This is a genomic window from Stenotrophomonas sp. GD04145 (assembly GCF_029835135.1).
Lineage (GTDB): Bacteria > Pseudomonadota > Gammaproteobacteria > Xanthomonadales > Xanthomonadaceae > Stenotrophomonas > Stenotrophomonas maltophilia_P.
Genome location: NZ_JAODZG010000002.1, coordinates 1 through 57,671, shown reverse-complemented (window position 1 = coordinate 57,671; position 57,671 = coordinate 1). Strand labels below are relative to the sequence as shown.

Here is a 57,671-nt window from a genome sequence, read left to right as displayed (position 1 = left end):
GCGCGTCGCGTGGCTGCCGCATGCAAGGAGAAGCCAAGGAATGCGCAACGAGACCATCGGTGTGCTCGACCTGCGACGCAACCTGTCCGCATTGCTGGAGACCACGCAGCGGCGTCCATTGACGGTGCATCGCTATGGATCGCCCTGGGTCTGCGTGGTGTCCGATCCGCAGTGGCAGGAACAGTCCGTGCTGCTGGATTTCGACCCGCAGGGCCATCCGCTGGCTGCCCTGCTGAGGTTGCAGCAGGCGCTGTCGCTGCCGGAGAAGGGCAGCGTATCACCGGCAATGGCGGCCCGCGGTCTGCTGCTGATGGCGATGCATGGCATACAGGGCCTGCCACAGTTGCACGACCAGGTGATCCATCACCGCTTGTGGCACTGGTTCGTGGCCGGTGCGGTGACTGCGATGGACGGATGGCAGTTGCCGGCACTGCGCCAGGCCACGGCCGCGTTGCTGGCCGACGCGGACGCGGCCGGGTTGCTGTCCGCATTTGCCCGACGTCCCGACGTGATGGTGCTGGCACGACAATGCGGCGGCATCGCTCCGTTGCTGGATGCCGATGCCTGCAGGCGCATGACGTCGCTGTGACAGAGCGGCTGAAGCGCAACACACGGCACATCACGCGCAACGCGCTGTCGCTTCATCGACCCTGCTGACGTCTTCTCCAGAGTACGGCGCATCCGCGTCGTGGAGCGCAGGCAGCGTCGATGGCGGAACGTCGCAGGATCAGCATGCTCGAGCTGGATCGCCACCTGAGCCGGTCGCTGGAACAGGCCCGGCACGCGCCGCTGTGCGTACAGCGCTACGGGCATCCGTGGGTCTGGGTGCTTTCCAGCGACGCCTGGGCAGACGCCGCGCGATGGGCGGCGCTGGACGTCGAGGCGCATCCGCTGCTGGCGCTGCGCCGCGCAACCGATGCGCAACTGCCGGCGTGGCCGGAGGCAGCCATCGCGACGCTGCCCCTGGACATGGACGATGTCCGCATGCTGCAGCGTGCCGCTCTGCTGCTGTGGGTGCAGGCACTGGACAGCGCGCAACGGGTACACGATGACCTGCGCCATCACCAGGTGTACCGCCGCTTCGTCGGCTTCGGCCGTGGCAGCGCCTGGTCGCCGACGCAATGCGTGCGGATCCTGCAGGCCAGTCGCCATCCGCTGCTGCGTCGCTGCGTGGAAGGCGCGTTGGCGGCGGTACCTGCAACGCTGCTGCAGTCGGCTGGCGTGCCGCCGGCGGGCGCCAGCGCAGACAGGGTGGAGCAGCAGCGAATTGCAGGTGGATGTTTATCGTACTGACACATGCGCCGCTGACCATGGTGCAGCGGTCCCTTCCAGGATGACGAGGGCGGAACAATGGCAAGACAGCTTCGTGGTGGCAGGGCCCGGCAGCACGGTTTCAGCCTGATCGAGATCATGGTGGTGGTGGTGATCATCGGCATTCTTGCCGCACTGATCGTGCCGCGCCTGATGGATCGTCCCGATCAGGCGCGGGTGGTGGCGGCACGCCAGGACATCGCCGCACTGATGCAGGCGCTGAAGCTCTATCGCCTGGACAATGGCCGCTACCCCAGCACCGAGCAGGGATTGCAGGCGTTGGTGGCGCCGCCCCAGAGCAGCGGCGCGATGCCGACAACCCCCTATCTGGACCGCCTGCCGAACGACCCGTGGGGGCATCCGTACCAGTACCAGAACCCGGGCGCGCACGGCGACATCGACGTGTTCTCCCTTGGCGCGGACAGCAAGGCCGGAGGTGATGCCGGCAATGCGGACATCGGCTCCTGGCAGCTGTGAGGTCCACCGATGTCGCCTCCGATGGCAGCCTTTCCGTGTCGTCGCCAGCAGGGCATGGCGGTGATCGTCGCGATGCTGGTGGTCGCACTGGTGGCGGTGATCGCGACCGCGCTGCTGACCCGCCAGGCCGCGCAGCTGCGTGCGCTGCGTGGCGACCAGCTGCGGGCGCAGGTACGCATGGCCGTGGATGCCGCGCTGGAGCGCGCGGGGCAGCAGCTTCGTGACGACGCGCGCGAGCAGCTGACCACCGTGCGCGACGGTCGCTGGGCACGGCCGGTGCAACTGGATGCGCCGCTGCCGGTGCGCCTGCAGATGGTGGACGCGCAGTCGCTGTTCAACCTGCGCAACCTGTTGTCGCAGGGCCAACCGGATGCGCAGGCGCGGCAGGCCTTCGTGGCGCTGTGCGTGGAGCAGGGGGTGTCTGCGGCCGCATGCAGCGGTGCCGCAGACCACATCCAGGCGCGGCTGCGCGACGGTGATCGCGCCGCGCAGGCGCCGCTGCCGCGCGAAGCCCTGATCGGGCAGGCGCTGGCCGGTGCCGAGCCACGCGCCGTCCGGGCGTTGTCCCGGCGCACGGTGGTGTTGCCGGCGCACACGCTGGTCAACGCCAATACGACCGACCTGGCCGTGCTGCAGGCGGTTGCACCCGGCGCTGATCCGGGCCGGCTGCGGGCGCTGGTGGACGAGCGCGACGGCGGCCGCTGGCTGCTCAACCGCGGTGATATCGCCAACCGCCTGCAGGTGAGCAGCGAGCAGATGTCGGTGATGCCGCTGGGCATCCACAGCGAATGGTTCCTGGCGGTCGGACAGGTCCAGGCAGACGACTGCGACGTCGATTTCCGCGCGTTGATCTGGCGTGAGTACCGCGATGACAGCGTGCGCGTGCAGCGTGTATGGACGAGGATCGGCGCATGAGCGTGCAGCTGCGGGTGCGCCTGCCGGCGCTGGATCGACTGCAGGCCGACAGCCGGGTGGAGTGGGCGCAACTGCAACGCGGTGACGTGGCGGCGCATGGCTGCGAGGCGCTATCGGCGCTGGGACAGCGCCATCCGCAGGCACAGGTGCACGCCTGCCTCGATCCGCATGACCTGATCCTGCTGGAACTGCAGCTGCCGCCGCTGTCAGTTCGCCGGCTGCAGGCCGCGCTGCAGGGCGAGGTGGAGGCGATGCTGCTGGACGACCTGCAGGATGTTGCGCTGGCCAATGGGCCGCAGGCGGCTGACGGGACCGTGCCGGTGGCATGGCTGGGCCAGCAGGCCGTGGCCCAGGCGCAGCAGCTGCTGGCGTCGTGCGGCCTGAGCCTGCAGGGGCTGTACCCGACGCCGCTGCTGCTGCCGTGGACGGAGGGGCGGGCCACGCTGGAGGCGAAGGGCGAGCACCTGCTGGTACGCAGCGGGCGCGACCGCGGCTTCGTGCAGTGGAGTGGCGGGCGCGACGTGGCAGGCGTGCTGCAGGCAACCTCCCTGCGCCTGCAGCAGGCCGGCGTGCAGGCCGTGCAATGGGTGCATGCGGTGCCCTCGGGTTGGCCCGGACACCTGCAGACCAGCACAGTGGCCGCGGGCAGCGAGGCCAGCGGCCCGCTGCCGGCATGGGCACTACCGCTGCAGCGCGGCGGACGACGCCTGCCACGAGTGGCGATCGGGCTGGCACTGGCGGCCGGGGTGCTCGCCGCGACGGGCCTGCAGTTGCAGGTCTCGCGCTGGCGCGGCGAAGGTGAGGCGTTGCAGCGGAAAATGACGCGGCAGTTCAGCGCGCAGTATCCGGAAATCACCGAGGTACTGGATCCGGTCCTGCAGGCACGGCGTGCGTTGGCCGCACCGGTGCAGACGGCTCCACTGCTGCGGATACAGCAACAGGTCGCGCTGGCATTGCAGGCGGTTCCGGAGCTGGCCGGCCGCGTTCGCGGCATGGACTACACGCCCGGCGCGCTTGAACTGGAACTGGACGCCGATGCGCAGGCGCTGGCCGATGATGCGCAGCATCTGGAACGATGGCAGCAGGCGGCGCAGGCGCAGGGCCTGCAGCTGGTCCGCCAGGGCGGTGGCCGCCTGCGGCTGAGCACCGGGGGCAGCCGATGAGGGTACGGACTGCGTGGATGGAAGGCGGCATCGCGGCGCTGTCGCAGTGCTGGCGGCGCCTGCAGCTACGCGAACGCGTCATGCTGACGACGATGGTGGGTGCACTGCTGGCCGCTGCGCTGTGGGCATTCTGGCTGGAGCCCCTGCTGAAGCAGCGCAGCTACTGGCAGGTTGAGCTGCCGCGCCTGCAGGCACAGATGCGGGCACTGGCGCCCTTGCTGGACGCGCGCGAGCGCCAGCGCCTGGCCCGGGAGCAGCGGCCGACACTGACCAGCCTGCGTTCGCGGATCGCCGCCGCCGGCCTTGCCGATGGGGTGCGGGTCGACGCGCGCGATGGACGCTGGCACCTGCAGGTGCAGTCGGTGCCCGCCGATGTGCTCTGGAACTGGCTCCTGCCGCTGCTGGCCGACCCGACCATCGAACTGCAACGACTGCAACTGCAACGCACAGGGGACGCGGATATGCCGGCGGCACGTATTTCAGGAAGCATCGTGATGAAGGCCGTTGCGGGTGAGCTTCGATGAGGTCGATGCACGGTCTTGCCTGTGGCGCGGTGCTGGCTCTGGTCGTGGGGATGGTCCACCTGCCCGCGCCGGCATGGGCGCAGGATGCCAGCGACGAGCCGGTGCAGTTGAATCTGGTGGATACCGATATCGGTGGCGTGCTGCGGATGGCGGCGCGTTTCACCGGCCGCCAGTTCCTGATCGATCCACGCGTGACCGGCAAGATGACGGTGGTATCGGATGGTCCTGTCAGTCGCGCGCAGGCCTATCAGCTTCTGCTCGGCGCACTGCGCATGCGTGGCTTCGCCGTGGTCGAGAACGGTGGCATCAGCCGGGTCGTGCCACAGGCCGATGCCAAGCTGCTGGGCGGCCGGGTAGGCGGCGGAGCGGCAGGTGGAGAGGTTGCCACACGGACCTTCGCGCTGCGTTACGAGAATGCGGCCGCACTGGTCGCGGTGCTGCGGCCGATGATCAGCCCGGACAACCCGATCACCGCCAACGCGGGCAACAATACTCTGGTCATCACCGACTATGCCGACAATCTGGAACGCATCGCGCGGGTGATCGCCAGCGTGGACACCCCGGCTGGCATGGACACCGACGTGGTCAAGCTGCAGCAGGGGATCGCCGTGGATGTGGCCGCGATGGTCGCACCGTTGCTGGATGCGCAGGGCGCCGAGCCGGGCCAGAAGGTGGTGGTGATGGCCGATCCGCGCAGCAACAGCGTGCTGCTGCGCTCCAGCAGCCCGGGGCGCACGCGGTTGGCACGCCAGCTGGTGGAGAAGCTGGACCGGGCACAGGACGAGTCCGGCAACCTGCATGTGGTCTATCTGCGCAATGCACAGGCCACGCAGCTGGCGGGCGTGCTGCGCGGCGTGGTGGCCGGGCAGAGCGACGCGCAGGCGATGGGCAGCAGCGAGGGCATCACGCCGCTGCCTGGCGGGTCCGCTCGCAGCGCGCCGACGCAGCCGCAGCCGCAGCAGGCCGGGGCCACGGGCAATGCGCTGCCGTCGCAGCGGCTCGATCCGGACCGGCGCGACCCCGCTGATGCCGGCAGCAGTGGCTTCAGCCAGAACGGCATCTCCGTACAGGCCGATGTCGCCACCAATACGCTGCTGATCTCGGCGCCGGAGCCGGTGTACCGCAACCTGCGCCGGGTGATCGACCAGCTCGACCAGCGGCGCGCGCAGGTGCTGGTGGAAAGCCTGATCGTGGAAGTCAACCAGACCGATGCCGCTGAACTGGGCGTGCAGTGGATGCTGGGCAATGGCCGCACGTTCGCAGGCACCCACTTCGGTGGTGCGACCGGCGGCAGCGGCCTCAATGGCACGGCGCGCACCACGCTGGACGTGCTGCCGCGCGATGGCCTCAACGTGGGCGTGATCGATGGCACCATCACGCTGCCGGGCGTGGGCCAGATCCTCAACATGAAGGCACTGGCCAACGCGCTGCAGAGCAAGGGCGGTGCCAACATCCTGTCCACGCCGAACCTGATGACGCTCGATAACGAGGCCGCCAGCATCATGGTCGGCCAGACCGTCCCATTCGTCAGCGGCCGCTATGTCACCGACGGCGGAGGTGGCAGCAACAATCCGTTCCAGACCATCGAGCGTGAGGACATCGGCCTGAAGCTGCGGGTGCGCCCGCAGATCTCCGAAGGCGGGACGGTGAAGCTGGACATCTATCAGGAAGTGAGCAGCATCGACGGGCAGAGCTCCGGTAGCGAGGGCATCATCACCAACAAGCGGGCACTGGACACCAGCGTGCTGCTCGACGACGGCCAGATCATGGTGCTGGGCGGCCTGCTCGAGGACAGCGTCAGCCACGGTCGCGACGCGGTGCCGGGCCTGGGCCGGATTCCGGTACTGGGCGCGTTGTTCCGCAGCGACACGCGCAGGCGCGCCAAGACCAACCTGATGGTGTTCCTGCGACCGCACGTGGTGCGTGACCCGGCGGCCGGCCAGCGCCTGACCCGCGATCGCTACGACTACATGCGCAACGCCCAGGCCGGTGCACAGCCGGGGCAGAGCTGGGCATTGCCGGCGCTGTCGGCGCCGCAGCTGCCGCCACAGGACCTGGGTACGCTCGGCCAGGGCAACGCGCGCGACGGCCAGGGGCGACCATTGCAGAACACCAGTCTGGCCGCCCTGTACCCGACCGGCGAGGGCACCGCGCAACATGTGCAGTTCGCGCAGGGCCTGGACCCCGCACGCGCCGCGCAGGCGGTGGCGCAGGTGCGGGCATTGGGGCTGCAGGCGTACGCAGAAGCCACACCCGGCGCAGCGGGTCAGCGCCTGCGGGTGCGACTGCCACGCGATCCGGCACAGCTGGACCCGGCCCTGCAGCAGCTACGGGGGTTGGGATACACCCCGGAACTGGTGATCGGGCCGTGACCGTGGCCAACGATCTGCGATCACTGCCGTATGCCTGGGTGCGCAGCCACGGGGTGATGCTGGCCGACACGGGTGATGGGCCGGTCCTGCTGGGCACCGCCGAGACCCCGGCCTGGGCTGTCGCCGAGCTTCGCCGCCTGCATGGACCCCTGCCGTTCCAGCAACTGGACAGTGCGGCCTGGCAGCAGCGGCTGGGCGAACAGTATCGTGACGGCGGCGACGCCGCGGCGGTCGTCGGCGCGGCGGAGAGCGAAGTCGACCTTGACCGGCTGATGCAGGACATGCCGGAGATCACTGATCTGCTGGATGCACAGGATGACGCGCCGGTGATCCGCATGATCAATGCGCTGCTGGCACAGGCCGCGCGCGATGGCGCCAGCGACCTGCACATCGAGCCGTTCGAGACCCATTCGGTGGTCCGCTACCGTGTCGATGGCACGCTGCGCGACATGGTGCAGCCGCGGCGCGCCCTGCATGCCGCCCTGGTGTCGCGCATCAAGATCATGGCGCATCTGGATATTGCCGAGAAGCGCCTGCCACAGGACGGGCGCATCGCCCTCCGCGTAGGCGGCCGGCCGCTGGACATCCGCGTGTCCACCGTGCCGACCGGGCACGGCGAGCGCGCGGTGCTGCGGCTGCTGGAGAAGGATGCCGGCCGGCTGCAGCTGCAGCGCCTTGGCATGGCCGACGACACCCTGGCCACGTTCACCGGCCTGATCCGCCAGCCACACGGCATCGTGCTGGTCACCGGCCCGACCGGCAGTGGCAAGACCACCTCGCTGTATGCCGCGCTCGGCCAGCTCGACAGCAGCACCAGCAACATCCTCACCGTGGAGGATCCCGTGGAGTACGACTTCGCGGGCATCGGCCAGATCCAGGTCAATGCGCGTATCGGGATGACCTTCGGCACCGCGCTGCGCGCGATCCTGCGCCAGGACCCGGACACCATCATGATCGGTGAGATCCGCGACCTGGAAACCGCGCAGATCGCCGTGCAGTCGTCGCTGACGGGTCATGGCGTGCTGGCCTCGCTGCATACCAACGATGCAATCTCGGCAGTGACCCGGCTGGCAGACATGGGGGTGGAACCGTTCCTGCTGGCGTCTTCGCTGCGCGGTGTGCTGGCACAGCGGCTGGTGAGGCGCCTGTGCATGCAGTGCCGGCGCGCAGAAGTCGATGCCGACGGTCGCACGGTGTGGCGGGCAGTGGGCTGCGCGGCCTGTGCACACAGCGGCTACCGCGGACGAACCGGCATCCATGAGCTGTTCGTGGTCGATGATCGGGTACGGGCGCTGATCCACGAGGGGCAGGGCGAGCCCGCGCTGCGCCAGGCGGCACGGGCCGCCGGCATGCGCAGCCTGCGCGAGGACGGCCAGCGTTGGGTCGACAGCGGGCTGACCACGCTGGAGGAGATCCTGCGCGTCAGCGGCGACGGGTGACGCGACGATGGCGCTGTTCGACTACCAGGCCGCCAACGCGCAGGGACGCATTGAGAAGGGCCAGGTGGATGCCGACAGCCCGCGTGGTGCGCGCCAGCTGCTGCGTGGGCGTGGGCTGACGCCCGTGCACGTCAGCCCCGCGCGCGGCGCAGGCGGGGGCTGGGGAACACGCCGGCTTTCAGCGAGCGAACTGGCCTGGGCCACCCGCCAGCTGGCCAGCCTGCTCGCCGCCAGCCTGCCGCTGGAGGGCGCATTGAGTGCCGTCATCGAGCAGGCAGAGCGACCGCATGTGGCTCAGGCGCTGACCTCGGTGCGCGCCGATGTGCGTGCGGGTCAGCGCTTGACCGTGGCCCTGGCGGCCCGGCCGCGCGACTTCCCGCCGATCTATCGCGCCCTGGTCGGCGCCGGCGAGGACTCGGGCGACCTGGCGCGGGTCATGGAGCGCCTGGCCGATTACATCGAGGAGCGCAATGCGCTGCAGGCCAAGGTGCTCACGGCGTTCATCTATCCAGCGGCGATCAGTGTTGTATCGGTGGCGATCGTGATCTTCCTGCTCAGCTATGTGGTGCCGCAGGTTGTAACAGCGTTCGTGCAGGCACGACAGACGCTGCCGGTGCTGACCCAGGTGATGCTGGCCGCCAGCGCGTTCGTGCGCAACTGGGGCGCATGGACTGCGCTGGGCATCGGCCTGCTGGTGGTGGCATGGCGACTGGCGTTGCGCCGCACCGATCTGCGCCTGCGCTGGGATGCGATGCTGCTGCGCGTGCCGGTGATGGGCCGCTTCGTGCTTGGCGTGAACAGTGCGCGCTTCGCCTCGACGTTGGCCATCCTGCTCGATGCCGGCGTGCCATTGCTGCGCGCGCTGGAGGCAGCGCGGCAGACGCTGGGAAACGCGCTGCTGGCGCGCTGCGCCGAGGATGTCGCCGCGCGCGTGCGTGAAGGCGCGGCACTGGGCGCTGCGTTGAAAGTGCAGAAGGTCTATCCGCCGATCCTGGTGCATCTGGTCACCAGTGGTGAAAAGACCGGCACACTTGCGCCCCTGCTGGATCGCGCCGCGCAGACCCTCTCGCGCGAGATTGAGCGGCGCGCGATGGCACTGACCGCACTGCTCGAGCCGACCATGATCCTGGTGATGGGCGGGGTGGTGCTGACCATCGTGCTGGCGGTGCTGATGCCGATCATGGAAATGAACCAGCTCGTGCAGTGACGGGCGTGTGGCGCACAGGCCACGCTTCTCCACACAATCCTCCATACCTTCTTTCGATCTTCCACAGGTTTCTTAAGCGGCCTGTCATCGGCACGGACGAGCATGAGCCTGTCGTCGCGGAGCGGGCTGGGAGGCCCTCAGCGACAGCAGGCGTGTAGTGACCGTTCCTCCCTTGGCGTTTCCCTTCACAGCAAACCCTTCAGGAGAAGATCATGTACAAGTACAAGACTCTGGCCGCGCTGGTTGCCACCGCGCTGCTCGCCACTGCCGGCGCCGCGTCGGCGCAGACCGTTACCGGCGGTGGTGCATCGCTGCCGGCCGACCTCTACAAGGGCCAGGCTGACAGCATCCTGCCGGCCAACTTCAGCTACGCCGTGACCGGTTCGGGCACCGGCAAGAAGGCGTTCCTGGAGAACAATTCGGCGCTGTTCTCGACCACCGGCACCGTGCATTTCGCTGGCAGCGACTCGGTGCTGAGCGCGACTGAACTGAGCACCTACACCACCAACTACAACCAGTCGACCAATGCCAACCGCTACGGCGCCCTGATCCAGGTGCCGTCGGTGGCCACCTCGGTGACCATCCCGTTCAACAAGCCGGGTTCGGCCGTCAACCTGAGCGTGGCGCAGATCTGCGGCGTGTTCTCCGGCGCGATCAGCGACTGGTCGACCATCGACGCCAACCGCAGCGGTCCGATCCGTGTGGTCTACCGCACCGAAAGCAGCGGCACCAGCGAAATGTTCACCCGCTTCCTGGCTGCCGCCTGCGCCGCTGAGCCGGCTGCGACCTCGAACCTGGTCGGCGGCACGTTCGCCGTGAAGTCGACCTTCGCCGACCTGTACAAGCGCGATGCCAACAACAACCTGCCGGCGTTCCTGGTCGCCGCGCCGGCCACGGGCGGCACCTCGCTGTACAACGCTGTCTATGCGGCGGATGGCCGCATCGGCTACGTCGGCCCGGACGTGATCCCGAGCCTGACCGATGCGACCAAGGTTGCCAAGGTCAAGGGCTTCTCGCCGGACCAGGTGAGCGTGCAGGCCACCCTGGATACCGTCGCTCCGCCGACCGGCACCGCTGCCGAGAACCCCGCCAACTGGGTGCCGGTGTTCGGCAACCCGTCGGCCGGCTATCCGATTGCCGGCTACACCAACCTGGTGATCGGCCAGTGCTACAAGGATTCGGCGGTTGCCACCAGTCTGCGCGGCTTCCTGGCGCGCCACTATCCGGCGACCTACCCGGCGGCCTACGAGGCGTCGATCACCGGCCATGGTTTCATCCCGCTGACCAAGGCCTGGCGCGATGCGATCCGCAACCGCTTCGTGCTGGCCAGCAGCGCAGCCGGCCTGAACAATCCCAGCACCTGTGCGGGCATCGGCCGTCCGCTGTAATCCGCAGCGCCGCGTGAACCCTGTTTGACCCGGCGCCGGCCCCTGTGGCCGGCGTCGCCATTTCCGCCGTGCGGCGTGCAGCGCCATCGCCCCCTGCACGCTGTCGGCTTCATGTCACGCGAACCGTCTATCAGTGGCAGGGCATGCGTTGCGCGTGTCTCCGATCACCGCCGCCAGTGCGGTCCACCAGGTTGATGAGGTTACGATGTCGCACCCGCTCCCGTCCGCTGTTCATCCGGCCGCGCCGATGCGCCGCAATCATCCGATGGCGTGGGCCATCGCGGTCGCACTGGGAAGCGTGGTCGCTCCGGCCAGCCAGGCCCAGCAGGCGTTCAGCCCGGCCTGGTTCGCCGAGCGCGGCGCAGCGCAGGGCGCGGCCAGCCAGAGCGGGCGCATGCCCAACGGCGTGCCCATCCAGTTCCAGTTGCCGGCCCAGCAGCAGGATGCTGCGCGGCAGAAGCTGCAGCAGTCGATCGACAATCTCGGCACCGCCGCGCAGGCCATCGCCCTGCAGCAGCGCCTGCAGGATCAGGCGCGGCAATCGCGGCGGGAGGCCGGGTTCATCGTTGCCGACGGATTGGGCCGGGACGGGTTGAAGGTCGATGAGAATCCGTTGACCCGGGGCTGGATCAACGCCCGCGAGGCGATCCAGTCACAGGGCAGTGACGGACGTGTCCAGGTCAGCATCGAGCAGACCGCGGACAAGGCGATCCTGAACTGGGAGACCTTCAATATCGGCGGCAACACCACGCTGAACTTCCTGCAGAACCCGGACTGGGCCGTGCTCAACCGGGTGAACGATCCGAATGCGCGGCCTAGCCAGATTCTCGGCCAGCTCACCGCGGGCGGCACCGTGTTCGTGGCCAACCGCAACGGCGTGGTGTTCGGCAACAACAGCCAGGTCAACGTCCGCAACCTGGTCGCGGCGGCGGCGCGCATCAGCGACGGCCAGTTCCGCGACACCGGGTTGTACAGCGCGGATACGAATACGGCCGCCCTCAGCGATGCCGCTGGCAAGGTGATGGTGGAGCGGGGCGCACGTATCGCGACCCACGAGCCGACCAGCGCCACGCGTGGCGGCGGTTACGTGCTGCTGGCGGGACACAGCGTGGAGAACGCCGGCCAGATCGAGGCGCGAAAGGGCCAGGTGCAGCTGGCTGCCGGCGACAGTTTCGTGATCCGGCGCGGCGTCGGCACCGCAGCCAATACCAGCTCCACCACGCGTGGCAATGAAATCGCGCCGCGCTTCATCGCCGACAGTACCGCGGGCAGCGTGCGCAATACCGGCCTGCTGCGTGCCCGCGAGGGTGACGTGACCCTGGCCGGACGCAACGTCGAGCAGGCCGGCGTGGCCGTGGCCAGCACGACGCTCGCACAGCGCGGCACCGTGCATCTTCTGACCTCGGCCAGTGATACCGGCAGCACCGTCACGCTCGCCGATGGATCGACCACGGCGGTGCTGATCGAGGACGATGGCAAGGCCACGGCACTGGACACCCAGCGCGACAGCCTCATCAGGGAATCGGCAGAGCAGGATGCGATCCGCGCGGGTGCGCGCTCGGCAACCTTCGACAATCTCTCCCAGCACAACGACCGACGCGACCAGTCGCGGGTGGAGATCGTTTCCGGTGGCAACATCCATTTCCGCCCCGATTCGCTCACGGTTGCCACGGGCGGCCAGGTCATCGCCGACGCGGCGGCCCGCAGCTACGTCGACGATGCAGCACGCGTGGACGTGTCGGGTGCCGTGGGCGTGCAGGTCTCGATGGAAAGCAACAATGTCCAGATCAAGGTGCAGGGCAACGAACTGCGCGATGCGCTGGACAACCGCGACAGCGGCAAGCTGACCAGCAGCGAGGTCTGGGTCGACCGCCGCAGGCTCATCCACGTGCCAGCCGGAACCGGGGGCTACGACGGTGAGCGCTGGTATGCCGCAGGCGGCCTGCTGGAAGTGGGCGGCTACCTCGACAACCAGGGGCATTCGATCGGCGAATGGGCCGCGCAGGGAGGCACCGTCCTGCTGGGTGGCCGTGAAGTGATCACGCATGGTGGGTCACGCATCAACCTTGCGGGTGGCAGCCTGGATGTGCAGAGCGGCGTGATCCGGCAGAGCTGGGTGCGCGGCGTGGATGGCCAGGTGTACCGCCTTGATGATGCACCGGCGGAGATGCTGTTCGACGGGGTGTACAACGGCCATGAGGTGAAACAGGAGCGCTGGGGCGTCACCGAGACGTTCCGCGATCCGGTCGTGTTCGCGGCGCAGCGTGTCGACAACGGGTATACGGTCGGCCGCGATGCAGGACGCCTGATCGTCTCCGCCCCGACGGCGGTGCTGGAGGGCCGTGTGGAGACCGCCACCTTCCAGGGCGCGCAGCAGAACCGCCGGCCCGATGCTGCACTGGACGGCTATGCACAAGCGCAGACGGCGGCAGCGCGCAATGCGCAGCTCTATCTCGGGCGTTATGACGGCCAGGGCCGCAGCGGCGTGTTCGGTTCGGACGTGCGCGTGGATGACAAGGCGCCGAAGACGGCGGCGTGGTCACTGCTGGCACCGGTCGGGGAGGAGCGGCGCGACACGGTGTGGCTGGACATCGCAGAATTGAGTGCCCAGCAGTGGGGACGGATCGATCTGGCGAGCGCCGATCGCATCAGCATTGACGGCCGTCTTCGGTTGCAGGCGGGCGGACAGCTGAACCTGATTGGCAGCGAGGTTGAACTGGCGGGCGACATCGGCATTGCCGGTGGCCAGCTGTCGGCGGGCAACCTGCTGGAGGTGCAGGGCAGGCCGACGGCACTGCTGCACGATGGCCGCGCACGCACCGTTATTGCCGACGGTACCCACATCGATCTTGCCGGTGAATGGAGCAACGCAGCGTTGGGAGAGCCACTCGATGCGGCTGGTGCCTGGACGGATGGCGGCCGCCTGAGCCTGGGCAACAGCCATGACGTGAGGGTGGGCGCGGGGGCGACGGTCGACGTCGAGGCCGGCGCCGCGCTGGACCTGCGCGGCAAGGGTCGTGTCGGCAAAGGGGGCAGCATCAGTCTGCAGGCGAACAGCAGCACGGTGGCAACGGACGCCAGCGGCCGGGTGCAGCTGGGCGAGGGCAGCCGGTTCAGTGGCCGTGGCCAGGGCAGCGGCACGTTCTCGCTGGGCACCGGTGGCCGGGTGCGGGTAGGCGATGCGGATCCGGCCGATGCAGCCGCGCTGCAGATCGATGCCGGCCTGTTCGGCAGCGGCTTTGCACAGTACGACATCAATGGCCATCAAGGGCTGGAGGTTGCCGATGGCACGCAGCTGACAGCGCGCATGCCGGGCCTTCGGATCACCGCCGACGCGCGCGCCGCGACGGACCGGAAGGACGCACTGGAGCGCTGGCTGGCACCGCTCTACAGTGCCGATCCGATGAGCGGGCTGGTCCGCCAGCGCAGCGGTGCCAGCGTGAGCCTGCGCTCGGATCGCAACAGCGTCGGCGGCGACCTGCGGGTGGGCAAGGCCGCACTGATCGAGGTCGACCCGGGGCAGGCGATCTCCCTGCTCGGCGCCGGCAACATCGACGTGGAAGGTACGCTGCGTGCACAGGGGGGACGCATCAGCATCGACGATGTGCGCCTGCCGACCACGCTGTATGTCGGGCAGCGGAGCGAGCGGACCTGGCGGTTCGCCGACGGTGCGCTGCTGGATGCCAGTGCGGATGCGGTGTCACTGGCCGATGCCAGTGGCCGCCTGCAGGGACTGGTGCGGGCCGGGGGGCGCATCGAGATCGGCGGCGCGCTCGACTGGGAGACCTCTGCGTCGGTGGACAACCGTCCGCCTGAAGCCTTCGTCGTGCTCGAGCGTGGCGCGCAGCTGCGGGCAGCAGGCGCCTCGGCGCCGCTGGATGTCGACGGGAAGGGGCGGACCCGGGTGGACAGCGATGGCGGGCAGATCGTGCTGCGTTCGGCCAACGCTCTGTACCTGGACGGCGCAATGGATGCCTCTGCCGGCGGCAGTAGCGCGCGTGGCGGCACCTTGGGCGTAGCCTTTGGTGGCAGCGTTCATGCGCGCGGTGCGAGCGAGGAGGTGCTGCGCGCGCGTGGCATCACGCTCAGCCAGCGCAGCCCGGTCGACGCGGTGCTGCCGGACCGGCTGGAGTACGGGCACGCGGCGCTGTCGGTGGAGCAGATCCAGGCCGGTGGCTTCGACACCCTGTCCGTGTTCGGTGACGTCCGCGCGGAGGGCGATGTCGACCTGCGCATGGGCCAGAGCCTGCGCATCTACGGACAGGGGCAGTCAAGCCTCGGCATGGACGTGGCAGCACCGCAGTCCAGCGGCATTTCGCTGAGTGCTCCGCACCTGCTGCTGGCACAGTCGCACTGGCAGTCGCTGCCGGGTGAGAACCTGGTGGTCACCGATACCGTGGCGTCGGCTGCGGAAGGCGATCACGTGCTGTCGGCGAGGGCTGATCTGATCGACATCCGTGATGTCACCTGGCTGCCCGGCTTCAACCAGGTCGTACTGGACAGCCGCAGCGACGTGCGGCTGCTCAACGCAGTGTCCAACGGCGGATCGATCAGTGCGTTGATGGCGAGCGGGTCGATGGACGTGAGTGCCGCCCGCCTGTACCCCACCTCCGGTGCGACGGGCTATCTGGTCGCGGGTGCGTCTGCGGCGACCGTGGCGACGCCCGGATACTGGTCGGATCCGGATGCGGTGCTGCGCATCCGGGGTACGGGTACGGCGGCGGCCACTCCGCCGGAGTCAGCGCTGGGCGCGTTGCAGCTGGTGGCAGCGACCGTGCAGCAGGGCGGAAACGTGCAGGCGCCGATGGGAGCGCTGCAACTGGGCGGCCTGATCCTGGGCGGCACACGTGCCAGCCGGGTGGAGCTGTTGCCGGGCAGCATCACCTCCACCAGTGGCGCAGGTCTGGCGCTGCCCTATGGCGGTACCGTGGACGGCGTGTCGTGGAGAAGGGGCAGCAGCAGCCTGGAATCACTGACGCCGGGTGGAGTTGCATCCAAAGGCGTGACCCTTACCGCCAACGATGTGGATGTGCATGCCGGTGCGCTGCTGGACGTGTCAGGTGGCGGCGAACTGACGGGCGCGGCGTTTGTCTCAGGCCGCGGTGGCTCCGTCGACGTGCTGCGCACCGCGCTGGCCGATGCCAACCCGCGCTATGCGTTCAGTGCGTCCGGCAACCCGGTGTACGCGATCATGCCGGGACGTGCCGGCAGCTTCGCACCCAGCAGTGATGATGGCTTCGCTGCGCCGGCGGTGGGCCAGCAGATCACCGTACCGGCCGGCGTTCCCGGCCTGCCTGCGGGGACCTACACATTGCTGCCGGCCAGCTTCGCGCTGCAGCCGGGTGCATTCCGCGTAGAGCTGGGCGCGACGGGGACCTCCGGCGTACCGCAGCCGATCCAGACCGGCACCGGGACGTGGCGCGTGTCCGGTCAGCAGGGATCGGCACTGGGTGGGGTGGCGTCGCCGCTGCTCACCGACATCCTGCTGACGCCAGCGGCGGTGGTGCGCCGGCATTCCGGCTACAACGAAACCAGCTACAACAGCTTCGTGCAGGCCACGGCCGACCGCCGTGGCGAGGCGCGCGGCTGGCAGACCATCGATGCGCTGGGGCTGACCCTGGCACTGGGTGAAGGCGCTGGTCGCGAGGGAACCGCGGCCATCGACTTCGCCGGCACGGCGCGCTTCTCCGCGGCCAATGAAAAGGGACGCGGTGGCACCCTGGTGGCCACGCTCGCCAGCCCGGCCGTGGGTTCGCTGGAGATCGCTGCTGCCGGCAGTCCGTCGCAGGCACACGATCGTGGCGCGACCTTCACCGACGACGCACTGAATGCGCTGCGGCCGGAACGCATGGTGATCGGCGGACAGTTCAATGAGACGGCATCGCTGGTGGCGGTGTCCGGCGCGGTGCGCGATGTGGCGATCCGCTCCGGTGCGACCCTGCAGGCGCCGGAGATACTGGTGGCTGCGGCGTCCGGTGGCAGCGGCATCCTGGTCGAAGCCGGGGCGACACTCGATACCTTGTCTTTCGCACGCGACACCGCGTCCGCGCCGACCGTGCCCTATCAGGTCAATGGCGGCCTGCTGGCCGTCTCGAACCAGCGCCTGAACCTGATCACCGGTACGACCGGCGTGGCGGCAGGGCCGGTCGCGATCGACATCGGCGGCTGCCAGACGGACTGCGAAGGCGAGGCACGGCTGGTATCCGATGGCAGCATCGGGGTGGCCACCGATGGCGTGCTGCAGATGCGCGATTCCGCCCGTTATGGCACGCGCCAGCTGGGCGTGAGCATGGCGGCGCTCAACCTCGGCAGCGCCGAGGCGATCGCGCAGGCGGCGGCCGCAGGGGCGTTGCCAAATGGCATGACCATGAACCAGTCCGTGCTGCAGCAGCTGCTGCGCGGCAATGATGCCACCGGCGCACCGGCGCTGGATACGCTGAGCCTGGTCGCACGCGATTCGGTCAACGTGTTCGGCAGCGTCGACCTGGATGCGCGCGACAGTGCCACCGGCCGCGGTGGCCTGCAGACGCTGGTACTGGGCGCGCAGGCCATCCATGGCTATGGTGCGGCGAGCGACCGTGCGCGCATCCTGGTGGACACACTGGTCTGGGACGGTTCGCTGGCGGCGACGCAGGCGGCGGGCAGCGATGCATCGGTGCCGCCGGCCGATCCCATGGTGGACCGGCTTGGCGCGGGGCAGCTGGACATCGTCACCCGCAACCTGCAGCTGGCGCGCGCCCCGTTCAGCCGTCCCAGCTCCGAGGTGCCCGCGAACCGCCAGGTGCTCGGCTTCAGCGCGCTCAACCTCAGCGCGTCCGGGCAGCTGCTGTTTTCCGCGCAGGGTACGCTGGACGTGCACCAGCAGCGCGGCGACTATCTCGCGGACAAGGGCTGGCAGTACAGCGGTGGCAGTATCGGCATCGACACGCCGCTGCTGACGGCCGATCCGGGTGCGCAGCTGCAGGTACGGACCGGCGGCGACTTCCGCCTGCAGGGCGGCAGCGGCAGGGCCGGCGGCGACGCACTGGGCAGTGAACTGAGCATCGATGCCGAGCGGATCGCGCTGGACAGCACGATCGCACTGGCCTCCGGCCGCCTGTCAGCGAGCGCACGCGAAGGCATCGCGCTCGGCAGCCAGGCGGCGCTGGACCTGGCAGGGCGCAGGGTTACGCTGTACGACGTGGACCGGTACAGCTGGGGCGGCGACGTGCTGCTGTCCAGCGATGCGGGTGACGTCAGCACTGACGCCGCCTCACGCATCGATCTCTCGGCGCGCAACAACCGCGGCGGACGGCTGACGGTGAACGCCCTGGCCGGGAGTGCCGATCTGGCCGGCGGCATCGAGGGGGCTGCCAGTGGCCGTTACGACGCAGGTGGCACCGTGGCGCCTTACGACGGCGCAGACCTCGTGGTTCGCGCCGGCACGTTGCAGGACTTCGCAGGCCTGAACCAGCGCTTGAACGCAGGCGGTGTCACCGGCGGGCGCACGTTCCGGATCGGTGAGGGTGATCTTCTGATCGGTGATGAGGTGAAGGCGCGCAGGGTCGACATCAGCCTCGACGCAGGCAGCCTGCGCGTGGCGGGGCGCATCGACGCCAGTGGCGAGCAGGTCGGCGCGATCCGCCTGTACGCACGTGACGGTCTGCAGGTGGAGGGAACGCTGGATACGCATGGCACCGGCCTGCGCGTGGACAGCCAGGGCAAGATCATCGACAGCCCGAACCGGGCCACGATCGAACTGGGCAGCGCCGCCGGCGGGATCGACATCGGCGCCGGCGCCCATCTCGACCTGCGCGCGGGCACGGCGGTGGCGGTGGGCGGCGGCCTCGGGCAGAACGACGGCGTGGCCCGCGGCACCCTGAAGATCGATGCGCCCCGCATCGGCGGCAACGATGCGGCGATAACGGTCGCCAACGGTCTGCGCGTCGAAGGTGCGGCCGATATCCAGGTCAATGCGGTGCGACGCTATGAGGACGCGCCCTTGGCGGACACTGTCGACGTCAACGGCAACCGCGCGCAGCGCGTCACCCAGCAGTGGCTGGACCAGATCGTCGATCCGGACAACCGCGCGTGGATGGACGGCGCGCTGGCCAATGCGGATCTCCGACAACGCACGGCTGCGCTGGGCACGCATCGCCTGCGCCCCGGCGTGCAGATCCTCGCCCGCCGCAGCGAGGCCAATCCCGGGGGGGACCTGACCGTATCCGGCGACATCGACCTGTCCGGCTACCGCTATGGGCCTGAGGCCGATCGGAATGATCCGGCGCGGCGCGGCTTCGGCGAGTCGGCGTCGCTGGTGCTGCGCGCGGAGGGCAACATCAACATCCACGGCAGCATCAACGATGGTTTCGCGCCGCCACCGGCCAATCCGGACGAGGCAGGATGGCAGTTGCATGAGAGCCGCAACGGCACCGCCGGTCACACGCCGTTCGGCGGCGACCTGGTGGTGCCGGTGGACGGAGTGAAGCTGCAGCCCGGTACGGAGTTCCAGGCCGGTACCCGCCTGAACTATGACGTGCCGGTCGAGTCCACCACGCTTCCGCTCGGGACCGTGTTGCCCGTTGCGATGGTGATCGCACAGGACCTTCGCCTGCCCGCAGGGACCGTGCTGGGTGCGGCGGTGACCACCGAGTCGGGGCAGCTGCTTGCTGCCGGCACGGTATTGCAGGCGCCGCTGGTGCTGGCGGCGGGCGCGCGCCTGGGGGCCGGCTTCCGCCTGCGCAGCGATGTGCAGATGGCCGCCCAGGACTGGCCGGCCGGTGCGATGCTGCCGGTGACCCTGCGCCTGGCACAGGACGTCGAGCTCAAGGTAGGCGCGTACATTCCATCGCTGACCAAGGTGGAGCTGCCCGGCGACGCATCGGTGAACCTGCGTCCTGCCGACGCCAACGGCAACCAGGGACGCAACTGGGCGCTTGCCCCGATGCTGGCCGAAGGTACGACATCGTGGGACATGACACTGGTGGCGGGGGCTGACAGCGACGCCGCGGATCCGCGTTCGCGACGCTGGGGAAGCGACGGCAGCGTGGTGCTTGCCGATACCCATCAGGGCTCGGTCGGCACCGTGACGACCGAGATCATCTGGGTGGGCGACCGGGTCCTGACCGAACAGGCGTCACTGGACTGGATGGGCGACACCTCCTATGCCGGCCGTCCGATTTCCGAGCTGGCAGACATGTTCGGCTTCAGCGAGGATGAGTTCTGCGCGCTTTCCGATGGCTACTGCGGCCCCGCGCCGCGACAGGTCGCCGCGCAGGGTTCGCTGGATTTCTGGGGCGATGAATCCTATGTCGGCACGCCGGCAAAGGACTTCGCCGAGCTGTTGGGCATGACCGAGGACGAATTCTGCGGAATGGCACCGGGCTACTGTGCCGGCGGTGGCACCCAGACCGAGGTCACCACCTACGGCAAGCGCGCCGGTACACCGGCCTGGAGTGTCCTGCGCACCGGCAAGGGCGACCTGGAACTGCTCGCGGCGGGCGACGTTGCGATGAAGTCCGGGTTCGGCGTCTATACCGCCGGTACGCCCAGCTCACTCGGCGAGGGCCGTGACGCCGCGTTTGATTCACCGCGCGCGGCGGCGCCCTGGAACACCGCGCTGCTGGGTGAGAACCTGGTGCCGGGCAGCTATGACGCCGCAATCGCGGGATACCAGGCCTGGTATCCCGATCATGGCGGCAACCTCCGCGTCGAAGCCGGGCGCGATATCGTCGGTGATGTCTGGACCGCACGCGCGGAGTCGGGTAGCAGTGAACGCGATCAGGCGCTGTACTCCAGTGCCGCGGTCGGCAATTGGCTGTGGCGGCAGGGAACCGGCAGCACCACCGGCGTGGCGCCGGTGCCGACCAGTTGGTGGGTGAATTTCGGTACGTACACCAACGTGTCGGCCATCGCCGGCAGTACCCCGCGGATGGTGGGCTTCACCGGCTTTGGCACATTGGGCGGTGGCAACCTGATGTTGGAGGCCGGGCGCCACGCCGGCGTACGCGATGCGATGGGTGACGCGCTGGGCTCGCTGACGGCGCCGCATTCGAGTGCAATCATCGCTGCCGTGGGATCGACCGGCCGTGTCAGTGATGGCCAGCTGCACCTGACCGGTGGCGGTGACCTGCAACTGCGCATCGGTGGCGCGCTGAACCCGAATCTGCAGGCGACGATCTCCAGCCTCAATCCATCGAGAGCCGCACAGAATCTCGACCTCAACGGTACCTTCAGCAACCTGCGTGGCAGCCTGCTGCTCGACGCGGGCCGCATCGGTGCAATGGGTGTCACCCTGGACAGCTACGCGACGCTGGGCCAGCTGCGTGCAGCCGATCTGTTCGCCGCCGACGCCGCTCGCCCGATGGGCGGCCCGGTGCTGGTGCTGGGCGATGCGGTCGCGCAGCTGCAGGCGCGGGGTGATGTGGTGCTCGGCGGCGTCGCCGATGCCGGCCGGGTTCCACTGGCCAACTACAGCACGGTGGTGCAGGACAACGGCAGCCGCGCTGCGGGCAGCACCTGGTTCTCCCTGTGGACCGCCAACACAGCCGTGGATCTGTTCAGTGCCGGTGGTGACCTCGCGCCGGGCCTCGCCGGGCCGGAGAACGTGACCGGCAGCAATCTGTGGCCCGAGCAGGTTGCGCTGGCACCGGGCAGCCGGGAGGAGCTGCTGAACTACTGGCTCTATCCTTCGCGCTTCAGCGCCGTTGCCGCCCAGGGTGACATCAAGCTGGACCGGATCAGTGCCGTGACGGGGACGCAGGATGTGATCCTGCTGGCGCCCTCGGCTACCGGGCGGCTGGACGTCCTGGCGGGCGGCAGCATCTTCGCCCGCAGCGGCGCGACCCAGATCACGCGCTCCGGCGCGGATGCGCGCATGCCGGGGCCGTTCGACCCCGCATTCGTTGCCGAGCAACGCGATGCCAGCGGTAATGTGACGCGCCCGCGGCACAACCTATCGGTCGATGGCAACATCGCCTCGCCGGAGGCATCGCTACCGCTGTTCGCGTTCGGCCCGGGTACGCCGTTGTCCACGGTCTCCTCGGCACTGGCACCAAGCCGCTTCTACGCCGTGCAGGGCGACATCATCGGCCTGGCGACAGGCGCCCAACGCACGCTCGACGGCACCGCCTGGCAGCGCACGCAGCTGAACTGGTTCGAGGCAGCAGGCGCGGTGCAGCTGCGGGCAGGGCGGGACATCCTCGGCGTGTCGATGACCGCGTTGAACAGCGCGCCCACCGATATCACGGTGGCGGCGGCGGGACGTGACATCGTGCATCTGGACGCGACGATCGCCGGCCCCGGCAACGTCGAGATCAGTGCCGGCCGTCAGCTGCGCCAGGAGGAGGCGGGCAGCATCGTCAGCCTCGGTGGCATCGTGCAGGGTGACACCCGTCCGGGTGCCAGCATCGCGCTGACGGCCGGCAACCAGCAGATCGATTTCGCCGCCCTGCGTGCCCGCTATCTGGATCCCGCAAACCTGGCCGATCCCGCGCAATCGCTTGCGTCGCAGCCGGGCAGGGCAGTCAAGGTCTACGACCAGGAACTGAAGCAGTGGCTGCAGCAACGCTTCGGCATGGCCGCCGATGGCGAGGCAGCGCTGGCAGCGTTCGATGCGTTGCCGCAGGAACAGCAGCGCATCTTCCTGCGGCAGATCTACTACGCCGAGCTGCGCGAAGGCGGACGCGAGTACACCGATGCGGAAGGGCCGCGCTTCGGCTCCTATCTGCGCGGGCGCGAGGCCATCGCCACGCTGATGCCGGACAGGAATGCGGCCGGTGCGACGATCGACCGAACCGGCGATATCGTGATGTACGGTGGCTCCGGTGTGCGCACCGAGGCGGGCGGCAACATCGAACTGATGGCACCGGGAGGCCAGATCGTGGTGGGTGTACAGGGGGTGGTGCCGCCTGCCAGTGCCGGCCTCGTCACCCAGGGGCAGGGCGATATCCGCCTGTTCAGCCAGGACAGCGTGCTGCTGGGCCTGTCGCGGGCGATGACCACCTTCGGTGGCGACATCCTGGCGTGGTCGGAACAGGGCGACATCAATGCCGGTCGCGGCTCGCGCACCACGCTGTTGTACACACCGCCACGGCGCGTCTATGACACCTGGGGCAATGTGATCCTGTCGCCCCAAGCGCCGGCCAGTGGTGCGGGCATTGCCACCCTCAATCCGATCGCGGAAGTCGCGCCGGGCGATGTGGATCTGATCGCGCCGCTGGGCACCATCGATGCGGGCGAGGCGGGCATCCGTGTCTCGGGGAACATCAATCTGGCCGCGCTGCAGGTACTCAACGCGGCCAACATCCAGGTGCAGGGAGACAGCAAGGGCCTGCCGGTGCTGGCGTCGGTGAACGTCAACGCGCTGGCTTCGGCCAGCGCCGCCGCCAGCAGTGCCAGCCAGGCGGCACAGGATGTGATCCGCAAGAGCCAGGAGGATGCCCGGCGCAACCAGCCTTCGGTGATCAGCGTGCAGATCCTGGGCTTCGGCAACGCCAGCAGCAGCATCAACCCGCCGGCACGCGGCACGACCGCGGCCAGCGGCTACGACGTAGACAGTGCTTTCCAGTTCCCGCAGGCCCGCGAACCGCAGGCGCGTGGAGAGGGTGGCACACAGCGGCGATAGTTGCCGGGGGTGATCCACGCGGTGCGTGGAGATCCGCAATCGGGCCCGCTGCCACGGAGCGGTGGCGGCCCCCGCCAGGACGGCACGGAGGGCAGGGAGCAGCCATCGGCGGTGAGGAGCACCCACAGGCGCCACCGGGCGCGGGACAGCGCCCGGTGGCCGGGATGGCGGACGCTGCGCCCCGGATGACGTGGATCGACGGCGTGCGGGTGCGTCTGCGGCTAGAGTTCAAGGACGCGACGGTAGCTCAACGGACCGCGGCCATCACGCAGCCGCAGCCTCAGTTCCAACCCGGTGGCCGGCAGCAGCACGCCCTGACTGGGCAGCGTCGTCCAGCCGGCGCCCGGCTGCCAGGCGCGCACATCGAAGAACTGGACATCGTGCGCTACGGCCAGCCCGCGTGACTGCTCAGGTGGCGGCAACGGATAGCGATCCGATGGCGGCCCGCTGGCCCGCCACAGGGTATTGCCCTGGCGCCACCAGCGCACCCGCTGCCAGCGCAGCCCGTCGCTGCCGACGCTGCGGGTGATCTCCAGCGCGAAACTGCCGTCGGCCTGCCGTTCGCTGACCAGCGCCGGCGGCAGCAGCCGCTGTGGCTCGTCAGCGGGGCGTACCGCACCATTCATCAGGGCATCGTCCGCACGCATCTCAATGTCGCGCTGGAACTGCTGCAGCACCCGTAATGCGGCATTGGTGCCTGCATCAGCCTGGCGCAGTCGCTGGTCACTGGTGGACACGCTGTCCAGCGCACGCCAGCAGATCACGGCCAGCACGCCCATGAGGGTGATCGCGATCATCACTTCGATCAGGGTGAAGCCCTGCACGCGCCGTTTCACGGTGCAGCGGTCCATGGCAGCAGCATGCGTGCCAGCGACTGCGTTGATGCATCCTCCGCCACCACGATGAGCTCCAGCTGAGGCTGCCCGTCGCTGCCGCTGCCCAGATGCTGCCGCACCAGGAAGCGGCTGCGACCCTGCACGCAGCGCTGCTGCACATCCGCGGGCGGTTGCGCGGCCAGCCGCAGTTCCTGCCAGCGGTCCTGTGCGCACAGCAGTGCCAGACGTCGGTCGCGCAGCCGCGACTGGTCATCGGTTGCCACTGCCACCGAGCGCATCACCGCCGCCAGCGCGACTGCCACGATGGCCAGTGCGATCAGTACCTCGATCAAGGTGAAACCCCGCCGCGGCCGCATCACTGCACGACCTGCAGCTGTCCACTGCCGTCGTCGCGAAGGCGCAGCTGTCGCCCCTGCAGCGACAGCGCCAGCTCCCACGGCACGCCGATCCATTCCGGACTCAGTTCGATGGCTGCCGCCGGCTGTACGGCGATGCCCGGGCTCTGCCACCGCTGGGGGCGCAGCAGGTCGTCGCGCTGCACGTCGGTCCAGCGGTCGCCCTCGCGTCGGCTGAAGCGGTAGCCCTCGGCATCCGCCTGCCAGCGGAGGCTGCGGCCATCGATGCGGGCCTCATCGCGTGCCACCTGCAGGCGTTGCGCCAATCGCTCGCCTTCCTGACGGAGCTGGCGCGCAGGATCGAGCAGTGTGCCCAGGCCCAGGCCGATGGCCGTTGTACAGATGCCGATGATGACCAGCACCACCATCAGTTCCAGCAGGGTGAAGCCGCGCGGGATGCGCCGCATCGACATCGCCTCCTGTGCTTGCCGATCGCGGACAGGGTAGCGGCGGATGATGAAACAAAAGCGTCAGCGGCGACTGCTAGCGTGGTGGCCGTCAATGTCGACGAAGGTGCGGAACATGGACGGCAGGCGCTGGGATCGCAATCACCTGCTGACACTGCTGGCGGCGACGCTGCTGTTGGCCGTGATGGCCTACTGGGGCATTGCCCTGTTCGCTGCAGGACCACCCGCGGCGGCCAGCGCGGTAAGGCCGTCGACACCGGCCCGGCCACCGTTCGACGCTGCGGCCAGCGCTCCGCTGGTGCGGCTGCTGTCACCGGGTGCGATCCACACCGAGGTAGTGGTACTGGGTGTGATGGCCAGCGCGCACGCACCGCTGGCACTGCTGTCGGTCGATGGTGGCGCTGTCGATGCCTATGTGCCGGGGCAGCGCCTGGGACCGTCCACGGTACTGGCCAGCATCGGCGCAGAGACCATCGAACTGCAGCAGGCGGGGCGGTCGCGCAGCCTGCCGGTGCCCGCGCTGCCGCCCGTTCCTGCCGACGGCATCGTGCCTGCCGCTGCGGGGCGGCACTGAGGCGCGATCAGCGAGAGGGGCGCTGCGGTGTCACCGAGCGGCCAAAGGCGTCGCCCATCCGTTGCCGGGTGCCTTCCAGGTTGTACTGCATGAGCTGGTTGCCGGACTGCCGCATCAGCCGCTCCGACTCGGACAGGCGCGGTGATCGTGCACGCGGCGGTGCCGGTGCGAGCCTGCGCTGCAGACATTCCCAGGCCGGAATGCGCTCTCCGTTGACCTGCACGTCGATGCAGGGCGGTGTGTCCGCGCGCGTTGCGCGGTCATCGGCGTGCGCAATCGGCATCGCGATGGACGCGAGCAACGCCACGGCAGGCCAGCGCCATGCAATCAGGATCATGCTCATCTCCTATCTCCCGCCACCCCATGTCGGCTGCTTCATGGACGGGTGGCGGGCGCAGTGTACGCCTGCGCGCATTCCGCCGCCGTCAACAGATGACAGTGCTGTCACAAAACTGTTGGCGGCTTTGACGCGCCCTGCACGTCCTGTGGGTAGACCCACGCGCCGCTCCCTGGCCACTTCCTTCGATACGACGCGATGCCTTCAATGACGCCTGTTCCGTGCCGAGCTGTCCGACTCCCGCTGCGCCTGCGTCCGCGGGTACTCGCGCTGGCCGTGGCGTCCCTGCCATTGCCGCTGCTCGCGCAGGATGCCACGCCGGCGGCCAGGGTGAACATCAACGAGTACATCGTGCGCGGCAACACCGTACTTGATCCGCGTCTGATCGAGCGCGCCGTTGAGCCCTATCTCGGCCCGGGCAGGACGTTGGCCGACGTCGAGCAGGCGCGCGATGCAGTCAGCGCGCTGTACCAGCAGGCGGGATACCAGTCGGTGTACGTGGAACTGCCCGAGCAGCAGGTCAGTGCCGGCGTGGTGCTGCTGAAGGTGCAGCAGACGCCGATCGGCGAACTGCGCGTGGTCGGTGCGGCGCCTGCTGCGGCGGCGCGGATCCGCGCACGGGTACCGGCGCTGGCCGAGGGCCAGGTGCCGGATTTCGACCGGGCGCAGAAGGAACTGACCGCGCTCAACGAAGGCGGTCGCCGCCAGGTGATGCCGCTGGTCCGTGAGGGAAAGACGCCCGGCACGATGGACGTGGACCTGCAGGTGGAAGAAAAGTCGCCCTGGCGAGCGAGCGCCGCACTCAACAATGACCGCAGTGCCGACACCGAGAAACTGCGCCTGAGTGCCTCGCTGGCGCATGACAACCTGTGGGGACGCGGGCACAGCGCCAGTCTCGGCGTGTTCCTCGCTCCGCAAGATACCGATCAGGCCAAGGTGTTCTCGGCGTCGTACACGCTGCCGTTTGAAGGCAGCCCCTGGAGCCTGGAGGCATCGGGCTATACCTCCGACAGCCGCGTGCTCAATGCCGGTGGCCAGGGGGGCACGGGAACCGGCACCAACGTGATCGGCAATGGCCATTCGATCGGCCTCAAGCTCAATTACCGCCTGCCCGGCAGCACTGCGTGGTGGCGGCAGCTCAGCCTCGGCGTCGACTTCAAGGACACCGAGGAGGACACCTGGATGGGCAGCGACAACCTGAAGACGCCCCTCAAGTACGCACCGCTCACGCTGGCATTCGTGGGTGTGCGCCAGGGCGACCAGGACCAGCTGAGCATCAGCACGCAGCTGGTGGCCGGAACCCGCCGCCTGTTCGGCTATGACAGCAATGGGTACGAGTTCAGCCAGAAGCGGGCGTGGGCCGATCCCAGCTTCGTCGCACTCAAGGCCGATGTGTCGAATACGCATACCTTCGGCAGCGATTGGCAATGGTATGCACGCGGGGCCCTGCAGGTGACCGATGCGCCACTGGTCTCGGCCGAGCAGTTCGCCGCCGGTGGCATGTACACCGTGCGCGGCTACCTGTCGGCCGAGGCGATCGGCGACTACGGCGGTGTGGCGAACCTGGAATGGCGCACCCCGGCATGGCCGCTGTGGAGCGGTAGCCAGCTTCGCGTGTACAGCTTTGCCGACGCGGCCTACCTGCGCCTGCGGCGGCCGCTGCCCGAACAGCGCGACCAGTACAACCTGGCCTCGGTCGGGCTCGGCGCGCAGCTGCGCCTGGGAGATCACCTGCAGTTGCGCCTGGACTATGCGTGGCCCTATGCCGATGGGCCGGTGACCCGCAAGGACGACCCGCGGCTGCATTTCAACATCAGCACCAGTTACTGACCCTTCCCTTGAACATGCGTTCTCCGGAGACCCCTCGCATGGACCGTTTGCTTTCCCGGATGTTGCTGCTGCTGGCCGCGCTGATCGCGCTGCCCGCCGCTGCGGCCGATGCCAGCTGGTGGCAGGCCGAATGGAAATACCGCAAGCCGATCACGATCGACGCAGGCCCGCAGGGTGCCGGTCTGGCAGGCGACCCCGGTCGAACCCCGCTGCTGCTGCGCTTGCATACGGGCAACTTCGGTTTCGACGGCACCCAGGATGCCGGCAGCGATCTGCGTTTCGTGTCGGCGGACGGGCGCACCGTGCTGGCGCACCAGATCGAACAGTTCGACCCGGCGCTGGGGCTGGCCCTGGTGTGGGTGGATGTGCCGGCCGTCAGCGCCGCCGCACCTCAGACGATCTGGATGTACTACGGCAACGACAAGGCGCCGGCCAGTGGGAATGGACAGCAGGTATTCGATCCGGACTACACGCTGGTCTACCACTTCGCCGACGCCAATGCCCCGGCACGTGACACCACGGCCTACGGCAACAATGCGGGCGCAGTGGTGCCGGCCGCCGAAGGTTCGGTGATCGGTCGCGGCGTGCAGTTCGCCGGCACTGCGCTGCCGCTGCCAGCCAGTGCTTCGCTGGCGCAGGAGGCCGGCGCGCCATTGACCGTCTCTGCGTGGATCAAGCCGGGTGCACAGAATGCGGCGCAGGCCATCTATGCCCGTCGCGATGGCAGCGCGGAACTGCTGCTGGGCATCGACAACCGGGTGCCGTTCGTGCAGCTCAATGGCCAGCGCAGCACGCCTGCGCAGCCGATTCCGGAGGGACAGTGGGCGCATCTGGCGCTGACGGCGGAGAAGGGGTCGCTGCAGCTGTATCTCAATGGCCACGTGGTGGCGCAGCTCAGCGGCGAACTTCCGGCCATGTCCACCGCAGCGGTGGTGGGCGCTGATGCGCCGGGTGCGGAGCAGCCGCTGGCCGACTTCGATGGTGCGCTGGATGAACTGCGGATTTCTCGCGTTGCGCGCCCGGCGGCACTGCTGCTGGCCGATGCCACCGCGCAGGGCGCTGACTCACGCCTGATCAGCTATGGCGCCGATGAGCAGTCCACGGGCCAGAGTCACTTTGGCTTCATCCTGAAGGCGATGCCGTTCGACGCCTGGGTGGTGGTGGCCATCCTCGGCCTGATGATGCTGATGTCGTGGGCGATCATGATCGCCAAGAGCCGTCACTTCGGCCGCACCGGCAAGGCCAATGCGGTGTTCACTGATGCTTTCGGCAAGCTGGCCGGCGTGCCGCTGCGCACGCTCTCGGACATGGACCGGCAGGGCCAGGCACCGGCGGCCATGCGCGACGGTTCACTGTGGCGCATCTACCAGGTGGCCATCGATGAGATGCAGCAGCGCCACCAGCGCGACGGCAACGGCGGCTATCTGAGCGCGGCGACCATCGCGGCGATCCGCGCATCGATGGATGCGGTGATGGTGCGCGAGCAGGAGGCGATGTCGCGTCGCATGAACTGGCTGTCCACCACGATCGAAGGCGCGCCCTATGTGGGCCTGTTCGGTACGGTGATCGGCATCATGCTGGTGTTCGTGGTCGCGGCGATGGCCGGTGCGGTGGACATCAATTCGGTCGCGCCGGGCATGGCGGCGGCCTTGCTGTGTACGGCCGCCGGCCTCGGCGTCGCGATCCCGGCACTGTTCGGCTACAACTGGCTGGGCGCACGCGCCGAGGCCATCGGTGCCGACATGGCCGTGTTCATCGACGAATTCGCCGCCCGCCTGGCTGAAGAGCAGGACGGGCGCGGCCCGGCCCCGGTGCAGGGCTGAGGAGCGCGTCATGGCCCAGAAGGCGAAGTTCGGCATCAAGAAGCGCGAGAAGGGCATCAACGTGACGCCCTTCGTCGATGTGCTGCTGGTGGTGCTGGTGATCTTCATCCTCACCAGCAACGCCTCCATTCCCGGCATCGAGGTCAACCTGCCGAAGGCCAGCAACAGTGTGGCGCTGGAGAAGCCCAAGACCAAGGCGATCACCATCGATCCCAGCGGCCAGGTGTTCCTTGACGCCTACCCGGTGACGATGGCCGAGCTGGAGGACCGCCTGAGGACAGAGCGTGCGACCTCGCCGGATTTCCCGGTAATCGTGCGTGGCGACGCCCAGGTGCAGTACGCGCGCGTGGTCGAGGTGCTGGATCTGCTGCGGCGGCTGGAACTGGCCCAGGTTGGCCTGGTCACCGGCAAGGCACAGGGCTGAGGCATGACCGGCCCTCATTCCCCACGGCCGGAGCCCGGCATGCGTGACCGCCCGCTGCTGGTGACCGTCGCGCTGGTGCTGGCGGCGCTGCTGGTAGTGGGCGCCGTGCTGTGGTGGCTGCTGTTCAAGGACACGGCCAGCACCCGCCGCCCCGTGGTGCAGCCGCCGATGCTGGCGTTGCCACCCCCGCCGCCACCCCCACCGCCGCCGCCTGAGAAGCCCCCCGAACCGGAGACCCCGCCGGAGGAGACCCTGCCCGAGCCGGAGCCGCTGGATCAGCCGACCCCGGCCGAGGAGCCGACGCCGACGCCGGACAACGCCGACCCGGTGACCATGAACGCCGACGCGCAGGCGGGCGGTGACAACTTCGGCATCCAGGCGGGCAGTGGCGGCGGCGCGTCCGGTACCGGTCGCGGTGGTGCCGGCAATGCCACCTATGGCCGCTATCTGGGTTACCTGATGCAGCAGGCGATTGCGCGCGATGCGCGGGTCAAGCGCCTGGCCTTCCAGTTGCAGGTGAACGTGTGGCTGGCGCCGGATGGGCGCCTGGAGAAAGTAGAGCTGGTGCGCGGCAGCGGCAATGAAGAGGCCGACGCCGCCGTGCTCGACGCGCTGCGCCAGATCGGCCGGGTGGACCAGCCGCCGCCACCTTCACTGGACTTCCCCGCGCGCGTGCTTGTGCAGGGCCGCAGGCCGGGGGCGTGAACCGTGATTTCCCCGATTTCCCTTCTTCCGATGAGAACCGTGATGAACAACCACGTCCGCGCTCGAACCGACTCCCGCCCGTCGCGGCCGGCCCGACGGGCGCTGCTGTGCTGCGCTGTGCTGCTCAGCCTGGCGGCGCCGGCCGGTGCAATGGCTGCTGAGACCACCATGATCAAGCTGATCAAAGGCCTGATGGCCACTGGCGCGCTCAAGCCCGAGGACGGCCAGGCGCTGCTGGTGCAGGCCGAAGCCGAGGCAGCAGCAGCCCAGCGCGGTGCTGCCGGTGCTGCATCGGCCAGCAGTGGAGGCATCGCGCTTGAGGCGGGCGATGTGCGTGTGCCCTATGTGCCGCAGAGTGTCCGTGATGGCATCCGCGACGAAGTGCGCCAGGACGTAATGGCGCAGGCGAAGGCGGAGGGCTGGGCGGCGCCGAATGAGGTCGCCGAATGGACACAGCGCATCAAGGTGACCGGGGACGTGCGTGTGCGCAGCGAGTCGCGCTTCTATGGCGATGACAACAGCGGCATCGTCAGCAACTGGGCCGCGGTCAATGCGGGCAGTGGATTCGACACCAACACCAATACCAACCTGCAGCTGCCGCCCTTGCTCAACACCCGACAGGACCGCCGTAACCTGTGGCGCATCCGCGCCCGCCTGGGGGTCGAGGCCATGATCGGCGATCACACCACCGCTGGCATCCGCCTGGCCAGCGGCAGCAGCAATGGCCCGGTGTCCACCACCGAGCAGCTGGGGGGCGGCCTGAGCAAGAAGGACGTGTGGCTCGACCAGGCATGGCTGGCCTACAGTCCGGCTGACTGGGTGACCGTGCGTGGTGGCCGTTTCGGCAATCCGTTCTGGAGCAGCGACACCCTGTTCTCCAACGATCTGAACTTCGATGGACTGGCCGCCAACCTGAAGTACGGGTTCGGCGACGGCGATCTGGACCTGTTCGGCACCCTTGCCGTGGCGCCGCTGGAGTACACCTCGGACAGCCTGCAGAGCCGCAGCGGAGAGAAGTCGCCGAACGAGAACAAATGGCTGTCCGGCGCGCAGGCTGGCGTGAACTGGCGCTTCAACGACGACAACGCACTGCGGGCCGCACTGGGCTACTACGACTTCAAGAACATCAGCGGTCGGCTGTCCTCGCCCTGTGCCCTGTACTCCGGCGCCGTCGGCTGCGACACCGACTGGTCGCGCCCGGCGTTCATGCAGAAGGGCAACACCCTGATGCTGATCCGCGACATTGCGCTCAATCCGATGGATCCGGCCGGCACGCCGACGCCGCAGTATGTCGGCCTGGCGTCCGCCTTCCGCCTGGCCACGCTGAACCTGCGTTGGGATACCCGGCTGGCGCAGGACATCGGACTGCGCCTGGAGGGCGACTTCATCCGCAACCTGGCGTACGACACGCAGGCGATGTTCCGCCGCGCCAACAACGGCATCGTCAACAATTTCGGTGCGGGTGACGCTCCCGGCATCGATACGTTCCGCAGCGGCGACACCGCGTGGATGCTGCAGGCAACGTTCGGCGCCACCGACCTGAAGGAGAAGGGGCAGTGGCAGGCACTGCTGGGCTACAAGCGGATCGAGGCCGATGCGCTGCCGGATGCCTACAACGATCCGAACTTCCATCTGGGTGGCACCAACGCGCGCGGCTATTACGTGGGTGGTGCCTATGCGTTGGACGCGCGCAGCTGGATCAGCGGCAAGTGGATGGCTGCCAAGGCGGTGTCGGGCCCGCCGCTGGCGATCGATGTGTTCCAGCTGGAGTTCAACACCGGCTTCTGAGCCGCCAGCGATGACGGGCCGGCACGAAACGTGGCGGGGGTGCAGCGATGCGCCCGTCTAGGGAAAGGAGACCACGCGTGGCAACAAGGAGGAGTGTGATGAGCCGTCGCAAGCTGTTCGAAAATCCCGGGACGTCCAGCCAGATGCTGGGCATCGGTCCGGCCTATGTCTCGGTGGAGGGCCTGCGCCAGCACCTGGCCGAGTTCCTGCTGTACGCCGGCCGCCCGGTGGTGATCATGCGCGGGCGCAGCGAGGTGGGCTATTTCCTGCCGTCCCGCTGCTGGCGCCAGCGTGACGACGATCCGCTGGCGGCCGCCGCGGCCAACCAGATGCTGGATGCCGCGGGTTTCCAGGCCGAGGACATCCAGCAGGTGGAGCGGGAGTTCAACGCGATGCGCCGGCGCACCGTGCTGCATCCCCGCCGCTAGCACTTTCCGGGAGCGGCGTTCTGGCCGCGTTCGCTGGTGATGCGCGCCCCTTCGCGCATCACCAGGGTGACCGGGGTCTTCTCGACCACCTCCAGCAGGCGCTGCCACTGGGCATCGTCCAGCGCGGCGCTGGCATGCAGTATGCGGTGCACATGGAAACGACCATCAGGATCGCGCTCCGAGCGCAGTTCGGCATGGAACTCACCCAGCTCCCAGCCCTTGCGCTGGGCGTACATGCGCAGGGTGATGGCGGTGCAGGCGGCCAGTGAGGCCAGGTACAGGTGTGGTGCAGGTAGTTGTCAGCCGTCGAGACAATGCGTGCGTAGGCCATGGGCTTCTCCTGTGCGGGGGATGTGGGGCCGGATCAGGCGCGGTGCCGCGCGGCCATCACCGGTGATGATCGGGTGGCAGGGCTATCGTGACAATGGGACTGACGATCCCGGGAGTGGCGGGTGCCGTAGTGCGGGCTGGGCGTGATGGGGTGCCGCGCCCTACAATCACGTCCCGGACCGTCGCCATCACGCCCATCATTCCCCGGTCCGGCCTGGCACCTATGTCTCCCAATGCCCTGGCGCTGGTCGAGCTGTTGATCCGCGAGCGCCGTGCGTTGTCACGCTTCATCGCGCGCTACCTGGACCCGGCCAGCACCGAGGACACCCTGCAGAACCTGTACCTGAAGGCCAGCAGCGTGCCCGGCGATCCGCCGATCCTTGAACCGCGCGGTTACCTGTACCGCATGGCGTACCATCACGCCCTCAACCGCAGCAAGGCCGACGCACGCGAACGGCGGGCGATGGCCGAGTACGCGTGCGAGGTCGGCGATGCCGTTGGTGGTGAGCAACAGGCGCTGGACCAGGCGCAGCTGCGCGAGATCACCCGGACCATCCTTGCGCTGCCGCCGCAGGTGCGGGAGTGTTTCGTGCTCAACCGCTACCTGGGCCTGAGCGAGCGTGAGATCGCCGCCCGTCTGGGCATTTCCAAGAGCCTGGTCGGCAAGCATGTGCTGCGCGCGGCAATGCTGATCCAGCAGCACCAGCAGGGCGCACGCCGATGACCCGCAATTACCGTGGGCAGAGGCCGCCCGCCCTTGTCACAACAGTCACGCGCACCGGTTCGTGGTGCGACAGGCTACGACCATGACCACGTCCGAACCCTCGCCGCGACAGGCCAGGCAGGCGTTGCGCTGGGTGATCCGGTGCAGTGCAGGCCCGTTGCCGGACCGGCAGCAGCGGGCCCTGCAGCGATGGCTGCAGGCCGATCCGCGCCATGCCTTGGCCTGGCGCCGCCAGCAGGCATTCTGGGACGGCCTGGACGCGGCTGGGCCGGAGGTGCTGGCCGCACTGCCGGCACTGACCTCCGATCGCCAGGGCCTGCGCCCGATCGCCCCGCGCAGGCGCCTGTCCTGGTGGTGGGCCAGCGTGGCCGCGGTGGTGCTGGCGGTCCCAGCCCTCCCCGGGGTCGCATTGTGGGCGCGCAGCGATCTGCGTAGCGGCGATGCACCCCGTGTGGTGCAACTGGAGGATGGCAGCACGATCGTGCTGGATGCCCGCACCGCGCTGGCCGTCGCATTCGATGGGGATCAGCGGCAACTGCGGCTGCTGCGCGGCCAGGCGTGGTTCCGGGTCGCGCATGAAGCGCGGCCGTTCCGGGTCGAGGCCGGCGGTGGCCTGGTGCGCGACATCGGTACCGCGTTCAGCGTTTCGTTGCAGGACGCGGTGGTGACCGCCCAGGTCAGCGAAGGGGTAGTGGACGTACATCCCGGTGATGGCAGCCTGCAACGGCTGCATGCAGGGCAGGCACGCGCGTTCCGTGACGGACGCTGGCTGCAGCCGGTGAGCAGCCTCGCCAGCGACGCGGTGGCACCCTGGCGGCGCGGTGAGGTTGCCATCGACGATCTGAGCGCGGCGCAGGCCATCGAACGGTTGGCGCGCTATCGGGCCGCACCGGTCTGGGTGCTGGGGACAAAAGCGGAGCAGATCCGGGTCAGTGGCCTGTTCCATCTGCGCCAGCCGGACCCGGCCATCTCCGCAGTGGCGGCCCAGGCGGGCCTGCGCGTGCAGCGGCTGCCGGGTGGCGCGCTGGTGGTCTGGTGATGCCGGCAGGGTTTAGATCGCGATGAAAAAAGCCTGAAAAAAGCGTGGGCAGCCTGCAGCGTGCGCTGTCTATAGAGGTACAGCCAGAGCGAAACACCGTTTTTCCTCAAGCCAGACACACCACCGGCAGCGGCTGTGCCCGTGGTTTCCCCACGCTTGAGGAGTTCCGTCCATGCCGTCCATGCCGTCCACGGCGTCTGCCTGTCACCGTCGCGCCACCACACTGGCCCTGGCCATCTGCACCGCACTGCTGCCGCTGGCCCGGGTGCCGGCCGCGCAGGCGCAACCCAGCACAGCGGCGGCGCTGCGCCAGTACGCCATCCCGGAGCAGTCGCTGGCAGACGCGGTACGCGCGTTCGGGCGCCAGGCCGATGCGCAGGTGGTGTTCCGCAGCGACCTGGTCGAAGGGCGTCGTTCCAGTGCGGTGCAGGGCCAGTACAGCCAGATGCAGGCGCTGCAGCGGCTGCTGCAGGGCAGTGGCGTGCGTGCCCAGCGTGGCATGGATGGCACCTGGAGCCTGCGCGCCGCGGCGGACGCAACGCAGGCATCGGCCGAGGGGGAAGGGGTGCGGGTGACCGATACGCTGGACGTCGCCGGTCGCCTGCAGCCGGAAGGCGGCGAGGCGCGCGATCGCCGTGGCTATGACGACGTGTTCGCGCTGGACCTGACCACGGCGTATTCGGGGCGGGACCGGGTGGAGCGCTTCCGTGGCGCCAACCCGGCCGACGTGGTCAAGGATCTGGTCGGCGTTTTCAGCGGCGATGCGCGCAACAGCGGCGCGCTGGACATCAACATCCGCGGCATCCAGGGGCCGGGGCGGGTGCCGGTGAGCATCGATGGCGGCGAACAGGCCCTCACGGTCTGGCGGGGCTACAACGGCGTCAGCAACCGCAACTACATCGATCCCAACCTGATCGGTGGCATCCAGGTCATCAAGGGGCCCGGCCTGGTGCGTGACGTGCACAGCGGCATCGGCGGCGCGCTGGTCATCAGGACCATCGACATCGATGACGTCGTGCCGGCGGGCGAACGCTTCGGCGGGGAGCTGAAGATAGAAGGCAGCAGCAACGCGGTGGCGCCACGCCTGCCACGCCTCCACAGCGGCGAGGACTACCGGACGGTGCCGGGTTTCCCGCAGGGGTCGCCGAACTCGCCCTATGACGACCGTACCCTGGTGGTGCCGGTGCAGTCGCGCAGCGGCAACAATCCATTCGATGGCGAGGACCAGGCGTGGCGACTGGCGCTGGGCCTGCGCGGCGAGACGGTGGACGTGATGGCGGCCTATGCCTGGCGCAGGCGTGGCAACTATTTCTCCGGCAGCCAGGGCAGCGACTACTACGACCAGGACCCACGCGAGCAGTACGAGTACCAGGGCATCGACTACATCACCACGCTGGCCCGCTACTTCAAGCCGGGTGATGAAGTGCCCAATACGTCGAGTGAACAGGAGTCGTGGCTGCTCAAGGCGACGTGGCAGATCAATGACGACCAGCAGCTGAAGGCGAGCTGGCGGCACACGCTCTCGCACTACGGCGAGATCATGCCTTCGCGCATCCTGTCGGCGCCGGACTACGGCCGCATCCAGTGGCCGTTGAGCCGCGTCGACTCGGATGCCTGGAACCTGGAGTATCGCTGGCAGCCGGCCGGCAGCCGCTGGCTGGATCTGTATGCCAATCTGTGGCGCACCGAGACCGACAGCGATACCTATACCGCGGGCGGCTTCCCCAACTTCGCGCCGGGCAATCCGCAATGGGACCCTGAAGCCAGCCCGATCCTGCGCAACACCGCTCTGGCCAACGCGCGCAACGATCGCACCGGCCTGACGGTCAGCAACCGCTTCGCGTTGCACTCCAGCCTCGACCTGACCGTAGGGGGCAACTGGCAGTACGAGAGCCTGGGTTCGCGCGATCCCTACTTCGGCACCACTGATGGCTGGCGCATGTTTCCGCGTGCCGGCCGCCGCCAGGAGGGCGAGGGCTACCTCAACCTGGAATGGCGTCCGCTCGATGTCATCACCCTCAACGCCGGCGTCCGCTACAGCCGCTACTGGGCCTTCGACGACTTCCTCGACGCGCACCCGGAGCTTCTGACCAAGGGGGTGGGCAGCAAGCAGGCTACCTATCGGGTCAACGAGCTGCCCGAGCGACCGGCCAGCCTGCAGGCAGAGATCGATGCGCTGGAAGCAGAACGCGAGTTCTGGGAGAGCATCGGCATGGGCTCGGTGATCGATGATTCGATCCGGGGACTGCTGGCCTATTACGAAACACCGCAGGCAGTGGAGCACAACATCGCGTGGCTGCCCGACGCCAACGGCAACTATGCCCGTGCCACCAACCCGTGCCTCAACGGCGAGGTGGCTGCGATCCCGGGCGTGCTGCCGTTGTTCGCCGGCAGCGACCTGGTCTGCAGCATCGGCAACACCGTGCAGGCGCGGCCGGTGGATGGCAGCAACCGGCGCCAGCGCGATCACGCGTGGCTGCCCACTTTCTCGGCGACGGCGCATCTGTCGCCTGCCGCGCGCATCTACCTGCGCTACAGCGAAGCAGTGCGTTTCCCGAGCATGTTCGAAAGCACCATCGCGTTCTCCAGCAGCCTCAACCCGCTGTATGACCTCAAGCCGGAGCATGCCTACAACTACGAGCTGGGTTACGTGCACGACCTGTCGGCGCTGTTCGGAAACACCGCCGATGCCGACGTCAAGCTGGCCTATTACGTGCACAAGACCCGCAACGTGATCGAGCGCGATGCCTACTTCCTGTTCGACAACATCGACAAGCAGACCATCCGCGGCATCGAACTGCAGGCACGCTTCGACAACCGCCGTTTCTTCACCGATCTGGGCATCGCCCGCACGCTGGAGAACGAGGTCTGCGATGAGAGCAGTGCCGTGCTGCTGGATGCCAACCGTGGCCTGGTCCCGAACTGCGTGCAGGACGGGTTCGTCAGCGGCTACCTGCTGACCCAGGCGATTCCGAAGCTGTCGGTCAACGCGTCGCTGGGCACGCGCCTGCTCGACGAACGACTGGAGCTGGGCAGCCGCATCATCCACTACCGGCGCCACGAAAACCCGGACCTGCAGGCCTACCGCGACCGGTTGCTGGCCGGTGGCAGCAGCCTGCTCTGGCAGAACGTGCCCTTCACCTGGGGAAACATCACCACGGTGGATGCGTATGCGCGCTGGCGCTTCAACGAGCACGCCAGCGTGGAGCTGGTCGGCAGCAATCTCGGCAACCGCTACTACGTCGACCCGGCCACGCGGTCCACGCTGCCGGCGCCGGGCCGCACCCTCAAGCTGGGCATCACCGCACGCTTCTGAGCACCTGCATTCAAGCGTTGTACCCGTAGTTCCCTCAACCCAAGGAGCAACACCATGAAAATGATCTCCCGTTCCGTCCTGGCGGTCGCCGCCTCCTTCGCCCTGGCCGGCGCGGCGCAGGCAGCCGACATCGTCGGTGCGGCCAGCCCGGTGACCGATGCCGAGCTGTATGTCGCCGTCGGTGATTCCCAGGTCAACGGTGGCCCGCACTCGGCCGGCAAGGCCGGTATCGGCGTCGGCACCGTGTCCAACGCCCGTCGCGTCGATTTCCAGGGCCTGGCCAGCTATTCGGTGCCGACCACCATCAATGGCACCACCGTGCGCACGCTGGCCATGCCGATCACCGGTGCACCGGGCAGCCACGCGGGCATGGGCCACTTCAACTTCGTCAAGGTCGGCAGTGGCGATGTCTGGTTCGGTGAATGGTCCAAGGACGGCGCCGCAGGTGGCTTCAACAACCGCCAGGTCTACTTCGTCGGCGACCGTGCCGGCACCACCCTGCCGGCCGGCGTGGCCACCTACAGCGTGGCTGGCCTGAACAAGTTCAACGGCAGCAACCTGCTCAGCGGCACCTTCCGCGCCAACTTCGGCACCGGCACTCTGCTGGGCGGCCTCAGCGGCGGTGGCCTGTCGGTCAACATCAACGCCACCATCAACAGCGCCACCGCCTCGTTCGCAGGCGCGGCCACCGCCAACGGTTCGGTCAGTGGCACCACCCAGGGCCAGTTCTTCGGTGCCAATGCCGCCACCCTGGCCGGTATCGCCACCTTCGCCGGCAACAGCCAGTACGACACCGCCTTCGGCGGCAGCAAGAACTGATCGCCACGCCCCTGACGGGGCAGGGCAGGGACAAGCCGCGATCCGCCAGTCCCTGCTTCGGCCCGCTGCATCGCTTCACACCGGATCGACCATGCGCCTCCCTCTTTACTGCCTCCTTCTGCTGGCGCTGACCGCCACGGCGCACGCCCAGCAGGATGACCTGCGCCGCGTGCTGGAGCAGGGCAACGACGTGCGCCATCAACGCCAGGACCAGCAGCGGCTGCAACAGGCCGAACCGGATCGGCCGACCGTCACCCTCGATGGCCGGACCCTGCGCGTGGAGCGCACGGTCGACGACCTGGGCCAGGCGCTGTACCTGTCGTTGCAGCACCAGCAATGGCCCGCCGCGCAGGCCTTCCTGCACGAGTACATTGAACTTCCCGGCCATGACCCGCTGCTGCGCCACTACGCGCAGGGCGCGCTGGCGCGGGTTGCGGGCGAGCATCATCGCGCGGCCCTTGAGTACGAGGCCCTGCTGGCCCGGCAGCCGGATTTCCTGCCTGCGCGGCTTGAACTGGCGCGGGTCTACGCCGAGGACCAGCGCGACCGGGAGGCAACGTCGCTGTTCACCGCGATCGCCGCCGACATCGATGACCGCGACCCTGCCACCGCCGGCGTGCGCGGCCGGGTGCAGGGGTATCTGCAGGCGCTACAGGCGCGGCGGCGCTGGAAGGGCGCACTGTCCGCCGGACCTGCATGGAGCGACAACATCAACCGCAGTTCGGCCAGCCGCACCTGCCTGTTCGGCGTAGGCGAGGACTGCATCATCGAGCGCAGGTTGCCCGATGCCCAGCGCGCGCCGGGGGTGGACTATGACGGCAGCCTGGAACGCCGCTGGGCGCTGGCCGGCCACCACGGCCTGTATGTGCGCGGGTTGGCCTTCGGCCAGGCATGGAAGGACAACCACGCCTACAACGAGCTCAATGCCACTGTGCAGGTGGGCTACAGCTGGCGCAGTGCGCGGCACACCCTGCTGCTGGCCCCCAGCTACGACTATCAGGCACTGGGCAACCGTACCCTGCAGGGCGCCGCAGGCGCGCATGCGGAATGGCAGTACGCGCTGGACCCGCGCAGCCTGCTGAAGCTGGAGGCGGACTGGAAGCGCCAGCGCTATCGGCAACCGGGGCTGGCCGACAACTACGATGGCGCGATGAGAGCGTTGTACGCCACCTGGTTCCGTGCGCTCACTCCGCGCTGGACCGTCTTCGCTGGCATCGATCTGGCCGACAGCGGGGCGGCCGACGCGGCCAATGCCTATCGCCAGCGCGGCCTGCGCGTCGGCGCTGCGCGGCAGTGGAGCGGCACGACTGCCACGCTGTTCCTTTCGCTGCGCGAGCGCAGCTACGATGCCTGGAGTCCGCTGCTGGAAGCGCGCCGGCACGACGACGAGCAGAACCTCATCGCGCTGGTACGCAGCGAACGGCTGGCGGTGGCAGGCCTGGTGCCGAGCCTGAGCCTGCGCTACACCCGCATCGACAGCAATGTGGACTGGCTGTACAGCCATGACCGCAGCCTGCTGAGCCTGAAATGGGAGCGTGCGTTCTGACCGCGGGCCGGGCACACAGCGTGTTTGGCCGAGGTGAATGCGATCTCGCTGTCGTCTTCATCCGTCATCACGCGTTCTTGTAGGGCAACTCGCGCATCCTGCGGGCATTGCGGCCGGATGGGCCGCGCGTGTCAGGGAGTACAGCGTGCTGGAGTCGGGCGATGAACGGGAGGGGCTGCAGGGGCTGCGGGTGCTGGTGGCCGAAGATGAATTCGCCATTGCGATGTTCCTGGCCGACTATCTGCAGCTGAAGGGCGCGCACGTCGTGGGCCCGGCCGGTGACCTGCGCGAGTTGGCGCGTCTGGTCGATGATCACCCGATCGACGTCGCCCTGCTGGACATCAACCTGGGTGGTGAGCAGGTGTACCCGCTGGCCGACCGCCTGTCCGAGGCGGGGACGCCGTTCCTGCTGACCTCCGGTTACGACGACAACCTGCCGAGCCGCTTCGCCAGCGCGCCGCGCTGCCCCAAGCCCTACCATATCGACGCGTTGGCCCGGCAGCTGGCCGGACTGGTCGCCGCACCGCGGGCTGCTGCGGGCAAGGTCTGACTGCGCGGCATGGGCCGGCGATTGGATACCGCTGCTCCCTCGTCCGTGCGCGGCACAGCACCTCCGGCGCATCGTCTGGGTGGACTGCATGACGGCATGGATGCGCGCATCGCGCGCCATGACTGGTCAGGGACGCCGCTTGGCCCGACTGGGCGGTGGCCGGCGCATCTGCGCGCCACCGTGGACATGATGCTGGCTCATGGGTTTCCGATGATCATCCTGTGGGGCCAGGAGCTCATCCAGCTCTACAACGACGGCTATGCCGAGATCCTTGCCGACAAGCATCCCGCTGGCCTGGGGCAGCCCACCCGCGACTGCTGGCCCGAGGTCTGGCACATCAACGGGCCGATCTACGACCGGGTCTGGCAGGGTGAGACCGTCACGTTCGAGGACAAGTTGTACCCGCTGGCCCGGCAGGGCTGGCTGGAGGACGTCTGGTTCACCATCACCTACAGCCCGCTCCGCGGCGAGGAAGGGCAGGTGGGCGGTGTGCTGGTCACCATGTTCGAGACCACGGCAGCGCACGTGGCACAGGCCGCGCGTGAGCGCGAGGAGCGGCGGCGGCAGGAGAGCGACCGGCGCCTGGCGCTGGTGTTCAAGGTATTGCCGGTCGGCCTGTGCATTGTCGATGCGCAGGGGCGGATGCAGCTGTCGAACGACCAGATGCGCGCCTATCTTCCCAGCAGCCAGGTGCCCTCGGCCGATCCGGTCAACCAGCACCGATGGCAGGGCTGGCATGCCGATGGCAGCCCGATCGCACCCGAGGATTTCGCCATCGCACGGGCCCTGCGCGGAGAAACCGTGGTGCCTGGACTGGAGTTCCAGTTCACCCACGATGATGGGTGTGTCCGCTGGACGCGGGTCGCGGCGGCGCCGCTGCGAGATGTCGACGGCGAGGTGACGGGCGTGTTCGCCATCGCGGTGGACATCGATGATCTCAAGCGTGCCACCGAGCGGCAGGCGGTATTGCTGGCCGAGCTGCAGCACCGCGTGCGCAACATCATGGCCACGATCCACGCCATCGCCTGGCGCACACGCGAGTCGGTCGACAGCGTGGACGAGTACGCTGACCGCCTGTGCGCACGCCTGATGTCGCTCTCCCGCACGCAGACCCTGCTCACCCGCAGCGCCAATGCCGGGGTGAGCCTGCGTGGCATGCTGGACCAGGAGATCGCGGTGCAGGGACACGCGCCCGACGGATTCCTTCTGCAGGGCGAGGAGGACGTGCTGCTGCCGCCCAAGGCGGCCGAGGTGCTGTCGCTGGCGGTCCATGAACTGGCCAGCAACGCGCTCACGCACGGCGCATCGGTGCACAGCGATACGCGGATCGAGGTGTCCTGGTCGATGCAGGACATCGACGGTGAAGCCTGGCTGGACCTGCACTGGTGCGAGCGGCGCGCGGTGAACGACGACTGGGTCGTCCCTTCGCATCGCGGGCTGGGTCGGGCGCTGGTCGAACAGCGCATTCCCTACGAGCTTGGCGGTAGCGGCGAACTTGCGTTCTCACCCCAGGGCGTGGATGCGTGGATCCGCTTGCCGCTGCGCGAGCGCGACAGCCTGCTGCAGACCGATGCCACATCCAGCCTGTCGCCGCCGCGCGGGTAGCGCCTGCGTTCCTTCAATGGCTGGCCGGGTCAGTGCGTGGCGGCTGCGCCGATCAGGGTGCAGGCGAGCGCCATCGCGACCGGTACCGCCAGATGACGCGTCGCCAGCGCGGTGCCCGTGGTCATCAGCGAAGCCAGGGCAATGCCGAGCGCGAGCACCGGCTGGCCCTGCAGGAACTGGTGGATGCAGCCGGCGCATCCAGCGACGGCCAGGCCAACGGCGAAGCAGACATGGAGCAGGGAGGCAGCATGCATGGGGGGTTCCTCGCGGTGATGCCGTGGGTAGCGGCCGGCGCCGGGGCAAGTTGAGCCGCGATCTTTCATTCCAACGAATGGATCACATTGTGTGCGCGCCACGGTTACGGCGGGCGACCTAGGGTGGTGCTGCAGAAACATTCGAAACCCGTACGAGGAGGCAGCGATGGCACGAACGATTCCCGAGGGGACGCTGGTGGTGGTGGCCGATGGTGGTTCGGCCCGGGTGTTCACCAATGTCGGCAGCGCGCAGCAGCTCACGCTGAAGCAGGAGGGCGAACTGCGGCTGCAGGACATCAGCGAGACGGGCATCTCCGGGCAGGGCCCGGCCGGTGCCGTTCCCAAGGACATGTCCATCGCCCAGCTCAACGAAGCGACCTTCGCCAAGCAGGTGGCCGAACAGCTCAACGAGGATGCGCTCAACAACCGCTATGCCCACCTGCTGCTGGTGGCCGACCCCACCACGCTCGGACGGATCCGTCCGCTGCTGCACAAGGAGACGCAGGCACGGTTGCTGGGCGACATCGCCAAGGACCTGGCCAACGCGCCGCTGGCAGACATCCAGCGCAGCCTGGCGGGGTAACCTCGGTGCCCTTCATGCGCACGCACCTGTCCAGCGAGCCGTCACGCGCCGAAGTGGAGGCGCGCGACGGCTGGCAGCTGCTGGAATTCGGTGCGCCCTGGTGCGGCCATTGCCAGGCGGCACAGCCGGCGCTGCAGGAGGTCGTGGAAGCACATGATCTGGCGCACTGGAAGATCGAGGATGGGAAAGGGCGGGCGCTCGGGCGCTCGTTCCAGGTGAAGCTGTGGCCCACGGTGATCCTGCTGCACGACGGCCGGGAAGTGGCACGCGTGGTGCGTCCGCGCGTGCGTGCCGATCTCGCCGCGCTGGAGGGCGCGCTGCCCGACTGAGGGCACGCTGCACCGGGGACTGCGGCCGCACTGCAGCATGCGATGCACGGGCACTGGTGCTAGCATCGGTACACCATCTGAATCGATCCAAATGCCGATGCCCACGCTGGACCGTCGTCTCCTGATCGCCTTCGCCGCCACCGCCATGCTCGCCTCCGGCGCGGCCTGGGCAGCGCCTTCGAAGTCCGCCGCCGAGAAGGCGTATGCCTCGGTGGACCCCTTCATCGGTACCGGTGGTGAAGGGCATACCTACCCCGGCGCGACGATACCCTTCGGCATGGTCCAGCTCAGCCCGGACACGCGCATCCAGCCGCGTGAGAAGGCCTACGGCTGGGCCGCCGGATACCGTTATGACGACAGCAGCATCGTCGGCTTTTCGCACACTCACTTCTCCGGCACCGGGCATTCTGATCTCGGCGACATCCTGGTGATGCCGTTCACCGGAAACCCGGGATTGGAACGCGGCGACCCCCAACGGCCCCGCAGCGGCTATGCGTCGCGCTTCCGCCATGACGACGAAAAGGCCGAACCGGGCTACTACGCGGTGACCCTGGACGATTACAAGGTGCGCGCCGAACTGACCACCAGCGCCCGGGTCGGTGTGCATCGCTACGCCTTCCCCAAGGGCGTCGATGCCAAGGTACTGCTGGACATGCGGACCAGCATGTACGACTACCCGGGCAAGGTGCTGTGGTCGCGGGTGCGAGTGCGTACGGACGGCACCATCACCGGTTTCCGCGAGACCCGCGGCTGGGCGCCGGGGCGCCAGCTGTATTTCGCCATGCGCTTCTCGCAACCGTTGGCAGGCCATGCGCTGCACAACACCGAGCAGGACATCGTGTACAAGGGCTTCCCGCCGCCGGGTGAGAAAGATCCGGCACAGCGCGCACAGATCGAAGGCCGCCAGCTGGTCGGCACGTTCGATTTCGGCAGGCTGGATGCTCCGTTGGTGGTGAAGGTGGCGATCTCGCCCGTGAGCGAGGCCGGTGCGATCGCCAACCTGGATGCCGAGGTCGCCGACTTCGACTTCGACCGCGTGCGTGCGCAGGCCCGGCAGGAATGGACGCAGGCACTGTCGGTGCTGGACATCGATGCGCCGGAGCATGCGCGGCGTAGCGCCTACACCGCCCTGTACCACACGATGCTGGGGCCGACGCTGTTCATGGATGTGGATGGCCAGTATCGCGGCCCCGACAACGCCGTGCATGTCGCCAAGGGGTATGCCCACTATTCCACGTTCTCGTTGTGGGACACCTACCGGGCGCTGCATCCACTGCTGACTCTGGTGCAGCCGGAAAAACGCAACAGCGACTTCATCAACTCGATGCTGGCTCACCACGAACACAGCCCGTACGGCATGCTCCCGGTGTGGTCGTTCCACGGCCTGGAAGACTGGTGCATGATCGGTTACCACGCGGTGCCGGTCATCGCCGACGCCTATGTGAAGGGCATCCGCGGCTTCGACGCCGCAAAGGCGCTCGACGCGATGGTGGAGACCGCCAATTACGGTCCCTACGACGGCATCGCGCAGTACCGTGAGCTGGGGTATGTGCCCATCGATGAAGAGGGCGAAGCGGCCAGCAAGACCCTGGAATACGCGTTCGACGACTGGACCATCGCGCGCATGGCGCAGGCGATGGGCAGGAGCGAGATCGCGGCGACATTCGACAAGCGTGCGGCGAACTGGCGCAATGCCTTCGACAAGGACACCGGCTTCATGCGTGCGCGCAAGCGCGACGGCAGTTTCCGCACCCCGTTCGATCCCAGCGCCAGCGGCTACGGCACCGACTACACCGAGGGCAATGCCTGGCAGTACTCGTGGTACGTCCCGCAGGACGTGGCGGGCCTGGCCGCCGCGCATGGCGGCAGCGACCGGCTGCTGGCGAGGCTGGACGAGGTGTTCAACGCCACGGTCGATCCGGCGGTCTTCGAGCACATGGAAGACATCACCGGCCTGATCGGCTGGTATGCGCATGGCAACGAGCCCAGCCATCACGTTGCGTACCTCTACGCCTACGCTGGTCAGCCCTGGCGCACGCAGGCGCGCCTGAAGCAGATCATGGACACCCAGTACGCCGACCGTCCCGATGGCCTGGCCGGCAACGATGACGTGGGCCAGATGTCGGCGTGGTACGTGTTCACCGCGCTGGGCTTCTATCCGGTGGCGCCGGGCTCGGGGGAGTACATCCTGGGCCGCCCGTTCCTGCCAAGGACCGCCATGCGCCTGCCCAACGGCAGGACCTTCACCATCGTGGCCGAGGGGCTGGATGACAGACACACCTATGTGGGCAGTGTGTCCCTGAACGGCAAACCGCTGCAGCGCACCTTCCTGCGCCACGACGAGATCATGGCCGGGGGCGAGCTGCGCTTCACCATGCAGGCCGAGCCGAACAGGGACTGGCCCGGGCAGGGCGCGCAGGCGCCGTACTCGATGTCAACGCCGTAACGGTAGCGCCGGGCCATGCCCGGCGGCTTTGCTGTCACACCATCCCGCCATTGGCTCGCAGCACCTGGCCATTGATCCAGCCGCCGTCGGTTCCAGCCAGGAAAGCCACCGCGCCGGCGATGTCGTCCGGCGTGCCCAGCCGCTCCAGCGGATTCATCTGCGCCAGGCGCTCGATCAGTTCCGGCGACTTGCCCTCCAGGAACAGGTCGGTCGCGGTCGGGCCGGGTGCCACGGCATTGACCGTGATGCCACGGCCACGCAGCTCCTTGCTGAGTATCGCCGTCAGGGTTTCCACGGCCGCCTTGCCTGCGGCGTAGACGCCGTAGTTCTCCAGCTTGAGGCCGACCACGCTGGTGGACAGCGCGACGATGCGGCCGCCGTCGCGGACGCGTCGCGCGCTCTCGCGCAGCACGTTGAAGGCGCCCTTGAGATTGATGGCGGTGACCCGATCGAACAACGCGTCGTCGGTGGCTGACAGCGGCGCAAGCTGCAGCACTCCGGCGCTGTTGACCACCACATCGATGCCCTCGAATCGAGCCTCGACGGCATCGAACAAGCGGCTCACCGCCTGCGGATCGGCCACGTCGGCCTGCAGCGCAATGGCTTGGCCGCCGGCGGAGACCAGCTCGGCGGCCAGGGCATCAGCCTCTTCGCGGCGGCCGGCATAGTTGATCGCAACCGCATGGCCGTCGGCCGCCAGCCGACGCGAGATCGCGGCGCCGATGCCGCGGGAGCCGCCGGTGACCAGGGCGACGGTACGGGGAGAGGAGCTGGACATGAAGGCTTCCTTCGAAGACGCGCCCGTGTGGCGCCCCATCATCTTGCTGGTTCCTGCCGCCCGGATAATTATGGAGAATCCGACAACATCATCCGGATGTTCGAACAATGGATCGATTCACCGCCCTGCGCGCTTTTGTCCGTATCGTCGAACGTCGCAGCTTCACCCGCGCTGCAGAGGACCTGGGGCTGCCGAGGGCCACGGTGACCGACGCGATCAAGGCGCTGGAGCGGCGGCTGGGGGTGAGGCTGTTGCACAGGACCACGCGACGGGTGGTGCCGACCCTCGAGGGCGAAGCCTTCTATGGCCGCTGCCTGCGCCTGATCGCCGACATGGACGATGCCGAAGCCGCATTCCGTGATGTCCCGCCGCGCGGCACGCTGCGCATCGAAGTGCACGGAACGCTTGGTCGGCACTTGTTGTTTCCGCACCTGCCCGAGTTCCTGCAGCGCTATCCCGACATCGAGCTGGACGTGAGCGAGGGGGATCGCTACGTGGATCTGCTGCGCGAAGGCGTGGATGCCGCGCTTCGGGTCGGCACCCTGGCCGACAGCGATCTGGTCGCGCGGCGCCTGGCACTGCTGCGCGAAGTCACCGTTGCCTCACCGTCCTACGTGGGTTCGCATGGGCTGCCGGACAGTATCGACGCGCTGCTGTCCGGTCATCGGATGGTCGGTTTCCGTTCCGGTGCCAGCGGACAGTTGATTCCTCTGGAGTTCCAGCAGGCCGGGCAGGTGCGCCATGTGCCTCTGCCGGCAACCGTGCGGGTATCCGGCGCAGATGCCTTCCTGGGGGCGGCACTGGCGGGGCTCGGCATCATCCAGGCGCCGCGCTACCGGCTGGATCCCTATATCGAACGTGGTCAGTTGCTGGAGTTGCTGGCGGAATCGCCGCCCACACCCAGCCCGTTGAGCCTGGTTCACCCGCGCAACCGCACGCCGTCGCCGCGGTTGCGGGTATTCATCGACTGGATTGCCGGCGTGTTTGCGCCGGACCGCTAGCGCCCGGCAGGGCCAGCTCGAACACGGTGCCCGATGCGTCGGAGACCACGCTCACCGATCCACCATGGGCCTGCACGATGGCGCGGGTGATCGCCAATCCCAGCCCGGCGCCCTCGTGCCGGCCGCGCTCGCCGCGGAAGAACCGGTCGAACAAGCGGGGCAGTGCCTGCATGGGAATCGACGGACCGAGGTTGTGGACAGCAATCCGGCTCGTGGGCCCGGTGCCGTCCAGCCGCACCACGATCTCCGTACCCGGCGTGGCGTGCTGCAGGGCGTTGGAAAGCAGGTTGGCGACCGCCCGGTGCAGCATCAGGCGGTTGCCGTTGGCTTCTGCGCTGCCTTCCCGCCGCAGCGTGAGCTGGCGCTCCTCGGCCAGCAGATCGTAGAACTCCAGCAGCGCATCGACCATCGCATCCAGCGCCACCCCCTCGCGCGAGGGCAGGGCGCCGGGTGCTTCGGCCTGGGCCAGATAGAGCAGATCGCCCACGGTCTGTGCCAGCCGTTGCAGCTCTTCCGCGCAGGAGAGCAGCGTCTCGCGATAGGACTCGTTGCTGCGGGGGTGCGCGAGCACCACCTGCACCTGGGTCAGCATGTTGGTGATCGGCGTACGCAGTTCGTGGGCGAGGTCTCCGGAGAACCCGCTGAGGCGCTCGAAGTCCTGTTGCAGCCGCGCCAGCATCCCGTTCAGGCTCTGCGCCAGCTGTTCCAGTTCGACGGGCACGTGCTCGGCCGTGAGCCGGCGCTGCAGTCGTCCGGCGGTGATATGGCGGGCCTCGTCGGCCAGCGTGCGCAGTGGGCGCAGCGTCTGCCGCACGACGTAGCCCCCCAGCAGGCTGCTGGCCACCGCAGCAGCGACCAGAGCGACGGCCAGCAGGTGGCGGAAGCGCTGCAGGAAGTCGGCATGGCGCGCATCGTCGATCGCCAGCAGGGTGGCCAGGCTGCTGCCATCGGCCAGCGTCTGCCGCAGATTGAGGGCGTGCAGGCGGCTTCCGTCGGCCAGCGTCCAGTCATGGCGGCGCGGTTCAGTGTCGGCGGGTTGGGTCCGCGCATGCGCGCGCAAGGCCTGCGGCGCGGTGGAGAAGAGCACGCCGCCCTGCTCATCGACGATGTGGAAGGCGATATCGGGATGGTGGCGCAGCGCATCGCCCAGGCGCTGGGCGCGCTCATCGGACGTGCCGCTGCCGGCGAGGTCGGCGATCAACGCGGCCTTGTTCTCCAGTTCGGCGAAATCCTGTGCGACCAGATCATGGCGCGCGCTCAGATAGATCGCCACGCCCAGTGCAGCCAGCACCAGCGTACCGACCGTGGCGAACAGCACGGTGAGGCGGACGGCAATGGAGCGTCGCAGGCTCATTGCGGTTGCGCTGCTTCGACCTCGGGTGCCTCCAGCACGTAGCCCATCCCGCGCACGGTGACCACCAGCTTTTCGGCGAAGCCATCGTCGATCTTGGCGCGCAGGCGGCGTATCGCCACATCGATGACATTGGTGTCGCTGTCGAAATTCATGTCCCACACCTGCGAGGCGATCAACGAGCGTGGCAGGACCTCGCCGCGCCGTCGTGCCAGCAGCTCCAGCAGCGCGTATTCCTTCGGGCTCAGTGTGATGCGCTGGCCACCGCGCTCCACGCGCCGGCGAAGCGTATCCACCACCAGATCGGCGACGACGATGCGGTCAGGCTGAGACTGGCCCTGGCCGCGTCGCAGCAGGGTACGCACGCGTGCCAGCAGCTCGGCGAAGGCGAAAGGTTTGGCCAGGTAATCATCGGCACCCAGTTCCAGCCCCTGCACGCGGTCGGCAATGCTGCTGCGCGCCGACAGGAACAGCACCGGCACCTGCCACCCCGCATCGCGCAGGCGCGACAGGACGTTCCAGCCATCGAGACCGGGCAGCATCACATCGAGGATGACCAGCTGGTACTCGCCGCTTGCCGCCAGATGCAGGCCGTCCACGCCGTCGCAGGCGAGATCGACCACGTAGCCCGCTTCGATCAGGCCCTGTCGCAGGTAATTGCCGGTCTTGGGCTCGTCTTCGACGATCAGCAGCTTCATCGTGTGCATGCCGGCCCGCGCAGCGCCGCCCTCATGCCAGCGGGTCCAGCGTGCCGAGCACGGCCACGCAGGCCAGTACCAGCAGCCCGAGTGCGGCCTCGAAGGTGAGGCTGTGACGCAGCGAGCGCAGCGGGCGGAACTGCCAGCCGCCACGGATGGCGGTGGCGAGTGCCGGCACCAGCCGCCAGCGGTGCAGCGCGGCCAGGCCGAGCATGCCCGCGACCAGGGCCAGCTTGAACAGCAGCCAGCGCCCGTGCGCGGTGTTGAACAGGGTCTGCAGCGAGCCCTGCAGATCCACGTAGGTATAGGTGCCGGTCATCGCCAGCAGGGCCACGATTACCGTACCGGGCAGGGCGAAACCATGCGCCACCTGCCAGAGTTCATGGGTGCGTTCACGCAGGGAAGGGCCCTGGGTGCGCAGGGCCAGATGCAGCACCGCGGCGATCGCGCCGACCCATGCGCCTGCGGCGAGCAGGTGGACGGTCCCGGCCGCCAGGCGCAGCGCACCGCGGATGCCGTCGCCGGCGGCGGCGTGGCCGTTCCAGGCCAGGCTTGCCAGGGCGACCGCCGAGAGCGGCAGCAGGATGACACGGCGTGCCCCGGCCACTTTCGCGCTTGCGGCAAGCAGCGGCAGCATTGCCAGCAGCGCCAGCGCACGCACCAGTGCCGCTTCGCCGACCGGTGTGGCGGTGGTGAACCATGCGACGGTCGCTTGATCGACCGCGGCAAGCGGAAGCCCCAGCACGCCTGTCACCCGCACCGCCGCGTCCAGCAGCACGACTGCCAGCGCGATCACGGCCAGTGGCAGGAAGATGCGACGCGCAGGCGCAGGGCGGATGAACAGCATCCTGCCGAACAGCAGCATCAAGGCCAGGTACAACGCCAGCCGCAGGGCATAGGGAGACAGTTCGATCACCACCGCAGCTTACTTCACGCTGAAACGATAGTCGCCGGTGACGGGGTGGCTGTCCTGGCCGACGGCGCGCCACTGCAGGCGATAGTCTCCGGCAGGCAGCGGCTTGGCGAAACTCACGACCAGCCGGTGACCATCGTCCGACACCTGCTGGGAAAGGGCAGGCATCGCCATCAGGGTGCGGCCATGGGCCATGCTCAGTTCGATGCGGGTGGCGCGCGGCATCACCCGCTCGCTGAAGGTCAGCTCGATGCGGTTGGCAGGGGCGACGCTGGCATCGGCGGCGGGCGTTGCCTTCACCAGGCTGGGGTGTGCAAGGGCCAGCGGAGCGGCGGCGACGCCCGGCAGCAGCAGGAGCAGAGCGGCGGAGCGGCGGAGCGAAGACGACATGGTGGGTGCCTGCAGGAATGGGGCGCTCAGGCTGACGGCGGGCACCTTTCGTGGCCCTGACCCGGACATTACCGATCTGTCAGGTTGGCCGGTGCCGGGCCGACCCGCCCTTCCCATCATCGGCGCGCGCGTGGGCAGGCACGCAGGGCGCGGCGGTTGCACAGGTGGGCCATCGCCAGCAGCCCACCGCCGCAGGCGGTGGCCATGCCGTGCCAGAGCAGCGATTCCTTCAGCGGTGGATACAGCGATGCGGACAACAGCAGGCCAGCCCCAGCCAGGGCCAGTCGCATCGGCAGCCAGTGGCGGTGCCGGCGCAGGCCCGCAGCGGTGCTGGCCAGCGCCAGCAGCGAGGCGAGCAACGCGAACGCCCACTCCCAGCGTGACATCAGCAGCAGGGTGGTCATCAGGGCATGGCCGGGGTGCTGGAACGAGCGCAACGCCATCATGGCCGCCGGGACGAAGGCCAGCAGCAGCGGCAGCGCGATGCAGTGCGCTGCGCAGGCCAATGACAGCCCTGCGCCGGCCAGATCGAAACGGGGATGCCAGCGTGCCGATGCTGGCGGCTGTGGCAGACCCCTTGCAGGAACGGTGGGGATGTGGTCCATAATGTTACATAGTAACACTAACGGTGCCCTCATGAAGCTTCCCGCCACGTTTCTGCTGCTGCTTTCTGCGGCGTCCGCCCACGCCCATGAGGTGCGCCAGCAGGGCGCGCATGTGCATGGCCAGGCCACGGTCGATGTGGCGCTCGAACGGGGAACACTGGACCTGGCAATGCAGGCCCCCGGTATCGGCCTGCTCGATTTCGAGCGACCGCCCGCCACCCCGCAGGAGCGCGCCGCGCTCGCACGTGCGAAGGCACTGCTGAAGGAAGGCGCATGGGTCACCCTGCCGACTGCGGCCCAGTGCCGCCTTGCCGCCAGCAGCGTGGCCGCCGACGGATTCGCTGCAGACCCGATGCGCGACGCCGGGCACCACGGCCATGCCGGCTTCAGTGCCGGACTGCGTTTCCAGTGCGCGCATCCGTCCGCGCTGCGGGTGCTGGTGGTCCGCCTGCCGGTGCTGTTCCCTGGCCTGCATGAGGTCATCGTCAACAGCACCACGCCCGCCGGACAGGGACGGCACGTGCTGACCGCCGAGACTCTGCGCGTGGTACTTGCGCAGTGAGTGCGGCGGTCATCGATGTGCAGGACCTGCGCTTCGCCTACGGCGATCGCCCGGTACTGGAGATTCCGGCATTGCGCGTCGATGCGGGCAGCAGCGTGCTGCTGCGCGGTGCCAGTGGCGGTGGCAAAAGCACCCTGCTGGGTGTGCTGGCCGGCGTGCTGCGCGCTCGCCAGGGCCGGGTCGACGTCGCCGGACACTCCCTGCATGCGATGAACGGTCCGGCCCGCGACCGCTTCCGTGCCGACCAGCTGGGCGTGATCTTCCAGCAGTTCAACCTGCTGCCGTTCCTCAGCGTGCGCGAGAACATCGCGCTGGGTCTGCGCTTCTCGCGGCTGCGCAGGCAGCGCGTCGGCGCAGCGCTGGACGAGGAGATCGCACGGCTGCTGCAGTCCCTGCAGATCGACCCGACGCTGATGGGCCGTCCGGCGGGCAGGCTCAGTGTCGGCCAGCAGCAGCGCGTGGCAGCAGCACGCGCACTGATCGGGCGGCCGCAGGTGCTGCTTGCCGACGAGCCCACCTCGGCACTGGACCGGCACGCGGCGGACGCGTTCGTGCGCCTGATGACCCGGCAATGCCAGGCCTGCGGCACCACCGCGCTGGTGGTCAGCCACGATGAAAGCCTGCAGCCTCTGTTCGACCGGGTCATCGTCTTGGCCGAGATCAATCATGCCGGAGCTGCCCATGCTTGAACTTGCCTGGGCCAGCCTGCGCAGCCGCGCGCTCAGTGTTGCCCTCACGGTGCTGGTGATCGCCCTCAGCGTGGCTCTGCTGCTGGGCGTGGAGCGGGTCCGCACGCAGGCGCATGAAGGTTTTGCCAGCACAGTGTCCGGAACCGATCTGATCGTGGGTGCGCGCTCCGGACCGGTGAACCTGCTGCTCTATTCGGTGTTCCATATCGGTGATCCAACCAACAATGTCTCCTGGCAGTCCTATCAGGCGCTGTCGGCGCTGCCGCAGGTGAAGTGGTCGGTGCCGCTCTCGCTGGGCGATTCCTGGCGGGGCTACCGCGTGGTCGGCACCACCGGCGGCTACTTCGAGCATTACCGCTACGGTGCCGGTCATGAACTGGTCTTCGCACAGGGCGGGCCCTTCTCGGACCTGTACGATGCGGTGATCGGCGCGGAGGTGGCGCAGGCGCAGAACATCACGCCGGGCGACCCGATCGTGCTGGCGCATGGCACCGGGGCGGTGCCCCTGGCCACGCATGCCGACAAGCCGTTCCGCGTGGTGGGGATCCTGCAGCGCACCGGAACACCGGTGGATGCGTCGGTACTGGTATCGCTGCCGGCGATCGAAGCCATCCACATCGACTGGCGTTCCGGCGTGCAGCTGCCCGGCCAGCATGTCAGCGCGGAGCAGGCGCGGCGGCTTGATCTGACCCCGACCAGCATCACCGCCTTCATGCTTGGCCTGAATACCCGCATCGCGACGTTCTCCGTGCAGCGCACGATCAACGACTATCCGGAGGAGGCGATGCTGGCGATCCTGCCGGGCGTCACCCTGCAGCAGTTGTGGCAGTCGTTGGGCACGGCCGAGCGGGCACTGCGGTTGATCAGCGCGATGGTGGTGCTGCTGGGAATGGTCTCGCTGGTGGCGCTGCTGGTATCAACCCTGCAGGAACGGCGCCGCGAGATGGCGGTGCTGCGCGCGGTCGGGGCGCGCCCGCGCTACATCGCCGGCCTGCTGGTGGTGGAGGCGGTGGCGACCAGCGCGCTGGCGTGCGGGCTGGCACTGGCGGCGCTGGTGCAGGCCAGTGCCGTGGGACGCAGCTGGGCGCTGGCGCAGTATGGCCTGTCGATCACCCACGTCTGGCCGGATGCGCGCGAGCTGGGCTGGGTGGCGGGCCTGCTGCTGGTCAGCGCCGTGGCGGGCCTGGTGCCGGCCGCGCTGGCCTACCGGCGCACGCTCGCCGACGGTTTGGCGTCGCCGGGATGAGCATGCGCCGGCTGGGTGGCTTGCCAGTGTTGCTGATGCTGGTTGCCTGCGAGCGGCCGGTCGACACCGGCGTGCAGGCGCTGCCGCCACCGGTGGCGGATCAGGGCGCAGCGACCGTGGAAGAGCAGGAGCTGGACTGGCTGCAGATGATGCCCGCCGACGAGCTGGCGGCGCTGGAACGTGGCGAAGGCCCTGAGGTGGAGCACAACGGCAGCCGACGCATGCCGCAGTTCGGCACGTTCCGCACCGTCGACGCCGTGCTGCAGCGCCCGGTGCGCCTGCCGGGCTACGTGGTGCCGCTCGCCAGTACTGCGGAAGGACGGCTCAGTGAATTCCTGTTCGTCCCGTATTACGGCGCGTGCATCCATGTGCCACCACCGCCGCCGAACCAGATCGTGCACGTGGTACTGGAACGGGCAATCGAGATGCCTGACATGTACGCTCCGTTCTTCCTGGCCGGAAACCTGCACGCCGAGCGCCTGGACGATGAGCTGGCAGGCTCTGCCTACAGCATGCGCGATGCACGGCTGAAACCCTATGCGCCGTGATTGCCTTGCAGGGCTCGTGGGATGCGTGCTGCTGGCCGGATGCGCCCGCGTGCCTGACGGTGCCGGACAGCAGCCGGCACCGTTGCCGGCTGCGGCGCCGTCTCCGTCGGCACGCCCGATCGACCGCTGGGACGTCCTGATGCCGGACGAGGACCGTTTCCAGCGACCGCCGCCGCAGATCGGCCTGTCACGCGACGGCATGGCCGGCGTCGGTGGCCTGATTGACGACAGCGGCGCCGGCACGCCGCCCGGTCAGGCGATCGACCACTCCCGTCCGGAGCGCGCCCGGCAGTTCGGCTCTTCGCGCGTGGTGGCATCGGTGGATGGACGTGCGGTGGACCTGGACGGTTACGTCGTGCCCCTGGGCACCACCGACGACGGACGCGTGGACGAGGTGCTGTTCGTCCCGTTCTATGGTGCCTGCATCCATGTACCCCCACCACCGCCGAACCAGATGATCCACGTGACGTTGGCCACGCCGATCACGCTGGGTGCGCTGTGGGACCCCTATCGACTCGCCGGGCGGGTGCAGGTCAAGCGCTTCGACGCCGACATCGCCAGCGCTTCCTACGATGTGGCGGCCGCCACACTGACGCCGATCCACAACTGATGCGCGGGCGTCCACTACTGGCGATGGCGCTGCTGGCGGTGACAGCCACGGCGGTCGGGTGGCTGTACCTGCGGACAGCGCAGCCGCAGCCGCCGCAGGCCACTTCCGTGGCGCCCACCGACGAGATGCGGCAGCGGATCGAGCGGCGGATGGGGGACGATGCGGCCTTCCGCAACGACGTGGCATTCCTGCTGGTGGCAACCCTGCGCGACCGCTGCCGGCCGGCAGAGGCAGGGCTGCTCGCGCGCATGGCCAACCGTGCCGCGCTGCCGGTACTGGCCGCGGTGAGTGCGGTGACTGCGGAGGATCCAGGCCTTGACCGTCCCATCTACCGTTACATCCAGCACCGCGCCGACAGTGCCCGCTGCACGGATCCGCTGCCCCTCGCAGCGGCCGGTGGCCGCGTGCTGCACGTCGATATCGAGCAGTATGCTCGCACCTTCCCGGACAGCTACTTCGATCCCACGCGCAGCAGGGCGCCGCGGGATTTCGGTGGGCATACGCTGCGCGAGCGGGCCTCCAACGCATGCAACAGCGTGGTTTATTCGGTACTGCCGCTCGGCGACGCGGACTGGCGCTGTGCGTCGCTGCGGGCGAACGCGCGGGCCCGGGTGCGCAGCCTGTGCGAGGACGAGCTGCGGCGCCAGCACGGTGACATCGCGGGCGAACTCGACATGGCCGTGGGGCAGGGCATGCAGGAACAGGTGGTCGCGGCGGTGGCGGCGTTGCCGGTGGACTGCAGGTAGCACCCGCGGCGCCTGCCGGGGCTGAACAGCGCCTGGGTCGAAACCTGAACGTGTCGCTGCAGGGCTATAACTATACAGGACATCCTGTATAGTTAATGCAACCTTCTTGCCCAGGTTTGTTCCCCATGGCCTTGTCCCAGTCCTTGGCCGATGCTCCGGCCCTGTCCCGTGCCCGGCGCTGGTCGCTGTTGTTCACGGTGGCCGCCGGCCTGCTGCTGGTGACGCTGGACAACTCGGTGCTGTACACGGCGCTGCCCACACTGACGGCAGAACTTTCCGCCAGCGCGGGTCAGGCACTGTGGATCATCAATGCCTATCCACTGGTGATGGCTGGCCTGCTGCTCGGTGCGGGCACGCTGGGCGACCGCATCGGTCACCGTCGCATGTTCCTGATCGGCCTGGTGGTCTTCGGCGTGGCTTCGCTGGCGGCAGCGTTCTCTGTCACCGCAGCGCAGTTGATCGCTGCCCGTGCGCTGCTCGCCATGGGCGCCGCGGCGATGATGCCGGCCACGCTCGCGCTGATCGGCCTCAGCTTCCATGAAGAGCGTGAGCGCAACATCGCCATCGCGATCTGGGGCTCGGTGGCGATCGTCGGCGCCGCACTCGGACCGATCATCGGTGGCTGGCTGCTGCAGCATTTCTGGTGGGGATCGGTGTTCCTGGTCAACGTGCCGGTGGTGATCGTGGCCTTCGTCGCGACGCTGCTGCTGGCGCCGGAGGGGCAGCGCGACACGTCCCGGCCGTGGGATCTGCTGTCCTCGCTGCTGGCGCTGGCGGCGCTGTCGGGGCTGGTGCTGGCGATCAAATCGCTGATCGCCACGCCGCCTTCCTATGGCCTCGGCGCGGCGGCATCGGTGCTGGCGCTGACGGCGGGCGCCGCGTTTGCCCGCCGCCAGCAGCGCCTGCCGCATCCACTGCTGGACTTCGCGATCTTCCGCAATCCGGCATTCCTGGCCGGTACGCTGTCTGCGGTGTTCACCCTGTTTGCGATGGCGGGCCTGCAACTGCTGACCACCCAGCGTTTCCAGCTGGTCGCCGGATTCACG

Annotated in this window: 47 protein-coding genes and 1 pseudogene; 36 read left to right on the top strand and 12 right to left on the bottom strand. The window is 68.5% G+C overall.

Going from position 1 to position 57,671, the window contains the following annotated elements; translation table 11 throughout:
* Positions 1–40 precede the first annotated feature (40 nt).
* The 11 genes from N7367_RS01370 to N7367_RS01320 all read left to right on the top strand — a co-directional run bounded on the left by N7367_RS01370 (position 41) and on the right by N7367_RS01320 (position 23,400).
* On the top strand, positions 41–589 hold the full coding sequence (locus tag N7367_RS01370; RefSeq protein ID WP_065182997.1) for a hypothetical protein: 549 nt from the start codon (positions 41–43) through the stop codon (positions 587–589).
* A 143-nt stretch (positions 590–732) separates the two neighbouring features.
* On the top strand, positions 733–1,293 hold the full coding sequence (locus N7367_RS01365; protein WP_258012752.1) for a hypothetical protein: 561 nt from the start codon (positions 733–735) through the stop codon (positions 1,291–1,293).
* Between the two features lie 57 nt (positions 1,294–1,350).
* Positions 1,351–1,788 (top strand): type II secretion system major pseudopilin GspG, encoded by a 438-nt coding sequence (gspG, locus tag N7367_RS01360; RefSeq protein WP_065176116.1) that lies wholly within the window; start codon positions 1,351–1,353, stop codon positions 1,786–1,788.
* 54 nt (positions 1,789–1,842) lie between these two features.
* On the top strand, positions 1,843–2,703 hold the full coding sequence (gspK, locus tag N7367_RS01355) for a type II secretion system minor pseudopilin GspK (RefSeq protein ID WP_279941636.1): 861 nt from the start codon (positions 1,843–1,845) through the stop codon (positions 2,701–2,703).
* Positions 2,700–3,866 (top strand): type II secretion system protein GspL, encoded by a 1,167-nt coding sequence (gene gspL / locus N7367_RS01350; protein WP_279941560.1) that lies wholly within the window; start codon positions 2,700–2,702, stop codon positions 3,864–3,866. The genes gspK and gspL overlap by 4 nt, the downstream gene beginning before the upstream one ends.
* Positions 3,863–4,390, top strand: coding sequence for a type II secretion system protein GspM (gene gspM, locus N7367_RS01345; RefSeq protein WP_197571110.1), 528 nt, complete (start codon positions 3,863–3,865; stop codon positions 4,388–4,390). Before gspL ends, gspM begins: the two co-directional genes overlap by 4 nt.
* A complete protein-coding gene (gspD, locus tag N7367_RS01340) occupies positions 4,387–6,762 on the top strand; it encodes a type II secretion system secretin GspD (protein ID WP_279941559.1) in 2,376 nt (791 codons plus the stop codon). Before gspM ends, gspD begins: the two co-directional genes overlap by 4 nt.
* A 2-nt stretch (positions 6,763–6,764) precedes the next feature.
* Positions 6,765–8,201 (top strand): type II secretion system ATPase GspE, encoded by a 1,437-nt coding sequence (gspE, locus tag N7367_RS01335; RefSeq protein ID WP_196769964.1) that lies wholly within the window; start codon positions 6,765–6,767, stop codon positions 8,199–8,201.
* Positions 8,202–8,208: 7 nt separating this feature from the next.
* The gene (gspF, locus tag N7367_RS01330; protein WP_279941558.1) at positions 8,209–9,408 is read left to right on the top strand and encodes a type II secretion system inner membrane protein GspF; all 1,200 of its coding nucleotides are present in this window, start codon (positions 8,209–8,211) and stop codon (positions 9,406–9,408) included.
* 212 nt (positions 9,409–9,620) lie between these two features.
* Positions 9,621–10,796: a substrate-binding domain-containing protein gene (locus N7367_RS01325; protein WP_053516316.1), complete on the top strand. Its 1,176-nt coding sequence runs from the start codon at positions 9,621–9,623 to the stop codon at positions 10,794–10,796.
* A 205-nt stretch (positions 10,797–11,001) separates the two neighbouring features.
* A complete protein-coding gene (locus tag N7367_RS01320) occupies positions 11,002–23,400 on the top strand; it encodes a filamentous haemagglutinin family protein (protein ID WP_279941557.1) in 12,399 nt (4,132 codons plus the stop codon).
* Between the two features lie 221 nt (positions 23,401–23,621).
* Here N7367_RS01320 and N7367_RS01315 read toward each other — a convergent pair whose 3' ends face one another.
* Genes N7367_RS01315 through gspH form a run of 3 tightly spaced genes read right to left on the bottom strand, consistent with a single transcriptional unit; the run spans position 23,622 to position 25,038 of the window.
* Complete coding sequence (locus N7367_RS01315; protein WP_180875282.1) at positions 23,622–24,236, bottom strand: prepilin-type N-terminal cleavage/methylation domain-containing protein; 615 nt, start codon at positions 24,234–24,236, stop codon at positions 23,622–23,624.
* The gene (gene gspI / locus N7367_RS01310) at positions 24,233–24,595 is read right to left on the bottom strand and encodes a type II secretion system minor pseudopilin GspI (protein ID WP_279941555.1); all 363 of its coding nucleotides are present in this window, start codon (positions 24,593–24,595) and stop codon (positions 24,233–24,235) included. The genes N7367_RS01315 and gspI overlap by 4 nt, the downstream gene beginning before the upstream one ends.
* Complete coding sequence (gene gspH, locus N7367_RS01305; RefSeq protein ID WP_053516372.1) at positions 24,592–25,038, bottom strand: type II secretion system minor pseudopilin GspH; 447 nt, start codon at positions 25,036–25,038, stop codon at positions 24,592–24,594. The genes gspI and gspH overlap by 4 nt, the downstream gene beginning before the upstream one ends.
* Positions 25,039–25,153: 115 nt before the next feature.
* On the opposite strand from gspH, the gene N7367_RS01300 reads away from it, so the two are divergent.
* Positions 25,154–25,612, top strand: coding sequence for a general secretion pathway protein (locus tag N7367_RS01300; RefSeq protein WP_279941554.1), 459 nt, complete (start codon positions 25,154–25,156; stop codon positions 25,610–25,612).
* A gap of 7 nt (positions 25,613–25,619) precedes the next feature.
* On the opposite strand, the gene N7367_RS01295 is transcribed toward N7367_RS01300, so the two are convergent.
* Positions 25,620–25,895 (bottom strand): hypothetical protein, encoded by a 276-nt coding sequence (locus N7367_RS01295; protein ID WP_279941635.1) that lies wholly within the window; start codon positions 25,893–25,895, stop codon positions 25,620–25,622.
* Positions 25,896–26,156: 261 nt separating this feature from the next.
* Between N7367_RS01295 and N7367_RS01290 the strand changes: the two genes are divergently transcribed.
* From N7367_RS01290 to N7367_RS01265, 6 genes are all read left to right on the top strand, one after another.
* Positions 26,157–27,779, top strand: a complete 1,623-nt coding sequence (locus N7367_RS01290) for a ShlB/FhaC/HecB family hemolysin secretion/activation protein (protein WP_279941553.1) — start codon at positions 26,157–26,159, stop codon at positions 27,777–27,779.
* Between the two features lie 38 nt (positions 27,780–27,817).
* Positions 27,818–29,602 carry a MotA/TolQ/ExbB proton channel family protein gene (locus N7367_RS01285; protein WP_253118531.1) on the top strand — a complete coding sequence of 595 codons (1,785 nt, stop codon included), beginning with the start codon at positions 27,818–27,820 and terminating at the stop codon, positions 29,600–29,602.
* A gap of 10 nt (positions 29,603–29,612) precedes the next feature.
* On the top strand, positions 29,613–30,026 hold the full coding sequence (locus N7367_RS01280) for a biopolymer transporter ExbD (RefSeq protein ID WP_053516303.1): 414 nt from the start codon (positions 29,613–29,615) through the stop codon (positions 30,024–30,026).
* Between the two features lie 39 nt (positions 30,027–30,065).
* The gene (locus N7367_RS01275; RefSeq protein ID WP_180875256.1) at positions 30,066–30,731 is read left to right on the top strand and encodes a cell envelope integrity protein TolA; all 666 of its coding nucleotides are present in this window, start codon (positions 30,066–30,068) and stop codon (positions 30,729–30,731) included.
* 42 nt (positions 30,732–30,773) lie between these two features.
* Positions 30,774–32,519 (top strand): putative porin, encoded by a 1,746-nt coding sequence (locus tag N7367_RS01270; protein ID WP_279941551.1) that lies wholly within the window; start codon positions 30,774–30,776, stop codon positions 32,517–32,519.
* Between the two features lie 98 nt (positions 32,520–32,617).
* Positions 32,618–32,947, top strand: a complete 330-nt coding sequence (locus N7367_RS01265) for a hypothetical protein (protein WP_065182343.1) — start codon at positions 32,618–32,620, stop codon at positions 32,945–32,947.
* Here the strand turns inward: N7367_RS01265 and N7367_RS01260 are convergent.
* Positions 32,944–33,278, bottom strand: a pseudogene (locus tag N7367_RS01260) (OsmC family protein). The gene N7367_RS01265 and the pseudogene N7367_RS01260 sit on opposite strands and share 4 nt — an antisense overlap.
* Before the next feature lie 222 nt (positions 33,279–33,500).
* Here N7367_RS01260 and N7367_RS01255 point away from each other — a divergent pair.
* The 7 genes from N7367_RS01255 (at position 33,501) to N7367_RS01225 (ending at position 42,876) form a co-directional block, all read left to right on the top strand.
* Complete coding sequence (locus N7367_RS01255) at positions 33,501–34,001, top strand: sigma-70 family RNA polymerase sigma factor (protein ID WP_279941550.1); 501 nt, start codon at positions 33,501–33,503, stop codon at positions 33,999–34,001.
* 82 nt (positions 34,002–34,083) lie between these two features.
* Positions 34,084–35,040 carry a FecR domain-containing protein gene (locus tag N7367_RS01250; RefSeq protein ID WP_279941549.1) on the top strand — a complete coding sequence of 319 codons (957 nt, stop codon included), beginning with the start codon at positions 34,084–34,086 and terminating at the stop codon, positions 35,038–35,040.
* Between the two features lie 181 nt (positions 35,041–35,221).
* Positions 35,222–38,356 (top strand): TonB-dependent receptor, encoded by a 3,135-nt coding sequence (locus N7367_RS01245; RefSeq protein ID WP_345781885.1) that lies wholly within the window; start codon positions 35,222–35,224, stop codon positions 38,354–38,356.
* Between the two features lie 54 nt (positions 38,357–38,410).
* The gene (locus N7367_RS01240) at positions 38,411–39,175 is read left to right on the top strand and encodes a Slam-dependent surface lipoprotein (protein WP_065176177.1); all 765 of its coding nucleotides are present in this window, start codon (positions 38,411–38,413) and stop codon (positions 39,173–39,175) included.
* A 91-nt stretch (positions 39,176–39,266) separates the two neighbouring features.
* Complete coding sequence (locus tag N7367_RS01235; protein WP_279941547.1) at positions 39,267–40,721, top strand: surface lipoprotein assembly modifier; 1,455 nt, start codon at positions 39,267–39,269, stop codon at positions 40,719–40,721.
* A gap of 145 nt (positions 40,722–40,866) precedes the next feature.
* Complete coding sequence (locus N7367_RS01230; protein ID WP_065176179.1) at positions 40,867–41,271, top strand: response regulator; 405 nt, start codon at positions 40,867–40,869, stop codon at positions 41,269–41,271.
* Positions 41,272–41,280: 9 nt separating this feature from the next.
* Positions 41,281–42,876, top strand: a complete 1,596-nt coding sequence (locus tag N7367_RS01225) for a PAS domain-containing protein (RefSeq protein ID WP_279941546.1) — start codon at positions 41,281–41,283, stop codon at positions 42,874–42,876.
* A gap of 29 nt (positions 42,877–42,905) precedes the next feature.
* On the opposite strand, the gene N7367_RS01220 is transcribed toward N7367_RS01225, so the two are convergent.
* The gene (locus tag N7367_RS01220; RefSeq protein ID WP_053516280.1) at positions 42,906–43,130 is read right to left on the bottom strand and encodes a hypothetical protein; all 225 of its coding nucleotides are present in this window, start codon (positions 43,128–43,130) and stop codon (positions 42,906–42,908) included.
* Positions 43,131–43,296: 166 nt separating this feature from the next.
* On the opposite strand from N7367_RS01220, the gene N7367_RS01215 reads away from it, so the two are divergent.
* The 3 genes from N7367_RS01215 to N7367_RS01205 all read left to right on the top strand — a co-directional run bounded on the left by N7367_RS01215 (position 43,297) and on the right by N7367_RS01205 (position 46,488).
* A complete protein-coding gene (locus N7367_RS01215) occupies positions 43,297–43,713 on the top strand; it encodes a host attachment family protein (protein WP_279941545.1) in 417 nt (138 codons plus the stop codon).
* A 5-nt stretch (positions 43,714–43,718) separates the two neighbouring features.
* On the top strand, positions 43,719–44,042 hold the full coding sequence (locus N7367_RS01210; RefSeq protein WP_053516275.1) for a thioredoxin family protein: 324 nt from the start codon (positions 43,719–43,721) through the stop codon (positions 44,040–44,042).
* A 91-nt stretch (positions 44,043–44,133) separates the two neighbouring features.
* On the top strand, positions 44,134–46,488 hold the full coding sequence (locus N7367_RS01205) for a GH92 family glycosyl hydrolase (protein ID WP_279941544.1): 2,355 nt from the start codon (positions 44,134–44,136) through the stop codon (positions 46,486–46,488).
* Positions 46,489–46,522: 34 nt separating this feature from the next.
* On the opposite strand, the gene N7367_RS01200 is transcribed toward N7367_RS01205, so the two are convergent.
* Positions 46,523–47,266 (bottom strand): SDR family oxidoreductase, encoded by a 744-nt coding sequence (locus N7367_RS01200; RefSeq protein WP_065176201.1) that lies wholly within the window; start codon positions 47,264–47,266, stop codon positions 46,523–46,525.
* A gap of 107 nt (positions 47,267–47,373) precedes the next feature.
* Between N7367_RS01200 and N7367_RS01195 the strand changes: the two genes are divergently transcribed.
* Positions 47,374–48,267, top strand: a complete 894-nt coding sequence (locus tag N7367_RS01195; RefSeq protein ID WP_065176182.1) for a LysR family transcriptional regulator — start codon at positions 47,374–47,376, stop codon at positions 48,265–48,267.
* Here N7367_RS01195 and N7367_RS01190 read toward each other — a convergent pair.
* The 5 genes from N7367_RS01190 to N7367_RS01170 form a co-directional block, all read right to left on the bottom strand.
* Entirely contained in the window at positions 48,227–49,621 is a 1,395-nt protein-coding gene (locus N7367_RS01190; protein WP_279941543.1) for a heavy metal sensor histidine kinase, read from the bottom strand. The two genes, N7367_RS01195 and N7367_RS01190, sit on opposite strands and share 41 nt — an antisense overlap.
* Positions 49,618–50,316, bottom strand: coding sequence for a heavy metal response regulator transcription factor (locus N7367_RS01185; RefSeq protein WP_053516367.1), 699 nt, complete (start codon positions 50,314–50,316; stop codon positions 49,618–49,620). The genes N7367_RS01190 and N7367_RS01185 overlap by 4 nt, the downstream gene beginning before the upstream one ends.
* A 31-nt stretch (positions 50,317–50,347) precedes the next feature.
* The gene (gene copD, locus N7367_RS01180) at positions 50,348–51,232 is read right to left on the bottom strand and encodes a copper homeostasis membrane protein CopD (protein WP_111187011.1); all 885 of its coding nucleotides are present in this window, start codon (positions 51,230–51,232) and stop codon (positions 50,348–50,350) included.
* Between the two features lie 9 nt (positions 51,233–51,241).
* Complete coding sequence (copC, locus tag N7367_RS01175; RefSeq protein ID WP_053516266.1) at positions 51,242–51,619, bottom strand: copper homeostasis periplasmic binding protein CopC; 378 nt, start codon at positions 51,617–51,619, stop codon at positions 51,242–51,244.
* 116 nt (positions 51,620–51,735) lie between these two features.
* Positions 51,736–52,224 (bottom strand): MerC domain-containing protein, encoded by a 489-nt coding sequence (locus N7367_RS01170; RefSeq protein WP_128989661.1) that lies wholly within the window; start codon positions 52,222–52,224, stop codon positions 51,736–51,738.
* A gap of 31 nt (positions 52,225–52,255) precedes the next feature.
* Here N7367_RS01170 and N7367_RS01165 point away from each other — a divergent pair, with 31 nt between their 5' ends.
* From N7367_RS01165 to N7367_RS01135, 7 genes are all read left to right on the top strand, one after another.
* On the top strand, positions 52,256–52,786 hold the full coding sequence (locus tag N7367_RS01165; RefSeq protein ID WP_193395844.1) for a DUF2796 domain-containing protein: 531 nt from the start codon (positions 52,256–52,258) through the stop codon (positions 52,784–52,786).
* A complete protein-coding gene (locus N7367_RS01160) occupies positions 52,783–53,475 on the top strand; it encodes an ATP-binding cassette domain-containing protein (RefSeq protein ID WP_065182332.1) in 693 nt (230 codons plus the stop codon). Before N7367_RS01165 ends, N7367_RS01160 begins: the two co-directional genes overlap by 4 nt.
* Complete coding sequence (locus N7367_RS01155) at positions 53,468–54,721, top strand: ABC transporter permease (protein ID WP_279941542.1); 1,254 nt, start codon at positions 53,468–53,470, stop codon at positions 54,719–54,721. The genes N7367_RS01160 and N7367_RS01155 overlap by 8 nt, the downstream gene beginning before the upstream one ends.
* 2 nt (positions 54,722–54,723) lie before the next feature.
* The gene (locus N7367_RS01150) at positions 54,724–55,269 is read left to right on the top strand and encodes a DUF3299 domain-containing protein (protein ID WP_279941634.1); all 546 of its coding nucleotides are present in this window, start codon (positions 54,724–54,726) and stop codon (positions 55,267–55,269) included.
* Positions 55,259–55,879, top strand: a complete 621-nt coding sequence (locus N7367_RS01145) for a DUF3299 domain-containing protein (protein ID WP_065176189.1) — start codon at positions 55,259–55,261, stop codon at positions 55,877–55,879. Before N7367_RS01150 ends, N7367_RS01145 begins: the two co-directional genes overlap by 11 nt.
* Positions 55,879–56,625, top strand: coding sequence for a hypothetical protein (locus N7367_RS01140; protein ID WP_128989671.1), 747 nt, complete (start codon positions 55,879–55,881; stop codon positions 56,623–56,625). Before N7367_RS01145 ends, N7367_RS01140 begins: the two co-directional genes overlap by 1 nt.
* A gap of 125 nt (positions 56,626–56,750) precedes the next feature.
* A partial coding sequence (locus N7367_RS01135) for an MFS transporter (protein ID WP_279941541.1) occupies positions 56,751–57,671 on the top strand: 921 nt, incomplete at its 3' end.

Excerpts from the sequence above, each read along its gene's own strand:
- N7367_RS01370 (WP_065182997.1), top strand. The coding sequence starts at position 41 with ATGCGCAACGAGACCATCGGTGTGCTCGACCTGCGACGCAACCTGTCC.
- N7367_RS01365 (WP_258012752.1), top strand. The coding sequence starts at position 733 with ATGCTCGAGCTGGATCGCCACCTGAGCCGGTCGCTGGAACAGGCCCGG.
- gspG (WP_065176116.1), top strand. The coding sequence starts at position 1,351 with ATGGCAAGACAGCTTCGTGGTGGCAGGGCCCGGCAGCACGGTTTCAGC.
- gspK (WP_279941636.1), top strand. The coding sequence starts at position 1,843 with ATGGCGGTGATCGTCGCGATGCTGGTGGTCGCACTGGTGGCGGTGATC.
- gspL (WP_279941560.1), top strand. The coding sequence starts at position 2,700 with ATGAGCGTGCAGCTGCGGGTGCGCCTGCCGGCGCTGGATCGACTGCAG.
- gspM (WP_197571110.1), top strand. The coding sequence starts at position 3,863 with ATGAGGGTACGGACTGCGTGGATGGAAGGCGGCATCGCGGCGCTGTCG.
- gspD (WP_279941559.1), top strand. The coding sequence starts at position 4,387 with ATGAGGTCGATGCACGGTCTTGCCTGTGGCGCGGTGCTGGCTCTGGTC.
- gspF (WP_279941558.1), top strand. The coding sequence starts at position 8,209 with ATGGCGCTGTTCGACTACCAGGCCGCCAACGCGCAGGGACGCATTGAG.
- N7367_RS01325 (WP_053516316.1), top strand. The coding sequence starts at position 9,621 with ATGTACAAGTACAAGACTCTGGCCGCGCTGGTTGCCACCGCGCTGCTC.
- N7367_RS01320 (WP_279941557.1), top strand. The coding sequence starts at position 11,002 with ATGTCGCACCCGCTCCCGTCCGCTGTTCATCCGGCCGCGCCGATGCGC.
- gspH (WP_053516372.1), bottom strand. The coding sequence starts at position 25,038 with ATGCGGCGCATCCCGCGCGGCTTCACCCTGCTGGAACTGATGGTGGTG.
- N7367_RS01300 (WP_279941554.1), top strand. The coding sequence starts at position 25,154 with ATGGACGGCAGGCGCTGGGATCGCAATCACCTGCTGACACTGCTGGCG.
- N7367_RS01295 (WP_279941635.1), bottom strand. The coding sequence starts at position 25,895 with ATGCCGATTGCGCACGCCGATGACCGCGCAACGCGCGCGGACACACCG.
- N7367_RS01290 (WP_279941553.1), top strand. The coding sequence starts at position 26,157 with ATGACGCCTGTTCCGTGCCGAGCTGTCCGACTCCCGCTGCGCCTGCGT.
- N7367_RS01285 (WP_253118531.1), top strand. The coding sequence starts at position 27,818 with ATGGACCGTTTGCTTTCCCGGATGTTGCTGCTGCTGGCCGCGCTGATC.
- N7367_RS01280 (WP_053516303.1), top strand. The coding sequence starts at position 29,613 with ATGGCCCAGAAGGCGAAGTTCGGCATCAAGAAGCGCGAGAAGGGCATC.
- N7367_RS01275 (WP_180875256.1), top strand. The coding sequence starts at position 30,066 with ATGCGTGACCGCCCGCTGCTGGTGACCGTCGCGCTGGTGCTGGCGGCG.
- N7367_RS01270 (WP_279941551.1), top strand. The coding sequence starts at position 30,774 with ATGAACAACCACGTCCGCGCTCGAACCGACTCCCGCCCGTCGCGGCCG.
- N7367_RS01265 (WP_065182343.1), top strand. The coding sequence starts at position 32,618 with ATGAGCCGTCGCAAGCTGTTCGAAAATCCCGGGACGTCCAGCCAGATG.
- N7367_RS01255 (WP_279941550.1), top strand. The coding sequence starts at position 33,501 with ATGTCTCCCAATGCCCTGGCGCTGGTCGAGCTGTTGATCCGCGAGCGC.
- N7367_RS01250 (WP_279941549.1), top strand. The coding sequence starts at position 34,084 with ATGACCACGTCCGAACCCTCGCCGCGACAGGCCAGGCAGGCGTTGCGC.
- N7367_RS01245 (WP_345781885.1), top strand. The coding sequence starts at position 35,222 with ATGCCGTCCACGGCGTCTGCCTGTCACCGTCGCGCCACCACACTGGCC.
- N7367_RS01240 (WP_065176177.1), top strand. The coding sequence starts at position 38,411 with ATGAAAATGATCTCCCGTTCCGTCCTGGCGGTCGCCGCCTCCTTCGCC.
- N7367_RS01235 (WP_279941547.1), top strand. The coding sequence starts at position 39,267 with ATGCGCCTCCCTCTTTACTGCCTCCTTCTGCTGGCGCTGACCGCCACG.
- N7367_RS01225 (WP_279941546.1), top strand. The coding sequence starts at position 41,281 with ATGGGCCGGCGATTGGATACCGCTGCTCCCTCGTCCGTGCGCGGCACA.
- N7367_RS01220 (WP_053516280.1), bottom strand. The coding sequence starts at position 43,130 with ATGCATGCTGCCTCCCTGCTCCATGTCTGCTTCGCCGTTGGCCTGGCC.
- N7367_RS01215 (WP_279941545.1), top strand. The coding sequence starts at position 43,297 with ATGGCACGAACGATTCCCGAGGGGACGCTGGTGGTGGTGGCCGATGGT.
- N7367_RS01205 (WP_279941544.1), top strand. The coding sequence starts at position 44,134 with ATGCCGATGCCCACGCTGGACCGTCGTCTCCTGATCGCCTTCGCCGCC.
- N7367_RS01200 (WP_065176201.1), bottom strand. The coding sequence starts at position 47,266 with ATGTCCAGCTCCTCTCCCCGTACCGTCGCCCTGGTCACCGGCGGCTCC.
- N7367_RS01195 (WP_065176182.1), top strand. The coding sequence starts at position 47,374 with ATGGATCGATTCACCGCCCTGCGCGCTTTTGTCCGTATCGTCGAACGT.
- N7367_RS01190 (WP_279941543.1), bottom strand. The coding sequence starts at position 49,621 with ATGAGCCTGCGACGCTCCATTGCCGTCCGCCTCACCGTGCTGTTCGCC.
- N7367_RS01185 (WP_053516367.1), bottom strand. The coding sequence starts at position 50,316 with ATGAAGCTGCTGATCGTCGAAGACGAGCCCAAGACCGGCAATTACCTG.
- copC (WP_053516266.1), bottom strand. The coding sequence starts at position 51,619 with ATGTCGTCTTCGCTCCGCCGCTCCGCCGCTCTGCTCCTGCTGCTGCCG.
- N7367_RS01170 (WP_128989661.1), bottom strand. The coding sequence starts at position 52,224 with ATGGACCACATCCCCACCGTTCCTGCAAGGGGTCTGCCACAGCCGCCA.
- N7367_RS01165 (WP_193395844.1), top strand. The coding sequence starts at position 52,256 with ATGAAGCTTCCCGCCACGTTTCTGCTGCTGCTTTCTGCGGCGTCCGCC.
- N7367_RS01155 (WP_279941542.1), top strand. The coding sequence starts at position 53,468 with ATGCTTGAACTTGCCTGGGCCAGCCTGCGCAGCCGCGCGCTCAGTGTT.
- N7367_RS01150 (WP_279941634.1), top strand. The coding sequence starts at position 54,724 with ATGCGCCGGCTGGGTGGCTTGCCAGTGTTGCTGATGCTGGTTGCCTGC.
- N7367_RS01145 (WP_065176189.1), top strand. The coding sequence starts at position 55,259 with ATGCGCCGTGATTGCCTTGCAGGGCTCGTGGGATGCGTGCTGCTGGCC.
- N7367_RS01140 (WP_128989671.1), top strand. The coding sequence starts at position 55,879 with ATGCGCGGGCGTCCACTACTGGCGATGGCGCTGCTGGCGGTGACAGCC.